45 protein-coding genes (2 of these 45 running past the window's edge) are annotated in these 57,671 nt (G+C 72.7%); 21 read left to right on the top strand and 24 right to left on the bottom strand.

What is annotated here, in order from left to right; all coding sequences use genetic code 11:
- Window positions 1-537: the 3' portion of a P1 family peptidase gene (locus ACIRRS_RS29980; protein WP_402977175.1), read on the top strand. It extends 603 nt beyond the left edge of the window; the window shows 537 of its 1,140 coding nt (coding positions 604-1,140); the start codon falls outside the window, past its left edge; the stop codon is at window positions 535-537.
- Here the strand turns inward: ACIRRS_RS29980 and ACIRRS_RS29975 are convergent.
- The 6 genes from ACIRRS_RS29975 to rfbB form a co-directional block, all read right to left on the bottom strand.
- Window positions 534-1,853 carry a nitrate/sulfonate/bicarbonate ABC transporter ATP-binding protein gene (locus ACIRRS_RS29975; protein ID WP_402977173.1) on the bottom strand — a complete coding sequence of 440 codons (1,320 nt, stop codon included), beginning with the start codon at window positions 1,851-1,853 and terminating at the stop codon, window positions 534-536. The genes ACIRRS_RS29980 and ACIRRS_RS29975 overlap by 4 nt on opposite strands.
- Before the next feature lie 70 nt (window positions 1,854-1,923).
- Complete coding sequence (locus ACIRRS_RS29970) at window positions 1,924-3,660, bottom strand: ABC transporter permease (RefSeq protein WP_402977170.1); 1,737 nt, start codon at window positions 3,658-3,660, stop codon at window positions 1,924-1,926.
- A gap of 165 nt (window positions 3,661-3,825) precedes the next feature.
- On the bottom strand, window positions 3,826-7,383 hold the full coding sequence (gene dnaE, locus ACIRRS_RS29965; RefSeq protein ID WP_402977167.1) for a DNA polymerase III subunit alpha: 3,558 nt from the start codon (window positions 7,381-7,383) through the stop codon (window positions 3,826-3,828).
- Window positions 7,384-7,884: 501 nt separating this feature from the next.
- Window positions 7,885-8,991: a DegT/DnrJ/EryC1/StrS family aminotransferase gene (locus ACIRRS_RS29960; protein ID WP_402977164.1), complete on the bottom strand. Its 1,107-nt coding sequence runs from the start codon at window positions 8,989-8,991 to the stop codon at window positions 7,885-7,887.
- A gap of 11 nt (window positions 8,992-9,002) precedes the next feature.
- The gene (locus ACIRRS_RS29955) at window positions 9,003-10,169 is read right to left on the bottom strand and encodes an NAD(P)/FAD-dependent oxidoreductase (RefSeq protein ID WP_402977162.1); all 1,167 of its coding nucleotides are present in this window, start codon (window positions 10,167-10,169) and stop codon (window positions 9,003-9,005) included.
- 44 nt (window positions 10,170-10,213) lie between these two features.
- A complete protein-coding gene (gene rfbB, locus ACIRRS_RS29950; protein ID WP_402977159.1) occupies window positions 10,214-11,212 on the bottom strand; it encodes a dTDP-glucose 4,6-dehydratase in 999 nt (332 codons plus the stop codon).
- Window positions 11,213-11,467: 255 nt separating this feature from the next.
- Between rfbB and ACIRRS_RS29945 the strand changes: the two genes are divergently transcribed.
- Complete coding sequence (locus tag ACIRRS_RS29945) at window positions 11,468-12,244, top strand: GntR family transcriptional regulator (protein WP_402977156.1); 777 nt, start codon at window positions 11,468-11,470, stop codon at window positions 12,242-12,244.
- A gap of 622 nt (window positions 12,245-12,866) precedes the next feature.
- Here ACIRRS_RS29945 and ACIRRS_RS29940 read toward each other — a convergent pair.
- Window positions 12,867-16,016 carry a BTAD domain-containing putative transcriptional regulator gene (locus tag ACIRRS_RS29940; protein ID WP_402977154.1) on the bottom strand — a complete coding sequence of 1,050 codons (3,150 nt, stop codon included), beginning with the start codon at window positions 16,014-16,016 and terminating at the stop codon, window positions 12,867-12,869.
- A gap of 174 nt (window positions 16,017-16,190) precedes the next feature.
- Between ACIRRS_RS29940 and ACIRRS_RS29935 the strand changes: the two genes are divergently transcribed.
- From ACIRRS_RS29935 to ACIRRS_RS29920, 4 genes are all read left to right on the top strand, one after another.
- Window positions 16,191-16,724: an SDR family NAD(P)-dependent oxidoreductase gene (locus ACIRRS_RS29935; RefSeq protein ID WP_402977151.1), complete on the top strand. Its 534-nt coding sequence runs from the start codon at window positions 16,191-16,193 to the stop codon at window positions 16,722-16,724.
- Between the two features lie 63 nt (window positions 16,725-16,787).
- On the top strand, window positions 16,788-18,032 hold the full coding sequence (locus ACIRRS_RS29930) for an MFS transporter (protein ID WP_402977148.1): 1,245 nt from the start codon (window positions 16,788-16,790) through the stop codon (window positions 18,030-18,032).
- 52 nt (window positions 18,033-18,084) lie between these two features.
- A complete protein-coding gene (locus ACIRRS_RS29925) occupies window positions 18,085-19,449 on the top strand; it encodes an NtaA/DmoA family FMN-dependent monooxygenase (RefSeq protein WP_402977145.1) in 1,365 nt (454 codons plus the stop codon).
- A complete protein-coding gene (locus ACIRRS_RS29920; RefSeq protein ID WP_402977142.1) occupies window positions 19,446-20,657 on the top strand; it encodes an LLM class flavin-dependent oxidoreductase in 1,212 nt (403 codons plus the stop codon). The genes ACIRRS_RS29925 and ACIRRS_RS29920 overlap by 4 nt, the downstream gene beginning before the upstream one ends.
- Window positions 20,658-20,665: 8 nt before the next feature.
- On the opposite strand, the gene ACIRRS_RS29915 is transcribed toward ACIRRS_RS29920, so the two are convergent.
- Window positions 20,666-21,370: an SMI1/KNR4 family protein gene (locus tag ACIRRS_RS29915; RefSeq protein ID WP_402977139.1), complete on the bottom strand. Its 705-nt coding sequence runs from the start codon at window positions 21,368-21,370 to the stop codon at window positions 20,666-20,668.
- 76 nt (window positions 21,371-21,446) lie between these two features.
- Window positions 21,447-22,415, bottom strand: coding sequence for a DUF5937 family protein (locus ACIRRS_RS29910; RefSeq protein WP_402977136.1), 969 nt, complete (start codon window positions 22,413-22,415; stop codon window positions 21,447-21,449).
- 75 nt (window positions 22,416-22,490) lie between these two features.
- On the opposite strand from ACIRRS_RS29910, the gene ACIRRS_RS29905 reads away from it, so the two are divergent.
- From ACIRRS_RS29905 to ACIRRS_RS29890, 4 genes are all read left to right on the top strand, one after another.
- A complete protein-coding gene (locus ACIRRS_RS29905) occupies window positions 22,491-23,345 on the top strand; it encodes an alpha/beta fold hydrolase (protein ID WP_402977133.1) in 855 nt (284 codons plus the stop codon).
- 113 nt (window positions 23,346-23,458) lie between these two features.
- Entirely contained in the window at window positions 23,459-23,998 is a 540-nt protein-coding gene (locus ACIRRS_RS29900; RefSeq protein ID WP_402977130.1) for a hypothetical protein, read from the top strand.
- Window positions 23,999-24,257: 259 nt separating this feature from the next.
- Window positions 24,258-24,575: a peptidase inhibitor family I36 protein gene (locus tag ACIRRS_RS29895; RefSeq protein WP_402977127.1), complete on the top strand. Its 318-nt coding sequence runs from the start codon at window positions 24,258-24,260 to the stop codon at window positions 24,573-24,575.
- Window positions 24,576-24,653: 78 nt separating this feature from the next.
- Complete coding sequence (locus ACIRRS_RS29890; protein ID WP_402977125.1) at window positions 24,654-25,499, top strand: hypothetical protein; 846 nt, start codon at window positions 24,654-24,656, stop codon at window positions 25,497-25,499.
- Window positions 25,500-25,574: 75 nt separating this feature from the next.
- Here the strand turns inward: ACIRRS_RS29890 and ACIRRS_RS29885 are convergent, their stop codons facing one another.
- Together ACIRRS_RS29885 and ACIRRS_RS29880 are read right to left on the bottom strand one after the other, a co-directional pair.
- The gene (locus ACIRRS_RS29885) at window positions 25,575-26,276 is read right to left on the bottom strand and encodes an SDR family oxidoreductase (RefSeq protein WP_402977122.1); all 702 of its coding nucleotides are present in this window, start codon (window positions 26,274-26,276) and stop codon (window positions 25,575-25,577) included.
- A gap of 71 nt (window positions 26,277-26,347) precedes the next feature.
- A complete protein-coding gene (locus tag ACIRRS_RS29880) occupies window positions 26,348-26,890 on the bottom strand; it encodes a MarR family winged helix-turn-helix transcriptional regulator (protein WP_402977120.1) in 543 nt (180 codons plus the stop codon).
- A 31-nt stretch (window positions 26,891-26,921) separates the two neighbouring features.
- Here ACIRRS_RS29880 and ACIRRS_RS29875 point away from each other — a divergent pair, with 31 nt between their 5' ends.
- Both ACIRRS_RS29875 and ACIRRS_RS29870 read left to right on the top strand, forming a co-directional pair.
- Entirely contained in the window at window positions 26,922-27,821 is a 900-nt protein-coding gene (locus tag ACIRRS_RS29875) for an EamA family transporter (protein ID WP_402977117.1), read from the top strand.
- Between the two features lie 93 nt (window positions 27,822-27,914).
- Entirely contained in the window at window positions 27,915-29,912 is a 1,998-nt protein-coding gene (locus ACIRRS_RS29870) for an ABC transporter ATP-binding protein (RefSeq protein WP_402977114.1), read from the top strand.
- 16 nt (window positions 29,913-29,928) lie between these two features.
- On the opposite strand, the gene ACIRRS_RS29865 is transcribed toward ACIRRS_RS29870, so the two are convergent.
- From ACIRRS_RS29865 to ACIRRS_RS29855, 3 genes are all read right to left on the bottom strand, one after another.
- Window positions 29,929-31,128, bottom strand: coding sequence for a hypothetical protein (locus ACIRRS_RS29865; RefSeq protein WP_402977112.1), 1,200 nt, complete (start codon window positions 31,126-31,128; stop codon window positions 29,929-29,931).
- Window positions 31,128-33,740: a hypothetical protein gene (locus tag ACIRRS_RS29860; RefSeq protein WP_402977109.1), complete on the bottom strand. Its 2,613-nt coding sequence runs from the start codon at window positions 33,738-33,740 to the stop codon at window positions 31,128-31,130. The genes ACIRRS_RS29865 and ACIRRS_RS29860 overlap by 1 nt, the downstream gene beginning before the upstream one ends.
- Window positions 33,741-34,095: 355 nt before the next feature.
- Window positions 34,096-35,217 (bottom strand): terpene synthase, encoded by a 1,122-nt coding sequence (locus ACIRRS_RS29855; RefSeq protein WP_402977107.1) that lies wholly within the window; start codon window positions 35,215-35,217, stop codon window positions 34,096-34,098.
- A gap of 238 nt (window positions 35,218-35,455) precedes the next feature.
- Here ACIRRS_RS29855 and ACIRRS_RS29850 point away from each other — a divergent pair, with 238 nt between their 5' ends.
- Together ACIRRS_RS29850 and ACIRRS_RS29845 are read left to right on the top strand one after the other, a co-directional pair.
- A complete protein-coding gene (locus tag ACIRRS_RS29850; RefSeq protein WP_402977104.1) occupies window positions 35,456-35,767 on the top strand; it encodes an ArsR/SmtB family transcription factor in 312 nt (103 codons plus the stop codon).
- A 117-nt stretch (window positions 35,768-35,884) separates the two neighbouring features.
- Window positions 35,885-37,144: an MFS transporter gene (locus tag ACIRRS_RS29845; protein ID WP_402977102.1), complete on the top strand. Its 1,260-nt coding sequence runs from the start codon at window positions 35,885-35,887 to the stop codon at window positions 37,142-37,144.
- Here ACIRRS_RS29845 and ACIRRS_RS29840 read toward each other — a convergent pair.
- The 4 genes from ACIRRS_RS29840 to ACIRRS_RS29825 form a co-directional block, all read right to left on the bottom strand.
- Window positions 37,037-38,401, bottom strand: a complete 1,365-nt coding sequence (locus ACIRRS_RS29840; RefSeq protein ID WP_402977099.1) for a serine/threonine-protein kinase — start codon at window positions 38,399-38,401, stop codon at window positions 37,037-37,039. The genes ACIRRS_RS29845 and ACIRRS_RS29840 overlap by 108 nt on opposite strands.
- A 130-nt stretch (window positions 38,402-38,531) precedes the next feature.
- Window positions 38,532-41,627 carry a hypothetical protein gene (locus ACIRRS_RS29835; RefSeq protein ID WP_402977096.1) on the bottom strand — a complete coding sequence of 1,032 codons (3,096 nt, stop codon included), beginning with the start codon at window positions 41,625-41,627 and terminating at the stop codon, window positions 38,532-38,534.
- 202 nt (window positions 41,628-41,829) lie between these two features.
- A complete protein-coding gene (locus tag ACIRRS_RS29830) occupies window positions 41,830-42,777 on the bottom strand; it encodes an acyl-ACP desaturase (protein WP_402977093.1) in 948 nt (315 codons plus the stop codon).
- Window positions 42,778-43,029: 252 nt separating this feature from the next.
- Window positions 43,030-44,625: a neuraminidase (sialidase) gene (locus tag ACIRRS_RS29825; RefSeq protein WP_402977090.1), complete on the bottom strand. Its 1,596-nt coding sequence runs from the start codon at window positions 44,623-44,625 to the stop codon at window positions 43,030-43,032.
- Window positions 44,626-45,000: 375 nt separating this feature from the next.
- Between ACIRRS_RS29825 and ACIRRS_RS29820 the strand changes: the two genes are divergently transcribed.
- Entirely contained in the window at window positions 45,001-45,534 is a 534-nt protein-coding gene (locus tag ACIRRS_RS29820) for a hypothetical protein (RefSeq protein WP_402977087.1), read from the top strand.
- Here the strand turns inward: ACIRRS_RS29820 and ACIRRS_RS29815 are convergent.
- Window positions 45,509-45,778: a hypothetical protein gene (locus ACIRRS_RS29815; protein ID WP_402977084.1), complete on the bottom strand. Its 270-nt coding sequence runs from the start codon at window positions 45,776-45,778 to the stop codon at window positions 45,509-45,511. The genes ACIRRS_RS29820 and ACIRRS_RS29815 overlap by 26 nt on opposite strands.
- A gap of 124 nt (window positions 45,779-45,902) precedes the next feature.
- Here ACIRRS_RS29815 and ACIRRS_RS29810 point away from each other — a divergent pair, with 124 nt between their 5' ends.
- Window positions 45,903-46,490: a TetR family transcriptional regulator gene (locus ACIRRS_RS29810; RefSeq protein WP_402977081.1), complete on the top strand. Its 588-nt coding sequence runs from the start codon at window positions 45,903-45,905 to the stop codon at window positions 46,488-46,490.
- 116 nt (window positions 46,491-46,606) lie between these two features.
- Complete coding sequence (locus ACIRRS_RS29805; RefSeq protein ID WP_402977078.1) at window positions 46,607-47,410, top strand: DUF4037 domain-containing protein; 804 nt, start codon at window positions 46,607-46,609, stop codon at window positions 47,408-47,410.
- A 60-nt stretch (window positions 47,411-47,470) separates the two neighbouring features.
- On the opposite strand, the gene ACIRRS_RS29800 is transcribed toward ACIRRS_RS29805, so the two are convergent.
- Window positions 47,471-48,487, bottom strand: a complete 1,017-nt coding sequence (locus ACIRRS_RS29800; RefSeq protein WP_402977075.1) for a hypothetical protein — start codon at window positions 48,485-48,487, stop codon at window positions 47,471-47,473.
- Between the two features lie 259 nt (window positions 48,488-48,746).
- On the opposite strand from ACIRRS_RS29800, the gene ACIRRS_RS29795 reads away from it, so the two are divergent.
- Window positions 48,747-49,139 (top strand): hypothetical protein, encoded by a 393-nt coding sequence (locus ACIRRS_RS29795; protein WP_402977072.1) that lies wholly within the window; start codon window positions 48,747-48,749, stop codon window positions 49,137-49,139.
- Between the two features lie 82 nt (window positions 49,140-49,221).
- Window positions 49,222-49,791, top strand: coding sequence for a hypothetical protein (locus ACIRRS_RS29790; protein WP_402977070.1), 570 nt, complete (start codon window positions 49,222-49,224; stop codon window positions 49,789-49,791).
- A 75-nt stretch (window positions 49,792-49,866) separates the two neighbouring features.
- On the opposite strand, the gene ACIRRS_RS29785 is transcribed toward ACIRRS_RS29790, so the two are convergent.
- The 4 genes from ACIRRS_RS29785 to lanKC form a co-directional block, all read right to left on the bottom strand.
- The gene (locus ACIRRS_RS29785) at window positions 49,867-51,582 is read right to left on the bottom strand and encodes an ATP-binding cassette domain-containing protein (RefSeq protein WP_402977067.1); all 1,716 of its coding nucleotides are present in this window, start codon (window positions 51,580-51,582) and stop codon (window positions 49,867-49,869) included.
- Window positions 51,579-53,270 carry an ATP-binding cassette domain-containing protein gene (locus ACIRRS_RS29780; RefSeq protein ID WP_402977064.1) on the bottom strand — a complete coding sequence of 564 codons (1,692 nt, stop codon included), beginning with the start codon at window positions 53,268-53,270 and terminating at the stop codon, window positions 51,579-51,581. Before ACIRRS_RS29780 ends, ACIRRS_RS29785 begins: the two co-directional genes overlap by 4 nt.
- A 173-nt stretch (window positions 53,271-53,443) precedes the next feature.
- Window positions 53,444-53,569 (bottom strand): SapB/AmfS family lanthipeptide, encoded by a 126-nt coding sequence (locus tag ACIRRS_RS29775; protein WP_402977061.1) that lies wholly within the window; start codon window positions 53,567-53,569, stop codon window positions 53,444-53,446.
- A gap of 82 nt (window positions 53,570-53,651) precedes the next feature.
- Window positions 53,652-56,237: a class III lanthionine synthetase LanKC gene (lanKC, locus tag ACIRRS_RS29770; RefSeq protein WP_402977058.1), complete on the bottom strand. Its 2,586-nt coding sequence runs from the start codon at window positions 56,235-56,237 to the stop codon at window positions 53,652-53,654.
- A gap of 801 nt (window positions 56,238-57,038) precedes the next feature.
- Here lanKC and ACIRRS_RS29765 point away from each other — a divergent pair.
- Both ACIRRS_RS29765 and ACIRRS_RS29760 read left to right on the top strand, forming a co-directional pair.
- On the top strand, window positions 57,039-57,443 hold the full coding sequence (locus ACIRRS_RS29765) for a toxin-antitoxin system YwqK family antitoxin (protein ID WP_402977055.1): 405 nt from the start codon (window positions 57,039-57,041) through the stop codon (window positions 57,441-57,443).
- Between the two features lie 43 nt (window positions 57,444-57,486).
- Window positions 57,487-57,671: the 5' portion of a DUF6891 domain-containing protein gene (locus tag ACIRRS_RS29760; protein WP_402977052.1), read on the top strand. The gene runs 733 nt beyond the window's last position; 185 of the gene's 918 nt are visible here — the first part of the coding sequence; the start codon lies at window positions 57,487-57,489; the stop codon falls past the right edge of the window.

The raw sequence follows: 57,671 nt of genomic DNA, 5'->3' as shown, positions 1-57,671 counted from the left end.
GGCGCCTTCGTCCAGGCCAACTTCGGCGACCGGCGCGAACTCGTCGTCACCGGCGTCCCGGTGGGGCGGGAGCTGGCGGAGGACAACCCGATGGAGGACGGCGACTGGTTCGCCCCCGGAGGCGCCGGTTCGGTGATCGTCGTCATCGGCACGGACGCGCCCCTGCTGCCCGGCCAGTGCAAGGCGCTGGCCCGCCGGGTCCCGCTCGGCCTGACCCGGACGGGCACCAGCGGCGGCCACTTCTCCGGCGACATCTTCCTCACCTTCTCCACCGCCAACCCCGGCGCCCTGACCAGCTCCTTCCCCCGGGGCGAGGCCGGGGACGAGGACTACGAGAGCCTGCGGTTCGTCCCCTGGGGCCGGATCGACCCCTTCTACGAGGCCGTCGTCCAGGCCGTGGAGGAGGCGGTGCTGAACGCCCTGGTCACCGCCGAGGAGACGGTCGGCCGCGAGGGCCACCGCTCGCCCGCCCTCCCGCACGGGCGGCTGCGCGAACTCCTCGCCGCACGCGGGGCGTTGGCGGCCCAGGAGGTCTAGAGCGCGGCCTCGGCGCCGGGTTCGAGGAGGAACTCGGCGTCGTCCGCGTCGTAGTCGTACAGCTCGCCGTAGCGGCCCCAGGCGATGGCCGTCTCCAGCTGGAGGCGGGCGTCCGCGAGGTCGAAGCCCCGGCGCAGCAGGTCCAGGAAGAGGTCCTCGCGGAGCTTGTGGTCGTCGGTGGCGGCCAGGGCCTGGACGATGGCGCGCACCAGCGGGGCGCGCTTGGCAGCCGTGTGGGCGAAGAGCTGCTTGCTGGTGAGGATGTCGGCGGCGGAGAACTCCCGCCCGGCCGCCGTGATGGCCAGGCGCCCGTCGGCGGTGGTGGCGTAGCCGAGGATGACGGCCGCGTCGACCAGGGGGAGGAGGTCGTCGACCTCGAAGTTGAGCTCGTCGGCGATCTCGGCCAGGCCCTCCTCCCCGCCCATGGAGAGCAGGATCTCCAGCAGGCCGGCGAGCCCGCCGACGCTGGCCTGGGGGAGCGGGCCGCTGATCGGGGTGGCGGTGCGGTCGGCGGCGGCCGGGGCGGCGGGCTGGTCCTCGCGGCCGGTGAGGATGCCGTAGACGGCGTCGACGAGGGCCTCGAACTGCGGGGTGCGCCGGTCGCGCGGGCGGGGCAGGTCGACGGTCAGCTCGGAGCGGATGCGGCCCGGGTTGGAGGAGAGGACGAGGATGCGGTCGGCCAGCAGCACCGCCTCCTCGATGTTGTGGGTGACGATCAGGATGGACTTGACCGGCGCCTCCCGCCCCTCCCACAGGCCGACCAGTTCGGAGCGCAGGTTCTCGGCGGTGAGCACGTCCAGGGCGGAGAAGGGCTCGTCCATGAACAGCGCGTCCGGTTCGACGACCAGGGCCCGGGCGAAGCCGACGCGCTGGCGCATCCCGCCGGACAGCTCCTTGGGGTAGGCGCCCTCGAAGCCGTCCAGGCCGATGAGGTCGATGGCGTTGAGCGCCCGCTCGCGCCGCTCCTCCTCGCCCACGCCACGGGCCTGGAGGCTCAGTTCGACGTTCTGCTGGACGGTCAGCCAGGGCAGCAGCGCGAAGGACTGGAAGACCATCGCCACGCCCGGGTTGGCGGCGGTCAGCGGGGTGCCCCGGTAGGCGACCGTGCCGGCGGAGGGGGAGATCAGCCCGGCCAGGCAGCGCAGCAGGGTGGACTTGCCGGAGCCGGACTTGCCGAGCAGCGCGACGATCTCGCCCTCCTCCAGGTGGAGGCTGATGTCGTCGAGGACGGGCAGGGCGCGGCCGTCGGGGGTGGAGAAGGTCTTGGTGACGCCGTCGGCCTCGACGATCGTGGTGCGGACGCTGTCGATGGTCATCGCGGGCTCCAGGGGCGGGGATCGGCGGATCGGAGGAGACGGGCCGGGGGAGACGGGTCGCAGGGGTGGGTCAGAGCGCGTAGCGGGAGTCGGCGAGGCGGTAGAGGCGGCGCCACAGCAGCCGGTTGAGGGCGACGACGTAGAAGCTCATCACCGTGATGCCGACCAGGATCTTCGGGAACTCCCCGGTCGCGGTGGCGTCGGTGATGTACGCGCCGAGGCCGCTGGCGGTCAGGTGGTGGTCGCCGTAGTCGACGACCTCGGCGACGATCGAGGCGTTCCAGGCGCCGCCGGCCGCGGTGATCCCGCCGGTGACGTAGTACGGGAAGACGGAGGGCAGGATGAACGCCTGCCAGCGCAGCCGCCCCGTGACCTGGAAGTTGGTCATCGCCTCGCGCAGGTCGGAGGGGATCGCGGAGGCGCCGGCGATCACGTTGAACAGGATGTACCACTGCGCGCCGAGGGCCATGAGCAGGATCGAGCCGGCGTTCAGCGAGATGCCGACGGCGACGAACGCGGCGGTGGCGAACGGGAAGAGGAAGTTCGCGGGGAAGCTCGCCAGCACCTGCACCACCGGCTGCGCGAACCGCGTCACCTTCGGGTTCATCCCGATCCACACCCCGATCGGCACCCACACCGCGGTGGCGACCACCAGCAGCAGGATCACCCGGCCGAAGGTGAGCGCGCCCAGCCAGAAGGCGTGCCCGAACTCGCCCAGCCCGACGGTGGTGTGCAGGTAGTCGAAGGCCCGCCAGGCCCCGTACACGACGACGGCGGTGACGGCGCCCGCGAAGAACACGTCCCCGGTGCGCTCCCGGGCGACGGTGCGCGAGAGCGGGTGCTCGGCCAGGCCGAAGACCCGGGTGCCCCGGTCCAGCGCGAGGCCGACGGGGCGCAGCGGGCGGGCCAGGCGCTCGGGGACGCTGGAGCGGCGCAGGAAGTCCAGGACGACGCTGCGCGGGCGGTCGGCGGCCTCCGACTCCTCGACGCGGAAGCGCTCCGACCAGGCGACCATCGGGCGCCAGAACAGCACGTTGACGCCGATCACCATGACGACCATCACGGCGATCGCGATCCCGACCTGCCCGAGGTTCCCGGCGGCGATGGCGGTGGCCGCGTACGAACCCATGCCGGGCAGCGCGTAGTGGTGGCCCAGCACGCTGATCGACTCGGAGGCGGCGAGGAAGAACCAGGCGCCGCCGAAGCTCATCATCCCGTTCCAGACCAGCGGGATCATGCCGCTGGGCACGTCCAGGCGCCAGAACCGCTGCCACTTCGTCAGGCGCATCACCCGGGCCGCCTCGTCCAGTTCGCGGGGCTGGGCGGTCAGCGAGGCGTAGAAGGCGAAGGTCATGTTCCAGGCCATGGAGGTGAAGATGGCGAAGACCGACGCGCACTCCAGGCCCAGGGTGGAGCCGGGGAAGAGGTTGATGAAGGCCGTCACCGTGACGGAGAGGAAGCCGAGGATCGGCACCGACTGCAGGATGTCCAGCACCGGCAGCAGCACCTTCTCGGCCCGGCGCATCCGCGCGGCGGCCGTCGCGTAGACGAAGGTGAACAGCACCGAGGCGACGAGGGCGACGAACATCCGCAGCAGGGAGCGCACCGCGTAGTAGGGCAGCTCGGAGGCGTCGGTGGAGACGGTCGCCGGGGCCTGGTCGGGCAGGAACGGCGCGTCCAGGGAGGGCGCCAGGCGCAGCAGCCCGTACAGCAGGGCGACGAGCGCGCCCGCCACGAGCACGTCCACCCACCGCAGCCCCGGCCTGCGCAGGACCCCGCGTGAGGGGAAACCACCCTGGCCCGCCATGCGTACCACCACCCGATCAGCCCGCCGCCGCCCGTACCCAGGCGGTACTGAACCACGGCGGGGGCCGTGGGGGCGGGCATCGAGATGGCCGACGTGCGAACACTCACCGACACGGCCGAACCGACACGGCCGAACCCGGGGGCCGGCCGTGTCGGTGTCCCGCGCTTAGAGCGTCCCGGCCCAGGCGCGGTTGCCGAGCAGGGTCTTCACGTCCGAGGCGAGCCCGTTGTCCGGGTTCACCAGGTACCCGAGCTCGTACAGGGTGTCCTTGTCCCAGTTGGTGGTCAGCAGCCGCACCGGCACGTCGCCCGGGTGCGCCTGGAGGGCGAGCTTGAGCTCGGCCACCGTCTCCGGGGTGATGCGGGCGGCGGGGACGGTGATCTGGACGGGCGGCTTGGTGCCGAGCTCGGCGGAGGACATGTCCAGGGTGGTGATCTCCTGGCCGAAGATGCTCAGCGAGCCGTCGCGCTCGTTGAGCCGGCCGCGCACGGAGATGACGTTGTCCTCGATCATCTGCGCGGACATCAGGTTGTACGTCGCCGGGAAGAACAGCACCTCGACGGAGGCGTCGCGGTCGGTGACGGTGATGATCGCCCAGGCGTTGCCGGCCTTGTTGATGCGCCGGTCGACGCCGGTGATCAGGCCGGCGAGGCGGACCTCGCCCTCGGTGCGGCCGGAGCCGAGGAGTTCGGCCATCGAGCTGTCGCGGTTGCGGGCGAGGATGTGCTCGGCGCCGTCCAGGGGGTGGCTGGAGACGTAGAGGCCGAGCATCTCCCGTTCCAGGCTGAGGAGTTGGCGGCGAGGCCACTCGCGGTCGGTGAGGTCGAAGTCCAGCCCGATGGTCGGGGTGTCGTCCTCGCCGCCGAGGCTGCCGAAGAGGTCGTCCTGGCCGATCGCCTGCTGCTTCTTGACGCCCGTCACGGCGTCGATCGCGCTCTCGTGCACGGTGCTGAGCGACAGCCGGGTGTGGTCGAGGGAGTCGAAGGCGCCGGCCTTGATGAGGGAGTCGACGGTGCGCTTGTTACAGGCGACCAGCTCGACCTTGTCGAGGAAGTCGGCGAAGGAGGTGTACTTGCCCTTCTCCTCGCGGGTCTTGATCAGCGACTCGATCACGGGCACGCCGACGTTGCGCACGGCCTTGAGGCCGAAGCGGACGTCGCTGCCGACGGCGGTGAAGTCGACGACGGACTCGTTGACGTCCGGGGAGAGGATCTTGATGCCCATCTGCCGGCACTCGGCCAGGTAGACGGCCATCTTGTCCTTGTCGTCCGCCACCGAGGTGAGCAGGGCGGCCATGTACTCGGCGGGGTAGTTCGCCTTCAGGTAGGCGGTCTGGTACGAGACCAGGCCGTACGCGGCCGAGTGCGACTTGTTGAACGCGTAGCCGGCGAAGGGGACGAGGACGTCCCACACCGCCTGGATGGCCTCGTCGGAGTAGCCGCGCTCCTTGCAGCCCGCGTGGAAGGGGACGAACTCCTTCTCCAGCACCTCCTTCTTCTTCTTGCCCATCGCGCGGCGGAGCAGGTCGGCCTGTCCGAGGCTGTAGCCGGCCAGCACCTGTGCGGCTCGCTGCACCTGCTCCTGGTAGACGATGAGGCCGTACGTCGGGCCGAGGACGTCCTTGAGCGGCTCCTCCAGCTCCGGGTGGATCGGGATGATCTCCTGCTGGGCGTTCTTGCGCAGCGCGTAGTTCGTGTGCGAGTTCATGCCCATCGGGCCCGGCCGGTACAGCGCGGAGACGGCGGAGATGTCGGCGAACTCGGTGGGCTTCATCAGCCGCAGCAGGGCGCGCATGGGGCCGCCGTCGAGCTGGAACACGCCCAGGGTGTCGCCGCGGGCGAGCAGCTGGTAGGTGGTGGGGTCGTCGATCGGGACCTTCTCGATGTCCACGTCGACGCCCCGGTTGGCCTTCACGATCTTGAGGCAGTGATCGATGATGCCCAGGTTCCGCAGACCCAGGAAGTCCATCTTGATCAGGCCCATGGATTCGCAGGACGGGTAGTCGAATCCGGTGATGATCGTGCCGTCCTTGTCCCGCTTGTGCAGCGGGATCAGTTCCAGCAGCGGGGTGGAGGAGAGGATGACCGCGGCGGCGTGCACGCCGGTGCCGCGGATCAGGCCCTCGATGCCCAGCCCGGTGTCGATGATCTTCTTGACGTCCGGCTCGTTCTCGTACAGCGCCCGGATCTCGGTGCCCTCGTTGTAGCGGGGGTGCTTCTCGTTGAACAGGTCGGCCAGCGGCACGCCCTTGCCCATGACGTCCGGCGGCATCGCCTTGGTGATGCGGTCGCCCATCGAGAAGGGGTAGCCGAGGATGCGGTTGGCGTCCTTCACGGCCGCCTTGGCCTTGATCGTGCCGAAGGTGTTCACCTGGGCCGTGTACGCGGCGCCGTACTTCTCGGTGACGTAGCGCACCATCTGGTCGCGCTGGCGGTCGTCGAAGTCGATGTCGACGTCCGGGGGGTTGATGCGCTCGGGGTTGAGGAAGCGCTCGAAGAGCAGGTCGTGCTCCAGCGGGTCCAGCTGGGTGATGCCCGTGAGGTAGGACACCATCGAGCCCGCCGCCGAACCACGGCCCGGGCCGACGGGGATGCCGTTGTCGCGCCCGTACTGGCAGATGTCGGCGACCACGAGGAAGTACGCGTCGAACCCCATCGGGGTGATGACGCCCATCTCCAGCTCGACGCGGTCCAGCACCTCCTGGGAGGGGCTGTCGCCGTAGCGGTGCTGGAGGCCGACCGCGATCTTCTTGCGCAGGAACGAGGCCTGGGTCTCGCCCTCCGGCACGTCGAACTGGGGCATCCGGTCGACGTAGGTGAACACCTCGTCGTACGACTCCACCCGCTCGGCGATCGCCAGGGTGTTGTCGCAGGCCTCCGGCAGCTCGCGGAAGAGCTCGCGCATCTCCTCCGAGGTCTTCACGTAGTAGCCGGTGCCCTGGAACTTGAAGCGGTTCGGGTCGTCCTTGTTCTTGCCCACGCCGACGCAGAGGAGGCTGTCGTGGGCGTCCGCCTGGTCGGCGGTCACGTAGTGCGAGTCGTTGGTCGCGAGGAGCGGGATGTTCAGCTGCTTGGCCAGGCGCAGCAGGTCCTCGCGGACCTGCTGCTCGATGGACAGGCCGTGGTCCATCAGCTCCAGGAAGTAGTTCTCCTTGCCGAAGATGTCCTGGTACGCGCCGGCCGCCGCCACCGCCTCGTCGTACTGCCCCAGCCGCAGCCGGGTCTGCACCTCGCCCGAGGGGCAGCCGGTGGTGGCGATGATGCCCGTCGCGTTCGCGGCGATCAGCTCGCGGTCCATGCGGGGCTTCATGTAGTAGCCCTCCATCGACGCGAGGGAGGACAGCTTGAAGAGGTTCCGCAGACCCGTCGCGTTCTGCGCCCACATGGTCATGTGGGTGTAGCGGCCGCCGCCCGAGACGTCCTTGCCGCCCTCGCCGTCGCTGCTCGCCGGGCGCTGCCCGCCCGGGGACCAGAACACCTGCTTCTTGTGGTGCCGCGACCCGGGCGCCACGTACGCCTCGATGCCGATGATCGGCTTCACGCTCGTCTTCGCGGCGGCGTGGAAGAACTCGTAGGCGCCGAACATGTTGCCGTGGTCACTCATCGCGATGGCGGGCATGCCCTGTCTCTCCGCCTCGGCGAACAGCTTGCCGTTCTTCGCCGCCCCGTCGAGCATCGAGTACTCGGTGTGGACGTGCAGGTGCGCGAAGCTGTCGGACGACACGGCGCTGGGCTCCTCGGGGATCGCGGACAGGAGCGGTCCAGGCTATCCGACGGGCGGGGGCGACTCGCCGGGGGTGGCGGTGCTTGACGGGAGTCTGATAGGGGAGTCCGTTCATCGGACCGGTGGGGTCGGCCGGGGCGGTGCCGGCCGGCTCCCCCGCACGGCGGGGGAGCCGGCACCGGACGGAGCGGACTGGCCGATCTCGGAGAGGTCCCCGCGAGCGCGGGGCCGACAGCGCGATTCATCGGGGAGAACTTCTTCACGGAGCAATCCCCGCGAGCGCGGGGCGGAGTCGAAGTACGACGCGGCGGTCGGCCCGATGCAGGAGCGATCCCCGCGAGTGCGGGGCAGTGCTCTGCCTCCAGACCGCGACCACACAGATGGAGCGATCCCCGCGAGTGCGGGGCGGAGCAGCCGGGCGAGCTGATCACCGTGGAGTACCAGGAGCGATCCCCGCGAGCGCGGGGCCGACGGTGGGGAGGGCTGCCTCCCCGCCCTCTGTCAGTTCTGGTGGTGAGGAGGTTGCCAGGTGTTGACGGTGTCGATGATATGGCGCTGTTGGTCGGGGGTGATGCCGGGCCACAGGGGCAGGCACAAGTGGGTTTCGGCGAAGTGGTCGGCGAGGGGGTAGGTGCCGGTCAGGCCGAGGGCTGGTTGGTGGTGGAGGGGGTGGTCGTAGACGCCGCGGGCGGGGGCGATGCCAGTGGTGACGAGGTGCTGGTGGAGGTGGTTGCGCAGGGCGGGGGTGGGGAGCTGGGCGATCGCCTTGTGGCCGCTGTAGCGGTGGCCGGGTTCGAAGGGGATGGTCACCTGGGGGTGGTGGATGTGCTGGGCGTAGGTGACGAGGAGGTCGTGGCCGCGCTGCATGGGGGTGGGGGCGTGGGTGATCTGGGCGAGGCCGAGGGCGGCGGAGAGTTCGGGCAGGCGCCAGGCGCTGCCGAAGACGGTGTTGAGGCCGTTGTCGGGGTGCTTGCCCTGGTCGCGGTACTGGCGGGTGAGTTGGGCGAGGCGGGGGTCGTCGGTGGTGATGAGACCGCCTTCGCCGGTGGTGAGGATCTTGGTGGCGAAGCAGGAGAACGCGGCGGCGGTGCCGAGGGAGCCGGCCGGGCGGCCGTTGGTGGCGGAGCCGTGGGCGTGGGCGGCGTCTTCGACGATGGTGAGGTTGTGGGTGGCGGCGTAGTGGGTGATCTTGTCGAGGTCGGGGGTGATGTGGCCGCCGATGTGGACGAGGATCACGGCGCGGGTGCGGGGTGTGCGGGCGGTGTCGATCGCCTCGAGGGTGGCGGTGAGCGCGGTGTCGTAGAGGACGGGGCGGGCGCCGGCTCGGATGGTGGCTTCGGCGGTGGCGTAGTTGGTGTTCGCGGGGACCAGGACGTCGGCGCCGGTGAGGCCCCGGGCGCGCAGGGTGATCTCGAGGGCGTTGGTGCCGGAGGAGACGGCGATGGTGTGGCTGGTGCCGGTGAGGGCGGCGAAGGTGTCTTCGAGGCGGCGGGTGTAGGGGCCGAGGGTGAGGCGGCCGGAGTCGAGGATCTGGGCGGCGGCGGTGAGAAAGTCGGCCTTCTGGGCGGTGGTGAACTCGGCACGGAAGGGCGGGATCGTCGTGTGCACGGTGCTGCTCCTCAGGAAACCAGGGCCGGGGCCCAGGGTTCGACGGAGACCAGGCCGGCGGGGACGTCGACGGCGGGGCGGGGGTGGATGAGCAGGGGCACGGGGTGGCCGAGGATCTGGGCGGCGAAGTGCGCGGAGGCGTGGCCGGCGAGGGTCATCTTGCCGGGCAGGACGGTGTGCAGGCCGGGGACGCCCTCACTGCGGGCGTGGTTGATGACGTGCCAGCCGGGGTTGAAGCGTCCGGCGAGGGTGTCGGCGGTGGCGGTGTAGTCGGTCTTGCCGACCGCGTAGGCGGTGGCGTTGGGCAGGTCGACGGTGCCGGGTTCGAGGAGGCGGCCGAGCTGGTGGAGGAGGAGTTCGGTGCGCTCGCAGGTGACGGGGTAGGAGCGGCACCCGGTGACGGGGGGCTGGACGCCGCCGTAGAGGGAGGCGAGGACGGCGCCGTGGGCGGGCATCACGACGGGGCCGCCCTGGTGGGTGTAGATGACGCCTGCGGGCAGGTGGCCGGGCAGGTGCATCATCATGTCGAGGCGGGAGTGCAGGTCGGCGGCGTGGACGGAGCCGAGGCCGGCGAGGAGGCGGGCGGTGCCCAGGCCGGCGGCGAGGACGATGTGGTCGGCGGTCAGGTGGTTGCCGTCGCCGGTGACGACGGCGCTCGCGTGGGTTCCGGGGGCGTGGACGGCGTGGGCGGCTGTGCCGAGGACGAGGCGCACTCCGGCGGCCAGACACTGGGCGGTGACGGCCAGCAGGAGGCGGCGGGAGGAGAGCGTGCGCTCGTTGACGGCGATCAGGTGCTGTCCGGTGAGGGCGTCGGGGCGCAGGTGGGGCAGGTCGGCGGCCTTGACGGTGCGGTGGGGCAGGTGGTGGGTGTCCAGGGCGGTGCGGAAGGCGTGCTCGTCGGCGGGGTTGAGGACGTAGACGGCGTCGTCGGCGGGTACGTGGGCGTCGGGGGCGAGGAGGGCGTAGAACTCGGCCGCGTGTTTGCAGTCCGTGACGACGTGCGGGGACTGGCGGGCGTACATGGCGCCGGAGTGGAGCATGCCGTGGTTGGCGCCGGTGGCGCCGGAGCCGATGCGGCCGGCGTCCATGACGGTGACGTGGTGGCCTGCGCGGGCCAGGCGCAGGGCGGTGAGCAGGCCGGTGATGCCGGCGCCCACGATGAGGGTCCTGGTGGACACGGGGTCGGTTCCCTTCCCGGGCGGCCGGCCCCGTGTCCGGGGGGTCAGCGCCCGATCTCGGCGTACTTGGTCTCGGCGATGGTCTTGTGGGTCTGCCACCAGGGCTGGTTGTCGCGGTACCAGGCGATGGTGTCGGCGAGGCCCTGGCGGAGGTCGCCGTAGCGGGGCCTCCAGCCGAGGGCGCGGAGCTTGGAGCTGTCGTTGGCGTAGCGCAGGTCGTGGCCGGGGCGGTCGGCGACGTGGTCGTAGGCGTCGGCCTGGTGGCCGAGGAGTTCGAGGATCAGCTCGACGATCTCGCGGTTGGAGCGCTCGGCGGAGGAGCCGATGAGGTAGGTCTCGCCTGCGGTGCCATGGTCGAGGATGGTGTGGACGGCGGCGTTGTGGTCGTCGACGTGGGTCCACTCGCGCACGTTGGTGCCGTCGCCGTACACGCGGGGGCGTTCGCCGGTCAGGAGGTTGGTGACCTGACGGGGGATGAACTTCTCGGGGTGCTGGTAGGGGCCGTAGTTGTTGGCGCAGTTGGAGATGGTGGCGTGCACGCCGTAGGAGCGGGCCCAGGCGCGCACCAGCATGTCGGAGCCGGACTTCGTCGCCGAGTACGGCGAGGAGGGGTTGTGCGGGCTGTTCTCGGTGAACAGGTCGGTGCTGCCGACGGGGAGGTCTCCGAAGACCTCGTCGGTGGAGATGTGGTGCAGGCGCTTTCCGTGGCGCCGCACGGCCTCCAGCAGGGTGAACGTGCCGTGGACATTGGTGCGGACGAACGGCTCAGGGTCGTACAGGCTGTTGTCGACGTGGGACTCGGCGGCGAAGTGCGTGACCACGTCAGTGTCGGCGGTGAGGCGGTCGACGAGGTCGCGGTCGCAGACGTCGCCGACGACCAGCTCGACACCGTCGAGGCCGGCCAGGTTGTCCTTGTTGCCCGCGTAGGTGAGAGCGTCCAGGACGGTGATGCGGTACTCGGGGCGGTGCTCGGCGGTGTAGCGGACGAAGTTGGCGCCGATGAAGCCGGCGCCCCCGGTGACGAGGATCTTCTTGGTGCTCATGGCGCCGCATACTACGGCGCGACGCACCGGTCCGACGAATCGTCAGATCAGCTGTTCTCCATGGGAGTTGGGCTTTCGCCCCTCGCCTTTCGCGGTCTTCCGGGCGGCGGTTCGTGCGAACGGAGTGAGCTGTCCGTGTAAGTTTGGCCACTTAGCGTTAGTTCTAGCTCTAATGTCCTAGAGGTTCGATGGCCTGTCAATAGGGCTAGTACTAATAGGACCAGTCTGCCCCGCCGACCGCCCCGGGAGCCTTTCGTGACCACACCCGCTTACCGCCGCCTCGCGGCCGACCTGCGCACCGCCATCCTCGACGGCACCTACCCACCCAACAGCGTCCTCCCCAAGCTCACCGACCTCGCCGCCCAGTACGGCATCGCCAAGGACACCGTCCGCCAGGCCGTCGCCCTCCTCGTCGAGGAGGGTCTCGTCGAAGTCGTCCGCCGACGCGGCACCGTCGTCCGGGACCTGCCCGAACGCCAGCGCCTCACCCGCGCCCGCCAGGTCTTCCGGGACGAACGAGGCTACTTCTTCGACCCCGCCGCTCAGGACTGGATCGCGCTGCGCCCCACCGGCATCGGCTGGGGGCCGGCGCCGCGCGACGTCACCGTCCTGCTCGGCGTCGGGCCGCTGGAGGAGGTGCTGCATCGGGGCCGCCTGATGGGCGCCCCCGACAACCGCCCGACCCAGCTCGCGACCAGCTACCTCCCCGCCGCCATTGCGCGCGGCACCCGTCTGGAGCAGCCGGACACCGGCCCCGGCGGCATCTACGATCTGCTGGAGCACGACCTCGGCCACGGCCCGCTGTCCTGGCACGAGACGATCAGCGCCCGCATGCCCGCCCCCGACGAGGCCGAAGCCCTCGAACTGCCCCGGGGTACCCCGCTGCTGCGGATCGTGCGCACCGCGACCAGTCCGGCCGACGTCGTCGTCGAGGTCAACGACACGCTCATGTCCGCCGCGGGCTTCGAGATCGGGTACTCCGTCGCCCGTGACCCCTCCGCCGCCTGGCCGACCGGGGCCCTCGGCCGGTGAGCGCAGGCCGCTACTGTCCCGAGTCTCAGAAAGTCCATAGTCCGTTCATCGGACCGGTGGAGTAGACGGAGCGGTGCCGGCCGGCTCCCCCGCGCGGCGGGGGAGCCGGCACTGGGCGGAGCGGACTGGCCGATCTCGGGGGTCCCCGCGATCGCGGGGCAGTGCTCTGCCTCCAGACCGCGACCACGCAGATGGAGCGATCCCCGCGTGTGCGGGGCGGAGTTCGGCGGCGCGGTCAACGATGTCACGGCCTGGGAGCGATCCCCGCGATCGGGGAGGAGGCAAGTTCGCCGGAGCTCTTCGCGATCCAGGAGTAATCCCCGGGCACGCGGGGCGGAGGCCGAGGTGGCCTTCCCCGTGCCCGGCTTCATGGAGCGATCCCCGCGAGCGCGGGGCGGAGCAGCCGTCACGCAGCTCGTAGCCGATGCGCCCGGAGCGATCCCCGCGAGCGCGGGGCGGAGCTCCGGGCCAAGCTCTCCGCGATCTCCTCCTGGGAGCGATCCCCGCGGGCGCGGGGCGGAGGCTTTGTGAGCTGGGGGATGGGCGTCAGGGGGTGCCCGTTGATTCAGTTCGAGTGGGTGTCGTCTCTTTTTGCTGCAGCGCGAGTTGTCCGTCGCGAAGCCTACCGAAAGGCCAGAGCCGCCAGCACCGCCGCGGCGGCGTGGAGGGCCTGGGCCGGAGGGAGGTGGGGGACCTGGGGGGTGGGGCCGAGGCGGGTGGTGATGCGGTTGACGTCGGTGCGTTCGGCCAGGGGGAGAGGGGCGTCGACGGTGCGGCGGGCGGTGTCGGCGGCGGTGAGGAGGAGGGCGGCGGTGTGGGCGGCCTCGGGGGTGGGGTGGAGGCTGGCGGCGCCGGCGAGGCCTTCGAGGGAGAGGGCGAGGGCGCGGGGTTCGGCGAGGGTGTGGGCGACGGCGAGGCCGCGGAGGTGGTGGGCGGCCGAGGCGGCGGCGTCGCCGCGGAGTTCGGCGAGGAAGCCGAGTTCGGCGTGGACGAGGTGGTCGCCCGCGAGGGAGGAGACGTCGGCGTAGCCGTCGCGCAGGTGGTGGAGGTGGGTTTCGGCGGCGTCGAGGTCGCCGGAGCGGCGGGCGCCGAGGGCGAGGCCCATCTCGGCGTGGATCTCGCCGTACTTGTAGCCCTGTTCGGTGGCGCCGCGGCGGGCCTGTTCGTGGAGGTCGCGGGCGCGGTCCCAGTCGCCGGCGAGGAGGGCGAGGCGGCCGAGGCCGGAGGTGCGGGCGGAGACCTCGGCGGCGAGGTCGAGTTCGCGGGCGATGCGCAGGCCGTCGAGTTGGCGGTGTTCGGCTTCCTGGTAGTCGCCCTTGATCTCGGCGAGGGCGGCGAGGGGGGAGACGGTCTGGAGTTCGCCCCAGCGGTCGCCGAGTTCGCGGAAGAGGGCGGCGCTGCGCAGCCCGTCGCGGCCGAGGCCGTCGAGGTCGCCGCGGATGAGGGCGAGGGTGGCGCGCAGGCCGAGGGCGGCGGCGGTGCCCCACTGGTCGCCGGAGGCGGTGAAGAGGGCGAGGGCGCGGTCGTTGAGGTCGGCGCCGGCGTCGACGGCTCCGGCGCTGAAGAGGCCGTACGCGCAGAGCCACAGGGCGCGGGCGCGGCGGGTGGGGTCGCAGAGGCCGTCGCCGTCCGGGGCGGGGGTGGCGGGGTCGTGGGCGCCGGTGAGGAGGGTGAACGCCGTGTGGAGGGTGGAGAGTTCGGCGGTCCCGGACGGCGGGGCCGCGTCGAGGACGGCGCGCAGGCTGCGCCGTGCCTGGGTGAGGCGGCCGCGGACGAGCCACCACCAGGCGAGCGCGGTGGCGAGCCGGACGGCCTCGGCGGGGGCGCGGCGCAGCGCCTCGTCCAGGGCGGCGAGGAGGTTGCCGGATTCGGCGTCGAGGCGGGTGAGCCAGGAGCGCTGTCCAGCGCGGCGCAGTTCGGGTTCGGCGCGTTCGGCGAGGGCGAGGTAGTGGGCGAGGTGGCGGTCGCGGACGGCGGTGAGGTCCTCCATCTCGTGGAGGCGTTCGGTGGCGTAGGCAGCGACGGATTCGAGGAGGCGGTAGCGGGGGCCGGTGGGGCCGGGGACGACGACGACCAGGGAGCGGTCGACGAGCCGGATCAGCAGCTCGGGCACTTCGGGCGCGGTGACGCCGTCGCCCGCGCAGACGGCTTCGGCGGCCCGGAGGTCGCAGCCGTCGCTGAACGCGGCGAGGCGGCGCAGGACGATGCGTTCGGGGGCGCTGAGGAGTTCCCAGCTCCAGTCGATGACGGCGCGCAGGGTCTGCTGGCGTCCGGGGGCGCCGCGCCGGCCGGTGGTGAGGAGCCGGAAGCGGTCGCCGAGGCGGGCGGCCAACTCGTGGACGCCCAGGGCCCGTACGCGGGTGGCGGCGAGTTCGAGGGCGAGCGGGATGCCGTCGAGGCGGCGGCAGATCTCGGCGACGGCCGCCAGGTCGGAGGGGGCCGGGGAGAAGCCGGGGGCCGCGGCGGCGGCGCGCTGGGTGAACAGCCGTACGGCCTCCTCGGTGGGCAGTGGTTCGACGAGGAACACCTCCTCGCCGGGGAGCCCGAGGGGTTCCTGGCTGGTGGTCATCACGCGCAGGCCGGGTGCGGTGCTCAGCAGGAGGGTGGCGAGGTCGGCGGCGGCGTCGACGACGTGTTCGCAGTTGTCGAGGACGAGCAGGGCGCGCCGGTCGCGTAGCACGGAGGCGAGGTGGTGGGCGGGGGAGGGGCTGCCGGTGCCGGAGACGGACAGGGCGGCGGGGGCGTGGTCGCTGATGCCGAGGGTGGAGGCGACGACCTGGGCGAGTTCGGTGGCCGTGCCGTGGCGCAGGCCGGAGAACTCGACGAACCAGGTGCCGTCGGGCAGGTCCTCGCAGCGGACGGCGTCGGCGGCGGCGACGGCGAGGCGGGTCTTGCCGACGCCGCCCGGGCCGCTGAGGGTCACCAGGCGGGCGGTGCGCAGGAGTCGGGCGAGGTGGGCGAGGGCCTCGTCGCGGCCGATGAGCGGGGTGAGGGAGGCGGGCAGGTGGGAGGAGGCGGTGGGGAGTAGGGCGGGGGTCAGTTCAGGCGCCTGGCGCAGCACCGCCCGGTGCAGGGCAGCGAGTTCGGGGCTCGGGTCGACGCCGAGGTCGTCGAGGAGGCGGGTGCGCAGGTCCTCGTACGCGGCGAGCGCCTCGCTCTGGCGGCCGGAGGCGTAGAGGGCCCGGATCTGGAGGGCGCGCAGGCGTTCGCGCAGGGGGTGGCGGGCGGTCAGGTCGGCGAGTTCGCCGGTGAGGAGGGCGTGGTCGCCGGCGGCGAGGCGGGCCTCGGCCTGTTCCTCGAGGACGGTGAGGCGCTGTTCGGTGAGGCGGTCGGCGGCGGCGCGGACGAACTCCTGGTCGGCGAAGTCCGCGTAGGCGGGGCCGCGCCACAGGTCGAGGGCCTCGGTGAGGAGGGCGGCCCGGGCGGCGGGGTCGGCGGCCCCGCGGGCGCGGTCGGCCAGGCGGAGGAAGCGGGCGGCGTCGATCTCGTCGGTGTCGGCGTCGAGGTGGAGGCGGTAGCCGGCGGGCTGGTGGACGACGCGGTCGCGGCCGAGGGCCCGGCGCAGTTGGGAGACCTTGGCCTGGAGGGAGCCCGTGGGACGCCCGGGCGGGTTGTCGCCCCAGAGGTCGAGGATGAGGCGGCCGGCGGAGACCGGGCCGCCGTCGTGGGCGAGCAGGTCGGCGAGCAGCGCCCGGACCTTCGTCTCCGGAACGCTGATGGCCACCCCGTCGTCGTCCCACACCGTCAGTGGGCCGAGCACCCCGAACCGCATGCGCGTCACTGTACGTCAGCGTGATCTCGCCGCTGGACGGCCGCCCGGTTCAGGGCCCTCGGGGGCGGCCCCGAAGCGGCCGTCAGCCGGTCCGAAGGTTTCCCGAAGCGGCCCGGCGCACTCTCGTGGCGGCCGGGTCGCAGCGTGCGCTCCGGTACGCGAGGGAGCGAGCGCATGACCAGGTACGCGGGCCGGACGGCCGTCGTGGTCGGGGAGGCGGAGGCCACCGGGATCGGCCTGGCCATCGCCAAGCGGCTGGTGGAGGGCGGCGCCCGGGTCGTGCTGACGGCTCGCGACGTCGAGGGGCCGGAGGCCGAACTGGGCTCCAGCGCCCGGGTGGTGGCCCCGTCGGAGCTGGGCGCCGGCCTGGGGCCGGAGGGTGTCGACCTGCTGTTCGCCGACACCGTGGCCACCGCCCGTCCGCTGCTGGCACACCTGAGGGACGGCGGCGCGGTCGTGCTGACGGCGCCCGAGCCGGAGCCCGCCGCCGTGCGCGTGCTCGCCGGGGAGCTGGTCTCCCGGGGTGTGCGCGTCAACGCCGTGGCGCCGGGCTGTATCGAGGCGCCCGGCGGCGCCGTTCCCCTGCCGCCGATGGGCCGCCTCGGCGCCGTCGAGGAGGTGGCCCGGGCCGCGCTGTTCCTGGCGACGGAGGCCACCTTCACCACCGGCGCCCGCCTGCCCGTCGACGGCGGCCTCGGCTCACCCTGAGGCCCGCGTCCCACCACAACTCCCGTCCACAACTCCCGTCCGCGACAACCCTGGAGCACCTCCATGAGCACCGCAGCCGATTCGGCGGCGAAGACCGACCGGGCGGCGCCACCGCAGGGCGCAGAGGCGCAGAAGCTGCCGATGCTCGCCCTGCTGGCCCTGGCCACCGCCGTCTTCCTCACCAGCCTCACCGAGACCCTGCCCGCCGGCCTGCTGCCCGCGATGAGCCGCGACCTGGGCGTGAGCGAGTCCGCGACCGGGCAGACGGTCACGATCTACGCGCTCGGCACGGCGCTCACCGCCATCCCGCTGACGGCGCTGACCTCCGCCTGGCGCCGCAAGCGGCTGCTGCTGACCTCGATGGCCGGCTTCGCCGTGGCCAACACCGTCACCGCCGTGTCCTCCGTCTACGGCCTGACCATGGTGGCCCGGTTCGTCGCGGGCATCGCGGCGGGCGTGGCCTGGGCGCTGCTGGCCGGGTACGCGCGGCGGCTGGCCCCGCCGCAGTTGCAGGGCCGGGCGATCGCCATCGCGATGGCGGGCATCCCGGTGGCGCTGTCGGTGGGCGTGCCGGCCGGGACGTTCCTCGGCAAGGTGGCCGGGTGGCGGGTGGCGTTCCTGGTGATGACGGCGCTGACCCTGCTGCTGCTGGCCTGGATCGCCGCCGCCGTACCGGACTTCGCGGGCCAGGCGCGCGGTGAGCGGCCGAGGATGCTGCACGCCCTGCGGGTGCCCGGTGTGGCCGCGATCCTGTTCGTCACCCTGGTGTTCGTGCTGGCGCACACCATCATCTACGCGTACATCGCCACCTTCCTCGACCACCTCGGGATGGGCGGTAACACGGACCTCGTGCTGCTGGTGTTCGGTGCGGCCTCGCTGGCGAGCATCTGGATCGTCGGCGCGCAGATCCACCGCCGCCTGCGGGCGCTGACCGTGGCCGGCGCGCTGCTGGTCGCCGTGGCCGCGGCGGTGCTGGCGCTGCTCGCCGACCGGAGCGCGCTGGTGTACGTGGCCGCCGTGCTGTGGGGCCTGGGCTGGGGCGGCGTGCCGACCCTGCTGCAGACCGCGGCGGGCGAGGCAGGCGGCGAGGAGGCGGCGGACGCGGCGCAGGCCATGCTGGTGACGCTGTGGAACGTGGCGATGGCGGGCGGCGGTGTGATCGGCGGCGTGCTGCTGGACGTGAGCGGGACGGACGCCCTGCCCCGGAGCGCGCTGCTGCTGATGCTGCCGGTGATCGCCGTGGTGGTGCTCGCCCGGGGCCACGGCTTCCCGGCCAAGAGGCCGGCGGCGGACCTGGCGCGCCCCTGACGAGACCGCCCCACGACCCGTCCGACGCGACTCCCTCCGGAGGATCTCTCTCATGCCCCAACCCCTGCCCCCCGGACGCCGCCAGGTGCACCTCGCGGTGCAGCTGCCCGCGATCCACAACATCACCCTGTGGGCCGACCCGCGCTCGAAGAGCCAGATCGCCTTCGAGTCCTTCCGCCACCTCGCGCGGACCGCCGAACGCGGCCTGTTCGACTTCTTCTTCCTCGCCGAGGGCCTGCGCCTGCGCGAGCACAAGGGCGAGGTCTACGACCTGGACGTGGTCGGCCGCCCCGACAACCTCACCCAGCTGACCGCCCTGGCCGCCGTCACCAGCCGGCTGGGCCTCGCCGCGACCGTCAACGCCACCTTCAACGAGCCCTACGAACTCGCCCGCCGGCTGGCCACCCTGGACCACCTCAGCGGTGGGCGCGCCGCCTGGAACATCGTCACCAGTTTTGACGCCTTCACCGGCGAGAACTTCCGGCGCGGCGCCTTCCTGGAGGAGCGCGACCGCTACAGCCGGGCTGCCGAGTTCCTCACCACGGCACGGGAGTTGTGGGACAGCTGGGCCGACGGGGACGTCCGCGCCGACGCGGCGTCGGGGGAGTACGTACGGCCCGGGGTCGGCCGATTCGCCCACCGGGGGCGGCACTTCGACATCTCCGGACGCTTCACCACCCCCCGCTCCCCGCAGGGCCACCCGGTGATCATCCAGTCCGGGGACTCCGACGCAGGCCGCGAGTTCGCCGCCGCCGAGGCCGAGGTGATCTTCAGCAAGTACAACCGGCTCGACCAGGCCCGGGAGTTCTACCGGGACGTCAAGCGCCGCCTCGCCGACCACGGCCGCACGCCCGAGCAGCTGAAGATCCTGCCCACGGCCAGCGTCGTCGTCGCCGACACCGACGAGGAGGCGAAGGCCCTCGCCGCCGAGATCACCCGCGCCCAGGTCAGCCCCCGGACGGCGATCGCCCACCTGGAGGCCGTCTGGGGCCGCGACCTCTCCGCCTACGACCCGGACGGCCCGCTGCCGGACATCGACCCCGACGGCGAGGCGCAGACCCTCAAGGGCCACTCCGTCTTCCGCCGCGACCGCGCCGAGACCGCCCGCCGCTGGCGCGCCCTCGCCGAGGAGCGCGGGCTGAGCATCCGCGACCTGGTCATCGAGGTCGACGGAGCCCAGCAGACCTTCGTCGGCTCCCCGCAGACCGTCGCCGACCGGATCGACCACTTCGTGCAGACCGACGGCGCCGACGGCTTCGTCCTCGTCCCGCACCTCACCCCGACCGGCCTGGACGAGTTCGTCGACCGGGTCGTGCCGCTGCTCCAGGACAAGGGCGTGCACCGGCGCGCGTACACCGGCACGACACTGCGCGACCACCTGGGGCTCGCGCCCCTGGAGAAGGGACAGACCCCGTGACCCCGCCCCCGCTGCACCTCGCCGTCGCCCTCGACGGCGCCGGCTGGCACCCGGCCGCCTGGCGGGCCGAGGGCGCCCGGCCCGGCGAACTGTTCACCGCCGCCTACTGGGCCGACCTCGCCGCCGAGGCCGAACGCGGCCTGCTCGACTTCGTCACCGTCGAGGACGCGCTCGGCCTCCAGACCACCGCCTTCCACCGGCCCGACGAGGACACCGGCCGCGTCCGCGGCAGCCTGGACGCGGCGCTGATCGCCTCCTTCCTGGCGCCGCTCACCACCCGGCTCGGCCTCGTCCCGACCGTCAACGTCACCCACACCGAGCCCTTCCACACGGCCGTGAACATCGCCACCCTCGACCACGCCAGCGAGGGCCGCGCCGGGGTGCGCCCGCAGATCGCCTCCCGCGCCGCCGACGCCGCCCACGTCGGCCGCCGCACGACGCCGCAGCTCACCGAGGAGGACGTCCGCGACCCGGAGCTCATCGCCTGGCGGATGCGCCCGCTCTTCGACGAGGCCGTGGACGTGGTGGAGGCCGCCCGGCGGCTGTGGGACAGCTGGGAGGACGACGCCGAGATCCGCGACGCGGCCACCGGCCGGTTCGTCGACCGCGACCGGATCCACCACGTCGACTTCACCGGCGAGCACTTCTCGGTGCGCGGCCCCTCCATCACCCCGCGCTCCCCGCAGGGCCAGCCCCTGGTGACCAGCCTGGCCCACGCCTCCGTCCCGTACGCGTTCGCGGCGCGCTCCAGCGACCTCGTCCTCATCACCCCGCACTCGTGGGAGGGCACGGCCGCCGTCCTCGGGCAGGTGGACGAGGCCGTGGCCGCCGCCGGGCGCGACCTCGGGGCGTGGCCGCTGCTGCGCTTCGCCGAGGTTCTCGTCTTCCTGGACGGCGAACCGGGCGCCGCCGCCGCGCGCAAGGCCCGCCTCGACGAACTCGACGGCGCCGAACTCGCCTCCGACGCCGAGGTGTTCACCGGCACGCCCACCGAGCTCGCCGACCTCCTCCTGGAATGGCGCGAGGCCGGCCTCGACGGCTACCGCCTGCGCCCCGGCACCCTGCCGCACGACCTGGAGCAGATCACCAGGGGCCTCGTCCCCGAACTCCAGCGCCGCGGCGCCTTCCGCACCGCCTACGAGGCCACGACCCTGCGCGGCCACCTCGGCCTGGCCCGCCCGGCGAGCCGCTACGCGGGGACGAGGTAGGACGGGCCCTAGCTGTGGCGTCCGGGCCGACCCGAGGAGGCGACGTGCGCCTCGCGGGCGGCCCGGGCGAGCCAGTTCAGGTACCAGACACGGAAGTCGGTGCCCTCCGGCCCGAGGTCGACCTCCTCGAACCCCGAGTCGGCCGCCCGGAGGTCGTTCCACAGGCTGCCGCTGCGCGGGCCGGTGACGGTGAGCCAGGTGTAGTAGCCGCAGCCCTGGTGGCCGAGGCGGACGGCTCCGGCCGTCATCGCCTCGGAGATCCGCTCCCACTCCTCGTCCCGGGCGTCGAAGGCCGCGCGGTACGACTCCTCGTCCGGGAAGTCCTGCTCGCGCGGCTCGCGGGCGTCGTAGTCCTCCTCCCAGCGGTCGCGTTCGGCGGCGGACGGGAAGGGCCGCGCCAGCAGCGGGTTGACCTCGCGGTGGCCGCGCTCGTCGGCCCAGTGCCACCCCTGCGCGTCGCGGCGGAGCGGGTGGAGGCCGTAGTCGGGCCCGGCGCCGCCCGCGGCCACCTCCAGGAGGAAGCCGCGGTACGCCGGGGGGAACGCGACCCCGAACTCCGCCTCGGCCGAGGCCACGTCGCTCTCGCTCAGCGGCGGCTCCAGCCGGAAGCCGTGCCCGGACGCGCCGAACACCTTCCCGGCGGACGGCGCCTCCCGCAGCGCCAGGACCCGCTCGCGCACCCCCGACCAGTCCACCCCTGCCCCCGTCTCCACCTGTCTCCACCTGTCTCCACGGCTCTGACCTGCTGATCAGCACCGATCGTGCCAAGCGGGACGGCCCGGGGGCAACCTACGAACGGGCGGTCTCGCCGAGGAGGGTGGTGGCCGTGGACGTGCGCAGGTGCAGGGCGGTGCGGCCGGTGCGGCGGGTGGTGACCAGGCCGGCGCCGCGGAGGGCGCCGAGGTGCTGGGAGACGGCGCCGGGGGTGACATCGAGGCGGGTGGCCAGGTCGGGGGTGCTCAGGGGTTCGCCGAGGGCGGCGAGGAGGGCGGCGCGGGTGCGCCCGAGGACGGCGTCCAGGCCGGAGGAGGTCGCCCTGGGCCGCTCCCAGAGGAGGCCGACCCCGGCGGCCGGGTAGCGGACGGAGGCGGCGGTGCGCGGGGAGTAGTCCACGATGACGTCGGGCCAGCCGAAGACGGAGGGCATCAGCACCAGCCCGTGCCCGAGCGCCTCGACCGTCCACACCGAGCCCGCGCGGCGGCGCCCGTGCACCACCAGCCCGCCCTCCCGCCACACCACATCGGCGTGCAGCTGCGCGAAGAGCCCCTCCAGCCCGCCGTCGACCAGGGCCACCGCCCGCCGGCTCAGATCGGCCTCCAGCACCGCCCGCATGCGGCCCCAGTGCGGGGCCAGCAGCCGGGCGTGGAGGCGGGCGAGCGCGTCGCCGACCCGCTCCAACAGCTCCTGGGGCCCCGGCAGTTCGGCGGCCCGGGCGCCCAGCGCGGCGGCGCACTCCGCCGCGACGTACGCCCGGTCCGTCGCCCGCAGGACGGCCAGTTCGGCCTCGAAGGCGGGCAGGCGCTCCTCCGGCACCGGGAACAGGAAGGACGGCAGGCAGCCCTCCAGCAGCGCCCGCAGCAGCGGCGCCCCCGGCTCCCCGGCCAGCGCGCGCTCCGCCTCGCGCACCCACGGCCGGTGCACCTCGTGCCCGCCGACGCCGAGCGCCGCCCGTACCCCGAGCACCGTCTCGGCCAGCGGTGACACCGCGAGCCGCACCCGCGCCACCTCGGCCGCCGAGAGCCGGATCTCCACCGCCACGCCCGTCACTTCCTGATCGTTTAGCCGTGGCTGAACGGTAGCCGGTCCCGGACACCTCGCCACAGGCTGTCCGCCATGGAGTTCATCACCTCGTACGACGGAACCACGCTCGCCTTCCGCACCCTCGGCGACGGCCCGCCGCTGCTCTGCCTCCCCGGCGGCCCCGGCCGCGCCGCCGAGTACCTCGGGGACCTCGGCGGGCTCGGCGCCCACCGCACCCTGATCCTGCCCGACACCCGCGGCACCGGAGCCTCCGGGACGCCCGCCGACCCGGACACCTACCGCGTCGACCGGCTGGTGGCCGACGTCGAGGCGCTGCGCCGCCACCTCGGCCTGGAGCGCGTCGACCTGCTCGGCCACTCCGCCGGCGGCAGCCTCGCCATGCTCTACGCCGCCGCCCACCCCGACCGGCTGAGCAGCCTGACCCTCGTCGACCCCTCCTTCGCGGGCGTCGGACTGCCCTCCGACACCGGCGTCGAGCAGGTGATCGCCTCCCGCGCGTCCGAGCCCTGGCACGCCGAGGCCGTGGAGGCGCACCGGCACATGACGACGGCGACCAGCTTCGCGGAGGCCGCGCCGTACCGCCTCGCCTTCGAGCCGCTGATGTACGGCCGCTGGGACGCGGCGGCCCGCGCCCACGCCGCCGCCGATCCGGCCCAGCGCGCACTGCCCGTCAGCGAGCACTTCTACCGGGACTACACGCCCGACACCGCGCAACTGCTGGCAAGTCTGGGGGAGTTGGCCTGCCCCGTGCTGCTCCTCGTGGGCGAGGTCGACCTGTGGCCCACCGCAGAGGCCGCCGCCGGGGCCGCGTCGCTCTTCCCCGCGGTGACCCTCGCCGTCCAGCCGGGCGCCGGACACTACCCGTGGCTGGACGACCCGCGGGCGTTCACGGCCACGGTCGAGGGATTCCTCGTCAGGGCCCGCTGACGGTCCGTCGCACGCACGGGTGAAGGTGGGGCGAATCCCGTCTGCGGAACGGGTCGTCCGCCTACGCTGCGGGTGCGGAACACCACCTGCCGTAACGGTCAGAGGAGAAGACAGTGGCATCGACCTGTGGTCCCGAATCCGCCCCCATCGGCGACGTCGGCACGGCGCTGATGGTGATCGACTCCCGGCTGAAATCCGTCTACGAGGGCAGGGGCGCCACGGACGCCCGCCAGGAGGCCCTGGTCCGTCAGGTGACCGCCTCCCTCGGGGCCCGTGGGCTCGCGGAGTTGGTGGACGGCACGTGCACCGTGATCTACCTCTACATGACCTGGCTCAGGGCAGCCTGCGAGGACCACGACCGCGATGTGGTCGAGGACGTCGTCCCGGCGCTGGTCAGCACGATGCGGATGATGCCCAAGACCTTCAGGCCCGAGGTCGTCCCCACCATGACCGGCCTCCTCGTCGCCGCCGGAACCGGCCTGAGCCCCAACCTGTGGCGGGCGCAGTACGGGCCCTGGACGAAGGCGGAGATGAACCCGCTGGAGGCCCTGGCCGTGATGACGGCGGAGCACGTCAACCGGGTCGCGGGGGACGACCACGACTTCGCGACCCGGCTGATCAGCGACGCCCTGTCCAGGATGGACGAGGACTGAGCCCGCCGGATCTCGGCGACTTCGAGTGGACTGCATCCTTCGGGTGCTCTCCCCGACCGGTCCCGCGCGCCTTCGCGGGACTCGCATCGCGCCTGGTCAGAAAGCATCCGGGCTTTCCTGCCCGAGGCCCCTGCGACCGCTTTCCCGGCGGGTTCCGGCCTCGCTGGAACACGCGATGCGAGTGGCCGCCCCCATCCGCCTGTGCTCCTCTGGAAACACCGATGACGATCGTCAGTGAACGATCTTTGAATATCGGTTCATGGTCGCGCAGAAATTCTTCCGCGGCTCGGAGCACCAGGAGGATCGAATGGGTGAAGCACCCAAGGATTGCCCGGCGGGCAAGGTTTGCTTCTATGAGGGATACAACTACGACAAGCTGGTGAGGGCGGAGGAGCCGTCCAACAAGTGGGTGGGTCTGCCGGCGTTCACGTCGGTGTACAACCACTCCGAGAAGAAGGCGATCGTCGTTTACGACAGCAAGGACGGCCCTTGGGGGGACAAGCAGAAGGTTGCCCCGAAGAGCGGTGACCCGGTGCTGAGCTTCAAGTCCTACTCCTACATGGTTGACGACAGCTGACGACCGTTCGGCGTGACGGGCGGGTGCGGTCGCAGTGGTCGGCCGACCCGCCTCGCCCGGTCGGAGAAGGAGGCAGAAGTGTCGGAGAAGTGGGATGTTCCCGTCATGCCGTATGTGGACATGACGATCGGTCGGACCTACACCCTGAGCACGTATTCCACGGGCAGTGGCATCAAGGCGTTCGCCCTGGCATTCGTCGGAGTGAGTGAAGGGGCCACGGATTTCACTTGGGCGGGCTTGAGTCCTGACCCCGCGCCGAGCCATTTCAAGGAGGAGATCGACGCCTTCAAAAAAGGTGGAGGTGTTCCTGTCATCAGCTTCGGCGGCAGCAAGCCGATCGCCCCCGAGTACCAGATCGACGATTCTGCGGTCCTGCTCAAGGGATATCAGGCCGTCATCGACGGCTATGCGGTCGACCACATCAACTTCGACCTCGAAGGGGAAGTCAGCAGGAGTGCAGTGCGGCAGCGCAATGCGGTCCTGGTGGCCGGCCTGCTCAAGAAATACCCGAGTCTGCGGGTCTCCTACAGCCTTGAGGTCGACAAGGACAACAACGGACGCTTCAAGCTCACCGACTTCGGGCTCAAGCTCCTGAAGGACCTCCACAACGCAAAGGTCACTCCGGCCCTGGTGAACGCGCTGGTCGAGTACATCCCCTGGGCATCCGCCAAAGAGGCGCTGGAGGCGGTCCACGGGAGCGTGAAGGACGCCTTCGGGCTCACTGACGCCGAGGCCTGGCGGCACATCGGAGCATGCCCCATGTACGGAAAGGAGGGCACCTTCGAATGGACGCTTCAGGACCACAAGGCCCTGAGGACGTTCGCGGAGGAGAAGAACCTCGGGTGCCTCTCCGGGTGGGAGGCGAAGAGGGACGCCCCCGACTTCGCGTACGGGAAGATCCAGGCGGGCTACAAGCCGAAGTAGTGGACGCGCCGCCCCGCTGCCCACAGCGGGGCGGCGCTCTTGCGCGTCAGCGCGCGGCTTCCGGTGCCCCGTACGTCAGTTGACCTGGCCGGTCGGCCGGACGGTCAGCTGGTTGACCGTCACGCCCTCGGGCTGGTTGACGGCGAAGACGATGGTGTCGGCGATCTGCTCGGCGGTGAGCACCGGCGTGGCCTCGGGGGTGCCGCCGCGCTCGCTCCAGAACGGGGTGTCCACGACCCCGGGGGCGACGACGGTCACGCCGATGCCGTCCCCGGCGACCAGCTGCCGGGTGTTCTCGGCGAGCGCGTGCGCCGCCCACTTGGTGACGGAGTACAGGTTGCCGGGGGTGTTGCGCACGCCCGCCACCGAGCCGACGATGATGATCCGGCCCCGGGACTCCCGCAGGTGCGGCAGGGCCCGCTGCACCAGCAGGGCCGGGCCGAGGACGTTGGTGAGGACCATGGCGCGCATGTCCTCGGGGGAGTGGCTCTCCAGGTTCCCGGGGAGGGAGAACCCGGCGTTGGCGATCACGTTGTCCAGCCGGCCCCAGGCGTCCACCGCCTGCCGTACGGCCTCGGCGACGTCCTGCGCGTCGGCGGCGTCGCCGGGGACGGTCAGCAGCGAGCCGGCGGGTGCCCCGGTCGAGGCGGCGAAGGCGGCGAGCTTGTCGGCGCCCCGCCCGGTGACGGCCACTCGGTGGCCCTGCTTCAGCAGGGCGCGGGCGGTGGCGGCGCCGATGCCGGTCGAGCCGCCGGTGATCAGGGTGACGCGGTCCATGCGGTGATCGTCTCCTCGGGAGGCGCGGGCTGGAACGGGCTGGAACGGCTGCACTCTATGCGAGTTGGCGATCATGCGCCGAGGGCCGGGTTCTCCACCTGCGAGACCCAGCCGGTGAGCACCCGCTCCAGCGCCTCCCGGTCGGCGGGGGTCAGCGCGCCGAGGAGGCGGCGCTCGTTGCGCATGTGCTCGGCGAAGGCCCGGTCGATCAGCTCGCGGCCGGGCCCGGTCAGGGCGACGATCCGGCCGCGCTGGTCGTCGGCGGCGCGGCGGCGGGTGACGAGCCCGGCCCGCTCCAGGCGGTCGATCCGCTTGGTCATCGCGCCGGTGGTGACCATGGTGTGGGCGGCGAGCTCGCCGGGCGCGCGCTCGTACGGCTCGCCGGCGCGGCGCAGCGCGCACAGGACGTCGAACTCGCCCTCGCCGAGGCCGTAGCGCTTGTAGACGAGGCAGAGCTCCTCGGTGAGGTGGTCGGCGAGGCGGTGCAGCCGGCCGATCACGCCGAGGGAGGAGACGTCCAGGTCGGGGCGCTCGCGGTGCCAGTCGGCCTGGATGCGGGCCACGCGGTCCGGCGGGTACGGGTCGTTCGGCTGCGGGGCGTCCATGCCGACCATCATAGCTTCCCGAGAAGCTATATTTCCTTCCATGGAAGCCAATCTGCGCTGGGTCGCGCTCACCGCCCTCGCCCCCGTGGCCTGGGGCGCCAACTACTACGTCACCCACGAGTTCCTGCCGCCCCACAGCCCCCTCTACGGCGCCGCCCTGCGCGCCCTGCCCGCCGGACTCGTGCTGCTCGCCCTGTGCCGTCGGCGCCCGCGCGGCGCCTGGTGGGGGCGCTCCGCCGTGCTCGGTGTGCTCAACGTCGGCGTGTTCTTCGTGCTCGTCTACGCCGCCTCCCAGCTGCTCGCGACGAGCATCGCCTCGACCGTCATGGCCGTCGCCCCGCTCGCCATGATGCTCATCGCCTGGCCCCTCGTCGGCGAACGCCCCGGCCGCGCCCACCTCGCCGGCGCCGCGATCGGCCTCGGCGGGGTCTGCCTCATGCTGCTCACGGGCGCGGGCACCCTGAGCGTGCCCGGCGTCCTCGCCTCGGCCTCCGCCATGCTGGTGTCCTCCTTCGGCCACATCCTCGCCAAGCGCTGGAACACCGACGGCACCGACGTGCTCGCCTCCACCGCCTGGCAGCTCACCGCCGGGGGCCTGTTCCTGCTGCCGGTCGCCGCCGTCGTGGAGGGCCGCCCGCCCGCGCTGTCCCCGTCCGCGCTGCTCGCCTTCGGGTACGTCGCCCTCGTCGCGACCGCGCTGGCCTTCACCGTCTGGTTCACCGGCCTGCGGCACCTGCCCGCCGGGACGGTCGGGCTGATAGGCCTGCTCAACCCCGTCACCGGCGTCCTGCTCGGCACCGCGCTCGCGGGGGAGGCCCTGACGCTCCAGCAACTGTGCGGCCTGGCCCTCGTCCTGGCCGGCGTCGTCCTCGGGCGGCCCGCCCGCGCTCCGCAGCCGCTCCCGGCCGTACGGGAGGAGCGGACTCACCCGATCGGCTGATCCCGCCCGGAATCCGTCCGCGACGGCCGCCGAGGGCGGACACTGCCGTTCGGCGCAGGAGCGAAGTCCGGCTGGCCCCACGGCAGGAGACGCATGACCACACGCGGTACGGGCGCGGCGGAGCCCGCGGCGTCCGAGAGCGAGCACCTGCTCTTCGGCGGCCCCATGCGCTACGACTACGGCTGGGCCAGACACGAGTTCGCGGGCGCCAGGGTGACCTTCGGGACGGTCGCCCGCCAGATGCCCCGGTTCCTGAAACTGGCCGGACGGATGGGCTGGGCGGCCGACCGCACCGCCCTGATCACCCTGGTCGCCGCCGAACTGCTGCGCGGCGTGGCCGCCGCCGTCGCGCTGATCGCCACCAACCAGGCCCTCGCCCGCCTCCTCACCCCCGGCGACCCGACCGCCGTCCTGCACTCCGCCCTGCCCGCCGTCGCGGCCGTCGGCGCCGTGTACGGCCTGTCGGCCGTGCTCGCCGCCGTCTCCGGACGGGCCTCCGGGCGGCTGGAGCCGGCCGTGTTCCGCCAGGCCACCGTCGACTTCCTGCAGATCGTCTCCCGCTCGGAACTGGAGGCCATCGAGGACCCGGAGTTCCTCGCCGACGTCGACTCCGCCCGCTGGGGCGCCGGTTCGATCCAGCACATCATCGGCCAGGCCACCGCCGTCCTCACCGCCACCTTCGCCCTCGCCTCCGCCGCCGGCGTGCTCTCCGTCCTCCACCCCGCCCTGCTGCCGATGCTGCTGCTCATCACCGCCCCGCGCGGCTGGGGCGCGGTGCGCACCGCCCGCCGCCGCTACCTCTCCACGCAGGCGATGCTCCAGCACAACCGGGCCAGCAGCCTGCTCGCCGACATGCTGATCCGCCCCTGGTCGGCCGCCGAGATCCGCGTCCACGCCTGCGGGCCCTTCCTGCTGCGGCACTACGAGCAGATGGCCCGCGCCGCCGAACGCGAACAGACCCGCCTCGCCGGGGCCAAGGCCCGTACCGACCTGCTCACCGCCGCCCTCGCCGGGCTCGCCACCACCGGGGCGTTCGCGCTGCTGGGCTGGCTGGTCGGCTCCGGGTCGATGCCGCTGGCCGTGGCCGGCACCGCCGTGGTCGCCATCCGTACGGGCTCCGCCTCGATCGGCGGGCTGGTCTCGCAGATCAACAGCCTGTACGAGGAGTCGCTGTTCGTCGCCGACCTCGACCGGCTGCGCCGCCACGGCCACCTCCGCGCCATCCCCGAGGGCGGGGCCCGACTGCCCGAACGGCCCCTGGAGATCCGCGTCGAGGGCGTCTCCTACACCTACCCGGGCCGCGACACCCCGGCCGTCGACGGGGTCGACCTCACCGTCCGCCGGGGCCAGGTGGTCGCGCTCGTCGGCGAGAACGGCTCCGGCAAGTCCACCCTCGCGCACCTGCTGTGCGGCGTCTACCGCCCGCAGCACGGCCGCATCCTCTGGGACGGCGTCGACACCGCGACGGCCGACCGCGCGCAGCTCTTCTCCGGGATCGCCCTGCTCGCCCAGAACTTCCAGCGCTGGACCTTCACCCTGCGCGCCAACATCCTCCTCGGCCGCCCCGAAGTCCCCGGCAGCCAGGAGCAGTTGGAGGCGGCTGCCGCCTTCGCCGACCTCGACCCCGTCCTCGCCGACCTCGACCGGGGCTGGGACACCCTGCTCGCCAAGGGCTTCGTGGGCGGCGTCGGCATCTCCGGCGGCCAGTGGCAGCGCGTCGCCCTCGCCCGCCTCCGGCACCGCGTCTCCACCCCCGGGCCGGATGGGCGGCTGCCGCACCTGATCGTCGTCGACGAGCCGACCAGCGCGATGGACGCGAAGGCCGAGATCGAGGCCTTCGAGAAGATCCGCCGCATGACCGAGGAGGGCCTCAGCGTCCTGCTGATCACCCACCGCCTCGCGGCCACCGCCCGCGCCGACCACATCTACGTCCTCGACCACGGCCGCCTGATCGAACAGGGCACCCACCAGGACCTGATGGCCCGCCCCACCGTCTACCGGGAGGCCTACCGCCTCCAGGCCGCCCAGTACGGCATCGCCGAGCGGCTGCCCCGCCAGGGCGCCGCCGCCGACCGCGAGGAGACGACGTGAAGCCGGGGAAGCGGGCCTAGGCGAGGAGGACGTCGATGACGGCCTGGGCGTACGCCTGGAGCGACCGGGACCGTGCCGCCAGGGCGGGGAACTTGGCCGGCAGTATCTGTGGCGGATTCCGCTGCGGAACGGTCAGCGGCGAGCCGTCCTCGGCGACGTACTGGACGCCGTCGATGAACGCCCAGCTCTCGAAGTCCTGGTCGGGCTCGATGGTGAACACCGGTGCCCCGAGGCGCACCCCGGGCACGTCCACCGGGCCCCAGTCGCCGAGCGAGTATCCGGTCGGCGTGTCGGTCTCCCGCGCGTAGTGAACGACCGCCGGCCGCTTCTTGGGGTCGTCGAGGTGGTTCCCCCAGACCAGGTGCGCGTCGCTGTTGATTGCGGTCGCCCTGGTGGCCAGGTCCAGCGCCAGTTGGTCGTCCTTCTTGCCGTCCGGCAGGATCGCGGAGTCGAACCGCTTGGGTACGGGGTTGCCGTTCGCGTCCTTCACGGTCGGGTAGGCCGGGTCCAGGGCGAGATCGAACTTGTACTTCTCCAAGCCGGACACTTTGGTCGGGTCGGACGCTTTCTTGGCCTCGTTCGCCATCACCTCGGCAATGTCGGTCTTCGAGAGGGCGTAACGCGGGTCCACGAACACCCCGGAGTAGTTGTCGCCGTACGTCGCGGTGGGTGATTTCCTGTGCATCCCGTGGATGGACACGATGCGCACCGGTCGGAACATCTCGATGAGCCCGATGAGATACCTCAACTGCGGCAACAGCGGATAGGCACGCCCCTTCGGGCCGACGGGACCCCCGGCGAACGTTTTCAGCATTCCCTTGCCGCTCTTGTCCAGGAGGTAGCTCAACGGCTGCCCCGGCGGCGGGAACTGCCGATTGGGAAACAGCTTCCCTCCGTACGGCGCGTACGGGTACTCCCGGTAGTCGTTGGAACGGATGTGCCGGTCCTTGCCGATCTTCTCCTCCCACTTGCCGCCCGGGTGGATCCACTCCACCCGCCGCACGGCCCGGCCGTACTGCGGGAAGACCTCCGGGATCACGATGGCACCGAGCCTGGCTTGTTTCTGGGGGTCGGCGAGTTTGGCCAGGATCCAGTTGGCCACCTCGACCCCGCACTGTTCGCTGGTGTGCAGCCCGGCGATGATCAGCACGACCCCGTCGGAGGTGCCGGGGAAGTGGTGGGCGGTGAAACCGTTGTCGGGGATGGCCGTGGACATCACGGAGTCCAGTCCCCGTTGGCGTCGAGGGTGCCGTAGTCGGGCTTCCAGGCGCCGCCGACGATGCGGCCGGGAACCCAGACGCCGTGGCCCTGGTAGGTGAACTCGCGCCAGGACGGCAGGGTGTCGTCGGCGCGGAGCTGGATCAGTGCGGTCGGCAGCTCGACCTCCCACGACGGGCCCTGCGGCACCTCGTCACCGGGGGCGTTGTCGCGGTCCTGGATCTCCTGGGTGATCGGCAGGTAGTCGGAGTCGGTGATCTCCGGCATGGCGCCGCCGCCCCAGAGCTGACCGGTCATGAGGAAGTACCGCAAGTCCCCTTCGAGTTGCGGCCGGACGGGGATGACCACGCGGGCCGCCCCGGCCTTGAGGAACTCGGCGAACAGCGGGTCCGGGTTGTCGGAGACGGCCTTGTCGTGCCAGGTGAGCGAGCGGCCCCAGAAGTACGGATAGAACAGGTACTGCATGTTCTCCCACTCGAAGACCTCCTCGAAGAACCGGATGAAGGCCTCCTGGTCGCCACCCGCGATCTGTGGGTTGGACGCCGGCGGCACGTTGGGCCGGGGGAAGTCCGGCTGAGCGGCGTTGACGTCGTCGAACGCCGCCGCGTACAGGTCGGTGCCCGTCAGCCGCGAGACGCACGCCTTCTTGAGCTCGGCCTGCTCGATCGTCCGGTTCTGCGCCGGGTTGTCGCCCAGCGAGACCGCCGTCGCGGCCTTGATCTGCTGCGCCTTGACGGCGTCCTCGTACGTGCCGACGAGGTCGTTGTGCGCGTTGAGCAGGGCCGTGTAGGTGTCGATCCGCCACTGGTCCCGCCAGGCGTCGGTGCACGCGCAGGTCACGTCGATGGCGATGGCGTAGTCCCGGGCCTGGGTCGCCTCGACGGCGATGGGGAGGCTCCCCTCCTCGGCATCGGCGGAGCCGTTGACCGGAATGGACACCACGCGGGGCGTCAGGTTCTGCGGAGCGCCACGCGCCTCGAAGGTCTGCTTGCCGACGACCACCGTCAGCAGTTCGTCGCCGTCGATCGGGTCGTTGTCCTCGACGACGAACCCTCCGTTCACGGCGATGTCCGAGACCTGGTAGCCCTGCGGGACGGAGATGTCGTCGTTGGCGAACGTCCGCTTGTGATCGTCGGCGGCGCCGGACAGCGACTGCGAGACGGTCGTGGTGGGTTCGGGTGGGGCGTTGACACCGACGGCGCCGAACTTGCCGACGAAGAGGCCGAAGTACGTGGGCGCGGTCGGGTCCGGGTCCAGGTCGGCGGGCGTGAGCGGACGGGTGACGGCGGTCTCCTTGATCCGGCCGTCCGGGCCCAGGTCGCTCGCCGCGACCGGGCGCCAGGTGACCGCGCCCGGGTCCTGCACGAGGACGAACGGCTCGGGCGGGACGGGCACCGCCGTGAGGGCGTGGGCGTCGATGACGGCGTGCACGAACGCGGCCGGCTCCGGGACGGTCAGGTCGAACAGCAGGCGCTTGCCGTAGTTGAAGACCTGCGCCTGGTAGACCTTGTTCAGCCACTGGTACACGCCGCTGACGTTGGCGTTGCCGGGCGCGGTGTTCTCGAACGAGTGCCCCTCGCGTTCCCTGAGCTTCTCGATGGTCCGCGCGATCTCCTCCCGCCGCGTGGTCTCGGTGACCCGTGTGGCGGCCCGGGTGGTGACGCTCTTGGCGTGGTCGGCGGAGACCGTGCTCGACTGCTGCTTGGACAGGCTGTAGGACACGTTGGCGTTGGCGTTGATCTGTACGCCCCCGTACGTCGCCGAGACGCTGAGCCCGGCGTTCACGGCCAGGTCCTCCTTGACGACGTTGGACACCTCGGACTTGAGCTCGAACCGCTCGGTCACGTCCAGCGACGTGGTGGTCTCCGTGGTCTTGCTGGATTCGGTGACCGTCGTGGTGTCGGTGGTCAGGTCGTGCACGTCGACCTTCGACCGCTTCTCACCGCGCAGGATGTTCTCGATCTTCGCGATGTCACCGGGTTCGTAGCGGATCAGCTGCTGCTTGACGACCAGCAGGTCGCCGACCCCGACCGGCTGGGGCAGGTCGGTGCGCAGCGGGAACGCCGGAGTGGGCAGCAGCAGCACCGCGTTCAGCGCCGCCGCGATCGCCTCCGCGTCGGTCAGCCCGGCGTCGGCCGCGGCGACCCGTTCGACGAGTGCCGTCAACCGGACGAGACGGGCGAGCTCCGCGACGGCGTAGGACCGCGCCTGCGGCAGGATGATCCGGGCGACGATGGTGTCGCGCGCATCGCCGGCCAGCCGGATGAACCACGGCTGGGCCACCACGGTCGCCGCCGGCGCCCCGAAGGCCGCCTGGACCGCCGCGTCGAGCCCCGCCAGGCCCGTGGCCGCCGCAGCGGCCACGGCGAACTGGTCGAACCGGTCCTGCTGGGGGATGACGGCCCGCTCCGCGATGAACCCCGGGCCGAACGTCTTCCCTGCGACGAAGTTGCCCGCGATGGTTCGGGCCGTACGCAGCGGATCATCCTTGGCCCCGTGGATACCGCGCAGCTCCTTCTGGAACGTGGACTGGGTGCCGAGGTCGATCGAGGTGGGCGCCGGCTGCCGCTCCGGGGCGCGCAGGGCAACAAAACGAAACAATTCGGGCATGAAATGCCTCCCGCGCCGAATGTTCGACTCCGCGGACGGCCGACCGGAAGCGCGGTCCGGCCATGGCGGAACCCGCTGGTTCGAGTACAGCACACCGGCACGCCCGGGGCGCGGGATGGCGAGGCGCAGCTGGTCACGGGGCCGGACGGGGCCCCTGGCCCGACGGGCTGCGCGCCCTCCGGGGCGTCCGGGGGATCGAAGGGCTCCATCATCCGGGCGAACGACCAGACCAGCCACACGAACACCAGGAGGGCCACCGCCAGCAGCCCCCCCCGAGCACCTGCATCACCCGCCGCACGAAACGTCTCCCCCCGTTCGCCGCCGTCGTGCGGTGAGAGAGTCTGCGCTGTTTCGCCTACGGGCGGAAGCGGGCGGCCGAGGTGCCCGGGCCGGTGGGGCCGAGGGGGAGGGCGGGGCGGTGGTCGAAGCGGCCGGTGGCCTCGTGCCAGGCGTACGAGCCGGCCGTGGCGGTCATCAGCGCGCGGACGTAGGAGGCCGCGTGGGAGGCCTGCGGTTCGCCGATGCCCTCGTCGGCGAGGGCGCGGGCGAGTTCGGGGAGGACGGCCGTCTCCAACGTCCTTACGCGGGAGGTGAGGAGACGGTTCATCAGGTCGAAGGCGTCCGCGAGGCCGCGGTCGTGGAGGAGGGACTTGCGCAGGACCTCGACGCCGTTGTTGTCCACGCTCTCCTCGGCGACCTCGCGGTCGTAGGAGACGATGTCGTTGTGCAGGCTGACGACGTCGGCGAAGGCGCGCAGCGCCCCCTGGAAGGGCGGCAGGCGGTGGACCTGGGAGGGTATTTCGCCGAGGTGGTGCTCCATGAGGGTGGCGGTCATCGGCAGGCCGCCGAACTCCCGCCGGGCGTGGACGTATTCGATCAGGTCGCGGGCACCCCCGCCGTCGCCCTCCAACTGGTCCAGCTCCCACAGGAGGCCGCGCAGGAAGCGCTCGATGTCGGCGGCGAAGCGGCGCCGCCAGGTCGGGGTCATGACGGGGGCGGTGCGGGGCCACAGGTCGGCGAAGGCCCGCTCGACCGGGTTCTCCGGCCCCGGGCCGAGGACGGCGGGGGTCTCGGCGGGGAGGAGGCGCAGCAGGCGGGCGATCTGCTGGAGGGCGGCGTCGCGGTCGGCCTCCTCGCGCCAGAGGGGGAGGAGGAGGTCGTCGACGAACCAGAGGGTGACGTGCCAGGCGGTGGTCAGGGTGAGTTCGCCGGGTTCGGCGTCCGGGTGCGTCATCGCGACCCAGAGGGGGAAGTCGGCCTCGTCGACGACCTCGCGGCTCCAGCGGTCCGGCCGGCGCGTGGTGTGCTCGGCGTCGAAGAAGCCCATGCGCTCGGCCCAGGCGGCCACTTCGGCGCGGGCCCGTTCGAGGTGGCGGTTGGTCCGCTGCTCGAACGGCATGTGGAACTCCCGCGCGGAGGCCGGGATGGTGGCCGGGGCGGAGTCCGGGGCGGTGGGCTGTGGCTGGCGGACACCCATCTGTGTGCACTCCCGTCGCAGGCTCGAAGGTCGCAGGCTCGAAGAGCGGGCACACGTCGCCTGCCCGGTCCCTGGATCATCCTAGGGGGGAACTGACGCCCTGTGAGGTGTATGCGTCAAAGGGTGACCGGAGCGAGCGCCCGGGTCGGGGAGTTCGGCTCTCCTTGACAGCTCGGGACGTATCCAGAATATTAGATGCGTCGGGACGGGCCCCGGTGGAAGCGGAAGGACGTGCGCGGTGGATGCGCTGGCGGTGCACAAGGCGCTCGCCAACCCCGCGCGTGCGGACTTCCTGCGGTGGCTGAGGACGCCCGAGCGCTACTGGGACGAGGACTACTACCGCGAGCGCGGGGTCGGCTTCCATGTCGGGGTGTGCGTCACCGACATCCAGGAGCGCTCCGGGCTGGCCCAGTCCGTGGTCTCCGGCTACCTGCGCATCCTGTGCGACGCCGGGCTGCTGACCCGCGAGCGCGTGGGGAAGTGGACGTTCTACCGGCGCAACGAGGAGACGATCGCGGCCTTCGCGGCGTATGCGCGCGACGAGCTCTGACCTGCTGCTTTCCGGAGGAGGGGTGCCCTCGGGCCCCCTTTTCCTTTGGGCAGACGCATCTAATTATCTAGATTCATAATCATGATCTTGGAGGTTCGAGCTTCGATGGAAGCCGTCGTGAACAGGGGTGCCCTGGCCGTCCCGGTCCTGGCCGTGGGGGTGTTCGGGATCATCACCACCGAGATGGGCGTGGTGGGCGTGCTGCCGCGGCTGGCCGAGCGGCTGGGGGTGGGGGCCTCGGGGGCGGGCTGGCTGGTCGGCGCGTTCGCGCTGACCGTGGCCCTGACCGGCCCGATCAGCACGCTGCTGGCCTCCCGGCTGCCCCGCAAGGCCGTCCTCGCGGCGGCGCTGGCGCTGTTCGCGCTGTCCAACGCGGTGTACGCGCTCACCGACTCGTACCCGGTGATGCTCGCCTTCCGGGTGCTCCCGGCGATCGCCCACCCGGTGTTCTTCGCCCTGGCCCTGACCGCCGCCGTCCGGCTGGCCGCGCCGGGCAAGGGCGCGAGGGCGGCGACCACCGTGTTCGCCGGGGTCAGCGCCGGGTTCGCCTTCGGCGTCCCGCTGACCTCCTACCTCGCCGACCACCTCGGCCTGGCCGCCGCGTTCTGGACGGCGGCCGCCGTCAACGCGCTGGCCTGCGTCGCGCTGCTGCTCTTCTTCCCGCACCTGGAGGAGGAGCACCGGCCCTCCTACGCGGGCCAGTTGGGAATCCTGCGCAGCACCCGGCTGTGGCTGTCGGTGGCGGCGGCCACGCTGGTGTTCGCCGCGATGTTCTCCGGCTACGGCTTCTTCGCCGAGTACCTGGAGAACGTCACCGGCGTGGACGCCTCCCTCACCGGGCCCGCGCTGATGGCCTTCGGCGTCGTGATGACGCTCGGCAGCGTCGGCTTCGGCCGCCTGCTGGAGCGCGGCCTCGTCCGTACGGTCACCCTCTACCCGGTGCTGTACCTGGGCCTGTACGCGCTGCTGTACGCCATCGGCCCGCACCCGGCCGCGATGGCCGGCGGGGTGCTGCTGTGGGGCGCCGTCCACTCCGGCGGCCTCGCCGTCGCGCAGGGCTGGCTGGCCCAGGACGCCACCGCCGCACCGGAGTTCGGCAACAGCCTGTTCATCTCCTTCTCCAACCTCGGCATCACCGTCGGGACGGCCCTGGCGGGCGCCACCGTCACCGGCGCCGGCCCGCACGCCCTGCCCCTCACCGGCGCCGCGCTCGCCCTCGCGGCCCTGCTCGCCGTCCTGGCCCGGCGCCGGCTGGGCGCGGTGGGCGCGCTAGACGGAGGGGCGGCTGCCGGGGGTCTTCCACCACAGGAGCCAGGCGCCGGTGGTCACGAAGAGCATGTTGACGGCGATCTGCACGGTCGTGTCGCCGAAGCCTAGGGTCGGCATGCCCAGCATGCGGCGGGCGACGACCTCGCGGGTGACGTAGAAGAGCAGGACGTCGAGGACGAAGAGCAACGGCCAGGCCAGGCCCGGGTGGAGGCGCGGGCGGGGGAGGGCGTGGAGGAGGGCGATCACGACGGTGGTCACGATCGCGTACGGGAGGAAACGGCTCGGCATCCGGCCCAGATAGTTCCACGGGAGGACGGTGCCGACGATCCAGAGCAGGGCCAGGCAGCCGACGAAGCGGATGAGCCGCGCCGAGGCGGGGCTCGCCGAGGGGCGGGTGGTCACGGCCGTGGGGGCGGCGGCGGGCGGGTAGCCGACGACGGGCGGCGGCGCCTGCTGGTACGGCGGGTACGGCACGGGCGGCCCGTACGAGGGCGCGGCCTGCGCCGGGAACGTCGGGGCGGGGCCGAAGGCGGGCAGCGGGGCTCCCGAGCGGGCGATCGACTCGAAGGCGGCCAGCGCCTGTTCGGCCGTCAGCCGCTGCGCCGGGTCCTTGGTCAGCAGCCCCGCCAGCACCGCGCCGAGGGCGCCCGCGCGCCGCATCGGGCGGGGCGGCCGGGTGACCACGGCGATGCACAGGGCGCTGAACGTGTCCGCGTGGAAGGGCGCCTCGCCCTCCACCGCCGCGTACAGGGTCGCGCCCAGGGACCACAGGTCGTTGGCGGGCGTCGGCGGACGGCCCTCCAACTGCTCGGGGGCCATGTACGCGGGGGTGCCGATCACCGCGCCCGTGCGGGTCAGGGTCGTGGTCGCGTCGGCCATGTGCGCGATGCCGAAGTCGGTGAGGACGACGCGCTCGTCCATCAGCAGCACGTTGTCCGGCTTGAGGTCCCGGTGCACGATGCCCGCCGCGTGGGCCTTCTGCAGCGCCTTCACCATGGCCGCGCCGATCTCGGCGACCCGCTGCACGGGCAGGGCGCCGCCGCGTTCGAGCGCGGCGGCGAGGGAGGCGCCGGTGACGTACTCCATGACGATCACCGGCGCGCCCTCGTGCTCGACCACGTCGTGCACGGTGATGATGCCCGGGTGGTTGAGCCGGGCGGCGGCGAGCGCCTCGCGCAGCGTGCGCTGGAGGAGCTGCTCGCGGTGCTCCTCGGTCACGCCGGAGGGCAGCAGCACCTCCTTCACGGCGACGTCCCGCCCGAGCGTCTCGTCCCGGCCCAGCCACACGCGGCCCATGCCGCCCTGCCCGATGAGGTCGTGGAGGCGGTAACGCCCCCCGACCAGTGCCCCGTTCACTGCTGTCACGAGGCACCACCTTACTGATCGTCCGGCAGGGCCGCTCAGGGGCGCCGCGGGTACGGCGCGGGACGGGGGCGGGCCCGCGGCGCGACGGTGTGGAGCTCGCCGCGGGCCCGCCGTTCGACGGTGAGGCGGACTACTTGTCCGTACCGGCCTTGCCGCCCTGGTTCAGCAGGCCGCCGAGGGCGCTGAGGCTGCCGCCGCCGGCCGGCAGTCCGGCCACGGCCGGCGCCACCTTGGCGGCGGCGTCGACCGTGATCTGGGCCATCTTCTGCAGGTGCTCGGTGACGGTCTTCAGGGCTTCCTGGGCGCGTTCGCCCGCGGCCTTGTCGTTGCTCGCGGCGGCCTCGATGCCCTTGGTGAGCGCCTGGTTGACGGTGTTGATGCCGCTCATGTCGCGGAACAGGTTCGCGGTGGCGATGGCCTGTGCCGTCTGGAGGGCGGCCGGGTCGGGCATCGCCGCGAGCGGCGTGAACTTCGCCTGGGTGGCGCCCAGGGCGGCGACCGTGGTGTCGAGGTTCTGCGCGCGCGACGCGGTGGAGACCGGGGCGATGTCGGCCGGGGTGATCTGGATGGGAGAGTCCTTCCAGTTCCAGAAGCGGGTGAGGTCGATCTTCTCGGCCGAGTTGGCCCGCCCGAGGACGGCCTCGGCGAAGACGCCCTTGGTGGCGATGGCGATCGTGGTGGTCACCGGTGTCCCGAAGGTGTTGTCGGTCGGCTGACGGGTCTTCGTCCACGCCTCGCGCTCCTGCTCGCTGGTGAAGTTCCAGCGGAAGCCGAGGTAGTTGGCGGTGGCGGCGACCGGCTTCGGGTCCAGCAGCGTGCCGAGCGGGACCGCCGACGCGGTCGAACCCTGCGGGGCGTACGAGTAGTTGGCGAGGATGCGGCTGAGCGTCAGCTCGTCGGCGTTGGCCCAGACGGCCTGGCTGTAGTGGCGGCGGTTGTCGTTCAGGTGGTCCAGGACCGTCTGCGACACGTTCCCGCCGCGCACGTAGAAGCCGAGCGAGTCGACGTAGGTGCGGTTCCCGGAGGTCACCGTCGAACCGAACAGCCCGCAGACGGCCGAGGCGCCGCCGGCGTCCTCGGTCAGGTCGGGCGGGCTGGTGGTGGTCGCGGCGATCCCGAAGTTGGCCACGCCCGAGGTCATCGTCAGCCGCAGCCCGGCGAGGCATCCGCGGGCGGCCGTACCGGACCAGGCGTCGACGGAGATCAGCTTGTCGGCGCCGCCGAAGGTGTAGGACGCCTGCCGCAGCACGCCGGAGCCGCCGGTGTCGCCGCAGCGGGCGGTCTGGCCCGGGAAGACCACCTGGATGCTGCGGATCCCGGCCTCGTCGTACCAGACGTCGATCCTGGACGCGTAGGGGGAGCCGACCTTCGGCGGGACGTCGAACGGCGTCTTCAGGTTCCGTACCGTGCCGAGGAACCGGAACAGCATCCCGGAGTTCATGAGGACCCAGAAGTCCCCGTCGGCGGTCGGGACGACCCTCTCCACGCCCTTCAGGGTCTTGAGGTCGGGGTGCGTCGTCGGGGCCCATCGCGTCGTTCCGGGCTCCAGGACCACGGCGATGCTGTCGGGGTCCGAGGCCTTGGAGGCGCCCCAGGCCGAGCCGTTCGCGGCGGCGGCGAGCCGCTGCGGTATCCCCGCCGTCCGTTCCAGCCACCCTGTGCCACTGCGCTCGTACACCTTCCCCTGCCGGGTGTACCAGGCCTGGCCCCTGCCGGCGGCGGCGACGTCGTCCGCCTTGACCTTCAGGTCCGTCCACGTGCCGTTCGGGGAACGCTGCCAGAGCGTGCTGTCCACGCCGATGAGGTAGAGCGTGCCGTCGGTGCCGCAGGCCAGGCCCAGCCCCTGCCAGCCCTGCGTGTCGGTCCGCCAGGTCGTGCCGTCGAACTGGGCGAGCTTCTGGTCGGACCTGAGCGCCCAGACGGTGTCCTTGCCCGGGGCGATGCGGCTCAGGTCGGTGTCCAGCCCGGTGGTGGGCACCGGGTTCCACTGCCGGGCCACCGGATCGAACCGGACCGGGCTGCCGTCGGCCTTGCGCACCCCGTACACGCCCGCGGCCCCGGAGGCGAGGTCGGCCAGGTCGATGCCGTCGAAGTACTGGCCCGAGGGCGCTTCCGGCGCGGTGCAGGCGTCGATCTTGCGCACGGTGGTGTCGAAGGGGTTCGCGGCCCGGATCTTCGCCGCCCACTCGGTCGGCGCCACCGAGGCGAGGACCTCCTTGTACCGCTGCAGGCTGGAGTAGGTGAAGGTGAGCTCCTGCAGCGGGATGAACAGACAGCGTTCCAGCCTGGTCGGCCTGGTCGTCACGTTGTAGACCTGGACGACCTCGTAGTACTGCACCGACATCGCGTGCATGTGGTTGTAGTTGGTGACGACCCGGGTGAGGACCTGGTCCTTCTCCGACTGCGAGGTCTCGCGCACGACCGTCATGTTCCGGCTGCGGGCCGCCGTCGCAAGCTGCTGGGTCCGCGCGCTGATCCGCTGCGTCGCCTCGTCCGCCACCGACCGCACACCGGTGGAGCGCGACACCGCCGTCGCCAGGGCCGAGTTCGAGGAGGCGCTCCAGTTCGCGCCGATACCGCCGAGGAGCCCCGCGAAGCCGATGCTGCCGCCGCCGCTGGACGACTTGCTGCTCTGGTACGCCTGGGAGTCGCCGTACTGCTCCTCGCGGGCGATCGCGTTCGCGACCTCGCTGATCGAGCGGTTCTGGTCGGTGGCGCCGGTGAGCGTGTCGGCCTCGGCGGTCTTCTCGGTGCCGGTGGCCGTGGTGCCGCGCTGCCAGTCGACGACGGCGACCCTGGTGCTCTCGCCCGGCGCGAGGGCGAGGCTGTGCAGGAGGCGGCCGAGCGTGACGCCCTGGGCCGACCAGCTCTGCTCCGTGGTGACGATCATGCCCTCGGCGGGCTTGTCGTAGAAGGGCAGGTTCTCCTCGCCGAGGTCGATGGCGCCGGTGAGCTTGCGCGCGGGCTTCGCCAGGGGGATGTCGGTGAGGACCACCGAGCGGTAACGGACGATCTCCGTCGGGTAGTTGCCGGTGGAGGGGAGCAGGTCCTTCGGAGTCGGGCCGTCGAGCATCGCCTTGTCCACCTCGACCTTGGGCGTCGTGCTCGTGCTCGTGCTCGCGGGTGCGGGTGCGGGTGCGGGTGCGGGTGCGGTCGTCGGTGCCGTTGCCGGTGCCGGTGCGGTCGCTGGTGTGCCGGCGGGCGTTCCGGAGGTCGTGTCGGTCATCGCGTGTCCCGTCTGCGGAGAGGAGGGTCGACGCCGCCTCGGTAGCAGTCAGGCCCCAACTGGGCCTGCTGCCAAGGCGAACGACGCTTTCCGGATCGCGAAGCTACACAGCCCGATCACGACGGCGACACACTTCCGTCGGAAGTGGCCGGAACCGGCTCCCGGGTGGGCCGGTCGTCTGGGGCGCGGCGGTTCCCTCCCGTCACACGGCCCGCGCCGCGCGACGGGCGAGCAGGGCGGCGCGGCGCTCGTCGAACCGGCCTGCCTGGGCGGCCAGTTCGTCCAGGTGGGCGCCCAACTCGTGCTGGGCCCGGAGGCCTTCGGGGCCGAGGCCGCCCAACTCCATGATCCTCAGGTGCCGCAGGACGGGCTGGAGCACGTCGTCGTGGTGCACGCGCAGGTTGTAGACGCCGCCGAGGGCGATCCGGGCGGCGGCGCGTTCGAAGCCGGGCATGCCGTGGCCGGGCATCCGGAAGCCGGTGACCACCTCGTTGACGGCCCGCATCGCCTCGTCGGGGGCGAGTTCGAGGGCGGCCTTGAGCAGGTTGCGGTAGAAGACCATGTGCAGGTTCTCGTCGTTGGCGACCTGCGCCAGCATCCGGTCGCAGACCGGGTCGCCGGACTCGCGGCCGGTGTTGCGGTGCGAGATCCGGGTCGCCAGCTCCTGGAAGGCGACGTACGCGACGGTGTGCAGGGGGGAGTGCCGGTTGTCGGAGACGAACCCGGCGCCCATGTGGGCCATCCGGGCCCGCTCCAGCTCGACCGGGTCGACGGCCCGGGAGGCGAGCAGGTAGTCCCGCAGCACGATGGAGTGCCGAGCCTCCTCGGCCGTCCACTGGTGCACCCAGGTGCCCCAGGCGCCGTCGCGGCCGAACAGGGTGGCGATCTCGTGGTGGTAGCTGGGCAGGTTGTCCTCGGTGAGCAGGTTCACCACCAGGGACACCCGGCCGACCTCGGTCAGCGGGGACTGCTCGGGCGACCAGGGCTCGCCGCCGAGGGGCCCGTCGAAGTCCCGCGCGCGGCTCCAGGGCACGTACTCGTGCGGCATCCACTCCTTGAACACCCTGAGGTGGCGGTCGAGTTCGCGTGCGACCACCTCCTCCAGGTCGTGCAGCAGGCGGGCTTCGGTCGGGGTGGGGGCGGTGCTCACGGGCTCCAGCTTTCGGGCGGACAGAAACCTACGGTTGCGTAGGTGACGCCACCGTAGGTTCGCCGGACGGGCCCTGTCCGGGGCCCGACGGCACTGTGCGGCAGGGCCCTCCGGCCCTGTTCGCCGCCGCCCCTCGCCGTCCTGGGCGCGGCGCCGTACGGCGTCCGGCACTTCCTCCTCTTCGGCGGCTCCCCCGACCGGCAGGCAGCGGCCGGTCGGGGGAGCCGCTTCGGGGCACGCCGGGCGGGCCGGTCAGCGCCGCAGGTGCTGGACGGTGCGCGGCGTGGCCGGCTGCTGGGCGGCCTGGGCGCCCTGGGTGAACGGCTGGTCGGTGGCGGCGGGGCTGCGCAGGGTGCTCGGCTGGAAGCGGCCGCTGTAGACGTCGGTGGAGTTCTGCGGGTCGGCGTTGGTCGTGACCAGGACCGGGCGGATCTGGCGGCCGTCGTTGACCAGCGCCTCGTAGTCGCCGAGGAAGTGCCCGCCGGCGTACGGGGCCTGGAGCCAGTCGAAGACCGGCGTGATCTGCCGCTCGACCGGGCTGTCCTCGCCGCCGCGCGGGAAGCTGAGCAGCCAGGCGGCGGTGGGCAGGGTGGTGGTGTCTCCCGGGGTGAGGTAACGCAGGTCGTAGTAGCTGACGGCGACGGTGCCGTCCCGCGTCACGGTGATGGACGGGGTGAACGCCGGGGCGTTCGGGGCCTGGTTGAGCCTGGTCGGGCCGCTCCACGTCCGTCCGCCGTCGGTGGAGTGGACGAGCTGGATCGCGTCGTACCGGCCGCCGTTGAAGTCCGAGCCCTCGTAGGCGAGGTAGAGCTCGCCCGTCTGCGGGTCGATCGCCACGCTCGGCAGCCCGGCGCCGGCTCGCAGGCTCTTGGTGGCGTCGGTGGGCGCGTTCGGGTGGACCTCGGGGACGGAGGTGTCCGTGACGACCCTGCTCGGGCTGCTCCAGGTGCGGCCCTGGTCGGTGGAGGTGACCATCCCGTAGTGCACCTCGGCGACGGCGCTCGCCGTCGCGTCGGTGTAGGTGATCCAGGAGAAGAAGTCGTGGAGCGTGTCGGTGCGCGGGTCGACGACGATCTGGTTGCCGATGGTCTGGGTGTTCGGCGTCGTGGAGGTGATCACGAACGGCGCCGCCGTGGACCAGGTGCGGCCGAAGTCGCGGGTGATCGAGAGGTAGCCGGGCCCGTCGAAGTACGGTGTGGTGCCGCCGACCTGGTCGAGGCGGTCCCAGACCTGGTAGGCGACGCCCGGGGTCACCGGGTCGGCGGTGACGGCGTTCTTGTCGTCGCCGATCGCCGGGTCGTTGTCCTTGATCAGCTCGGTGACGTGCTTCCAGCTGCGCCCGCCGTCGTACGAGGTCGCGGCGGCCACGGCGTTGCGCGGGGTGGTCGCGTCGAAGATCAGCGCGCTGGCGTAGGCGGTGCCGTCCGGGCCGAAGCTCACCCAGCCGTCCGAGGCGCGCTGGTAGGGCAGGCCGCCCGGCGCGCAGTGGGTGAAGGGCAGGGCGGTCTGGGTGAAGTGGACGCCGTCCGTGGTGTAGCTCGAACTCAGGCCGCGCGCACCGCCGTTGGACCAGCGGTCCTGCTGGTAGACGGTGATGGTGTTCGCCGGGTCGAGCGGGTTGGAGGAGGCGTACGGCTCGTCCTCCGCCGAGGGGCTGTTGGTGCCGGCGCCGTCGCCGCTGATGTCGCAGGCGGCGTACGGGTCGCCGGGCGAGATCAGCGCGAGGGGCGGGTGGGCCGTGGTGTCCGCCGCGTCGCCCGGGCTCGCGAGGGCCGGGGAGGCGGGGGAGAGGAGGGAGAGGCCGAGCAGGGCGGGGGTGGCCAGTAGGGCGACTCTGCGAAGGCGCAAGGCGGGTTCTCCTGGGGGATGGAGTGGTGACGGAGTGTCAAGCCGCGCGGCTCGATGACGGTACGAGGTCGAGGTCACGTCAACAAGGGCGGGGAAGGGAAGTTGACACGCCGTTTGCCGGGGCGCGGGGTGCGCTTTCCGGGCGGCCGCCGCTTGTCGGGCGCCATCAGGGCGGGCGGAGTTCAGCCGACCTGGGGCGGGGGCCGGGCGGGCGTGCGGGCGGTACGGACCAACGGGCGCGGTGGGCCGGTCGGGTGAGGTCCGGGCCGCGCGCGGGAGTTTCAGCTGATCGGCGCACGGGGTTTGCGGCGGGGACGGCCTGCGAACAGGGTGGGCGGCAGGACGCTTCGTCGACAAACAAAGGATGTTCGGATCATGAAGCTCATAGGAACCGGCCGCCTCCTGGCCGCCCTGGCCGTCGTGCTCGCCACCGCCGGAACGGCCACCCTGGGCGGTGCCGTCGCGCACGCCGCGACGCGGGCGCCGGGCCAGTGCGGCGGGAACGTCGCCGACTACACGTACCCGGCGCGGGCGTTCCAGTTCGACGACGTCATCAGCAAGTGGCTGGGGATCTCGGCCGTCCAGTTCAAGGACGACATGACGCTCGCCGTCACCTCGAACACCGCCGACTCGACCGTCTCCGGGGCGTGGGAGCTGCACGACCCCAACGGGCCGAACCAGGCGAAGGTGGGCGTGGTGACCTTCTACACCACCGTGTCGCCGGCGGTGGAGGGCGACGGGGTGGCGAGCATCTACTGGTACGTCGGGTACCCGAACTGCAACCCGACCACCGCCGACCCGGCGAAGAAGCTGTTCCAGATCATCGGGGACGTGCAGATGCAGCCGGTGTACGCCGACGGCAGCAAGGGCGCGCTGAGCAAGATCAACGGCTTCCAGGCCGACCGCTGACGCCCGCCCGGCGGGCGATCCGGCGCTCCGCCTTGAGGAGCAGCGGCATCAGTCCGTAGACGACCACGGGGACGACGAGGGCCGTCATCACCAGCGTCCGCAGTGGCAGGGGCAGCCGGGCGAGGTGGGGGCCGAGCAGGGCGAAGGCGGTGGTGATGGCCGGGTACACGGCGAGCCAGGTGATCAGGGCCCGGCGGTGCACCGACGGGGCGGCGGGGGCTGCGGGGGTGGTGTTGGTGGTCATGGCGGTCTGTTCCTCCCCTGGGGCGGCTGGAGCTTCTCGGATCTCCAACCCGTTGGTTGGAGTTTGGCAGACGCCCGCGCCGATGTCCAACCGTTTGGTTGGGAATTCGCGGTAGACTCGCCCCATGGCCTGGGACACCGCACGCACGCAGCAGCTCCTCCTCGACGCCGCCGTCGAGGAGTTCGCCGAATTCGGCCCGGACGGCGCGCGCATCGCCCGCGTCGCCACCCGGGCGGGGGTGAACAAGGAGCGGATCTACCAGTACTTCGGCAACAAGGAGCAGCTGTTCTCCGCCGTGCTCAGCTCGGAACTGGGCAAGCTCGCGGAGGCCGTGCCGCTCGTGCTGAACGACGGGCAGGACCTCGGCGAGTACGCGGGCCGCGTCTTCGACTACCACCGCGCCAACCCGCACTTCGCCAGGCTGCTGGCCTGGGAGGGGCTGCAACGCGGCGGCCCCGAGCACGAGTTGGCGGCCGGGGCCGACCGCACCGAGCACTACGGGGCGAAGGTCGCCGCCATCGCCGCCGCGCAGCGGGCGGGAGTCCTGGGCGAGGGCGTCGACCCCGGGCGGCAGATGTTCGCGCTGATCGGCCTGGTGAACTGCTGGTTCACCCTCCCGCAGATGGTCCGGCTGCTGCTCGGCGGCGCGACCGACCCGGCGGCGGACCGGGAGGCCCTCGTCGCCCTGATCTGCCGCCTCACCCGCGACTAGGGGGAGGGCGAGCGCGTCCATCAGCCACAGATGGGCCGCGCCCGGGGTGGCCGGGGCGGCGGAGGCCTCGCCGACCTCGGCGACCTGAGCTGCTGACCACCTGCCAGAATCCCCCCATGCGGCAGATCATCGAAGACATGGCCGAACACCTGGTGAAGGTGCCGGGCGTGATCGGGGTACTGCTCGGGGGCAGCCGGGCGCGAGGAGAGCACCGGCCGGAATCCGACTGGGACCTCGGCGTCTACTACCGGGGCGGCCTCGATCTCGCCGCGTTGCGCGCCCTGGCCGGCCCGGAGGTGGAGGTGGCCGGACCGGGCGGCTGGGGGCCGTGGGTGAACGGCGGTGCGTGGCTGCGGGTCGACGGCATCGCGGTGGACTGGATCCTGCGGGACCTGGACCGGGTCGAACAAGTCTGGGCGGACTGCCGCGAGGGCCGGTACGAGGTGGGTGTGCAGGCGGGGCATCCGCTCGGATTCTGGTCGCCCTGCTACGCGGGCGAGGTGGCGTACGGGCAGGTACTGGCCGACCCCACCCGGGAGTTGACGAGCCTTCGCCGGCAGACCGAGGTGTATCCGGAGCCGCTGCGGGAGCAGCTGATGGCGGGAGCGTGGGAGGCGGAGTTCCTGGTCGGTGCCGCGACGAAGGGTGCGGCGCGGGCGGACTCCCTGTACGTCTCGCTCTGCCTGTCCCGAGCGGTCGGCGTCCTCGTACAGGCCCTGTTCGCCTGGGACCGGCGCTGGTGCCTCAACGAGAAGGGCGCGCTGGAGGTCGCCGAGAGGCTGCCGGGGCTGCCGGGCGACTTCGGCCCGCGCGTGCGCGGCCTGCTCGGGTCGCAGGGCGGGACCGCTGAGCAGCTGACGGCGACGGTGGCCCGAGCGCGGGCACTGGTCGAGGAGACGCTCGTCCTGCTCAGAGGCTGAGGCGCCCCGGCGGTGCGGGTGGCGGAGTCCGCACCGCCGGGGCCGTTGGGTGGGCCGGGGTCAGCGGCCGCTGGCGACGCGCGGGGCGGAGGCGGTGGGTGCCACGGCGGTGTCGGTGACGGCGTCCGTGACGGTCTCGGGGCCCGTCACGACGAGCGTGTTCTTGCCGCCCTTGCAGCGGTCGGCCTTCTCGGCCGGGGTCATCTTGCGGGAGCCCCAGGTGATCACGCCCGTGTCCTGCGGGACGGGCGCGGTACCGGCGAAGTTCTTGACGTACCAGACGTAGTGGCCCCAGTGCGGCGACTTGTAGTGCAGCTCGTAGGTGCCGCTGGCGCTCTGCAGCTTGGTGGAGCGGCTGACCCAGCCGACCTCGCCGGCGGGCACCGTCAGGTCGGTCTCGTCGGCGAACGAGTCGTTCCACGTCCACTTGTGGCCGTACGCCAGCTTGAAGCCCACCTCGAACTTCGTCAGGAAGTCGAAGCCGGCGGTGACGCTGATCTCGGCCGAGACGGAGTTCTCCCCGCCCTTCTGGTCGGTCCAGGTCATCTTCTTGAGCTGCGGCACGGACGAGCAGTTGAAGCCCCGGGCGACCTCGTGGTTGCCCGAGTAGGTGGTGGTGGCGCTGCCGTTGGGCGTGAACGTGCAGCTGTCGGTGTTGGAGCCGCAGTCCTTGAGCAGCTGCACGGTGGTGGGGGAGGTGGCGTAGCTGTAGTCGATGGAGCTGGCCTTGTCGTTCATGGCGTCGCCGATCCAGTCCTGGTCGCCGATCTGCCAGCCGGTGTTCGCTCCGCTGAGGTAGGCGTGCTCCCAGTGGCGCTCCTGGCAGTTGTTGAACGTGCGGTAGGAGCTGATCGAGTCGTTCCAGGCCCCGGTCAGCACCTGGAGGTTGTAGCCCTTGCCGGGGCTGCACGGGGCTTCGGCGGTGATGGACAGGCTGGCGCCGCCGAAGTTGCCATCCATGTACTCGGTGGAGACGACGACACTCGACGCGGCGGCGGCCGGGCTGCCGGCCCCGTCGATCTGGGCGGCGAACCGCTCGTCGGAGAGCGCGGTACGGGCGTCCTGCGGATGCCCCACCGCCCGGACGAGGCCACTGCCCGGGATCGTGGCCCGACGGCCTGACGCAACACCCTGCCCGAGCCGCCCGGATCGACCCACCGGGCGGCCGTGGCGTACGCGGGAAGTCGGACCCGCCGACTTCTCGGGCGAGGGCTGCTGCGCTGGTTGCGGAGGGTGTCCAAGCCATTTCGGTGCGGATGCGAACCAGAATGGTGCGTGCCATCGTGGATGTAGGACATCTCCTGTTAATCAGCCTATGGATACAGGGAGTTACGCCATGTCCCCCATCATCAATCCCAGTCAGGGCCAGGACACCAAGCTGCCGCCCGGCGTGGGGCAGGCCCGACAGTCGGTTCGCCTCTCGGCGCACACGGTCCGGGGCAGCCTGATCCAGGGCAAGGGCGAAACGGTGATCGAAGCTCGACTGACCACGACGGACGGTCGCCCCATCAAGGACGCCTCGATCGAGTTCCTGCTGAAGGGCGACCGTACGGTCTACGGCACGGTCGACACCGACCCCGAGGGATATGCCCGGTACCCGGTCGGCGCGATGCTGGCCGACGTTCAGGGAATGGTCATCGGAGCCGTGAGCGGCTACATCGCCCACTTCGAAGGCAATGAGTACTTCAAGGAGGCTCAGGCCGAGGCCTCGGTCCACGTCGGGCTCTGAAGGCGGAGCCACATCCTGCCCACGCGAGGGGCCCCCACGGGCGGTGCGGGTGGGGGTTCTTGCCGTATCGAAGGAGAGCAGCATGAGGAAGCAAACCGCGCCTGCCCCGCCGTACGGGACATCCGGGTCGTCGTCCGCTCCGATCCCGAACTTCATCAAGGACGGCACGTTCCGCAAACCGCAAGCGACGGCCAACGGCTACCTGGCGATCGGAGGTCCCGACACTGATCTCATGGGGGCGTGGGAGGTCAAGGCCGGCAAGCTGGTGGTGGTGTACAGCCCTGGTTACACCCAGACCAGCCATCAGGCGGTCGACATCGGCGGGGCCGGCCTTGAGCAGGCGTTCGAGGTGCCGGTGGACGCGAACGTCGAGATCACCTGGATGCACAGCAGGAACACCGATCCAACCTGCCCCGGGGAGACCAACCAGGCCTACGGCGCGGACGTTCGGGATGCCGCCGACAACCGCGTTCTCGCGTCCCACCACTACGAGCCGGACGGTGCCGACTTCGTGCAGATCTCGCCTGAGCTGACGCTGAAGTTCACGGCCAACAGGTCTTCCTCCTACATTCTCACCTTCACGGGCCGGGCGCCCAAGGCATGCGGTGCGCTGATCTACAACGTGGTGGGTCGAGGTGCGAGCGGGCGCTGACAGCGACTGTCGGGAATCAGGCATGCGCGAATCCGGTCGTCGATCCAGGCCACCTGCCGCCGGGGTGGGTGCTGATCAGTGTTCGGTGCGGTGGTGGTCCGGCGCGCCGGTGAGGCGGCGGTAGGCCGGGGAGGTGGCCAGCAGGCTTTCGTGCGTGCCGAGTTGGGGCTCCGTACCGTCGAGGAGCAGGACCCGGTCGGCGCGGTGGGCGGGGCCGGGGCGGTGCGTGATGGTGACGAGGGTGCCGGGGCGGGTGCGGAAGGCGTGTTCGACGCGGAGTTCGGTGGCGGCGTCGAGGTGGCGGGTGGCCTCGTCGAGGATGACGAGGCGGGCGTCGGTGAGGTGGGTGCGGGCGAGGGCGATCAGTTGGCGTTCGCCCAGGGAGAGGGCGGCGGGGGTGAGGGGCGCGGCCAGGCCGCCGAGGCGTTCGAGGAGGGGGAGGGCACCGACGGCCTCCGCTGCGGCGACGACGGCCGTGTCGGGGGCGTCCGGGGCGAGCCAGCGCAGGTTCTCGGCGACGGTGCCGGTGAAGACGTACGGGTCCTGCGGGAGCAGAACCCTCGCCGCGTCGCTCAGCACCTTGCCCTCGTCCGGGGCGACGACGCCCGCGACGATGTCGGCGAGGGTCGACTTGCCGATGCCCGAGGGGCCGACGACTGCCAGGTGTTCGCCGTCGGGCACCGCGAGGTCGAAGCCGTCGAGGACGGGGTCGGCGTTGGCGCCGTACGCGAAGCTGACGCCGGAGAGTTCGAAGGAGCCGCCCGAGAGGACGGGAACGGGAGCGGGAACGGCCGCGAGGGTGGCCCGAGGAGCCGGCGGGGCGGCGGAGGCGAGGCGTTCGGCGGCGACCGCCAGCCGCAGCCAGGAGGCGCCCGCGCCCTGGACGAGCAGGCGCAGCGCGGGCTCCAGCGTGCCGGTGAGGTAGGCCAGGACGCCGATGACCGCGCCCGCCGTCAGCCCGTGCCGGACGAGGGCGGGCGCGGCCAGGACGACCAGAAGCAGCGGCAGGTGCGCGCCCAGGGAGACGATCAGGCGCCGCCCGGCGGCGAGCCGGGCGAGCGCGCGGCCCGCGGCGGCGTTCGCGGCCACGGTGTCCTGGATCTCCTGCTCGGCCGCGTCCAGGGCACCGCAGGCGACGAGGTCGCGCAGGGACTGGAGGGTGTCGGCGCAGGTGCGGGCGAGGGCCTCCTCGGCGGCGAAGGCCTCCTGCTGGCGCCGCGCCGTGGCGGGGGCGAGGGCGGCGAAGGCGGCGAGGGAGAGGAGCAGCGGGCCCGCGATCAGCGCGGCGGCGGCCGGGGCGAGGGCGGCGCTGCCGAGGACGACGGCGAGGGCGGTCAGGGCGAAGTGGGAGACGACGAGCAGTTGCCCGGCGACGGTGTCGCGAACGGCCTCGACCTGGCGGGTCAGCCGGGCGACGGCGACGGCGGCCGAGCCGTCGGGCCGTCCGTGGGAGGCGACGGCGCGGTGGAGGACTCCGGACACGACCTCGCCCAGCAGCCGGTCACGCATCGGCTCGACGACCTCGGCCAGCCACGGGTACGTCTGGCGGGACGCCCAGGCGCCGGCGGCGGAGACGGCGGCGAACAGGGCGAGCCAGGCGGCGGCCGTGCGGGGCTGGTGGGCGAGGAAGCCGTGGTCGACGGCCATGGCCAGGGCCTTGCCCGCGAGGAGCGCGGGCGCGGCGGAGAGCAGGGACCAGGCGAGCAGCCGCAGCACGGCCGGGCGGTTGAGGCGGAGGGTGGAGCGCAGGAGGCGCAGGGCCGCGCGGCCCGGAGTGCCGGGCCGGGTCACGCGTCCTCCCCCGTCCCGGAGCCGAAGACGGCCCGGTAGCCGGACTCTGCGGCCAGCTCCTCGTGCGTGCCCAGCGCGCGGATGCGCCCGCCGTCGAGCCAGGCCACCAGGTCGGCGTGCGCGGCCACGGCCGCCCGTCGGGTGACCGTCACCCGGGTGCGCCGCCCGTCCTGCTCCCGCAGGGCGTGCAGCACCCCGGCCTCGGTGGCCGCGTCCAGGGAGGAGGTCGCGTCGTCCAGCACCAGCACCCGGCTGTCCCGCGCCAACGCCCTGGCGATGCCCAGTCGTTGGCGCTCCCCGCCGGAGAACGGCGCCTCGGCCAGCAGGGTGCCGTACCCCTCCGGGAGCCGCCGGACGAACGCGTCGGCGCCCGCCGCCCGCGCCGCCCGCCGGACCCGCCCGCCGTCGGTCTCCGCCCCGAGGCCGATGGCCTCCTCGACGGTGCGCCCCGGGAGGCAGGGGTCGGCGAAGGCGCAGGCCACGGCCCCGCGCAGTGCGTCCGGACGGAGCTCGCCGAGCGGGACGCCGTCGAGCAGCACCACGCCCTCGTACGGGTCCAGGAGCCCGGCGGCGACGGCGGCGAGCGCCGAGGTCGCGGCGTCGTCGGCGCCGACCACGGCGACCCAACTCCCGCCCGGGACACGGAGGTCGACCCGGTTGATCCCCCGAGCGGACACCCCTCGCAGCTCCAGCGCACCACCCCCCGGAGGCAGCGTCCGGGCACCGGCCTGCGGGAGCGGCGCGTCCAGCAGGTCTCCGAGCCGCTGCGCCCCGGCCCGGGCGCGGGACACGTCGAGCAGGCTCTGCGCTGCGCCGAACCCGCCGAGCCCGATGGCCGTGTACCCGAGCGCCGCGAGCAGCCCGCCGACGGAGAGCGCGCCCGCCGCCACAGCCGCCCCGGCGGCGGCCAGCACGGCGAGCTGCGTCACCGGCGCGAGCAGGGCGGAGCACCAGGCGATCCGGCGCTGGCTGTCCCACAACTCCCGTCCGTGGCGCGAGAGTCGGGGCACCGGCCGCAGTACCCGGGCGATCTCGCGGTCCACCGCCCCGGCGGCCGCGATGCTCCGGCTGCCGGAGACGGCGTCGAGCAGCCGCGTCGCGAGGTCGGCCTGCGCCTCCTGGTAGCCCTCGCCGAGGGCGGCCGTACGGCGCAGCTGGCGGCGGACGACCGCGTACCCGAGCGGTGCGGTGCCCAGGAAGGCGAGCGCGGCGACCGGGGCGAGCAGCGCGAGGGCCGTCAACGCCACGGCTGCCATGGCGAGTTGGGTGACGGAGTAGATCACGGCGGGCGCGGCCAGGGCGGCCTGCGGCGCGCTCGCGGTCAGCCGCGCCGCGACGTCGCCCACCGGCGGCCGGTGCGCCCCGAGCGGGCTGCCGGCCAGCGCCCGGCGTACGGCGCCCGCGCGCAGCAGGGCGGTGACCTCGGCGGAGAGCCGGGGGCCGGCGTACTGGCCGAGGGCCTCGGAGCCGGCCAGCAGGGCGAGGGTCGCCGCCGGTGGCAGGACGGCCCCGGTGCCCGCGCCGGTCAGGACGGCGTCGGCGGCGTGGGCGAGGACGGCGGGGAGGGCCAGGGTCGCGCACGTCGAGGCCGCGACGGCGAGGGTCAGGACCGCCGACCAGCGGCGGCCGAGGCCGAGCACCCGCTGCAGCCCTCCAGGGGGCTCGGGGCGCTGACGAGTTGTCGACATGGGGGGCCTCCCTGGTGCATGCGAACGCCTCGGAACGGACGCGGAACGGAGAAGGGCCCCGGTCGCGGGACCGGGGCCCGGTGCCCGCCGTGCCTCGCACGGGCCGGCCCGGTGAGGAAGGTCGGCGCGCGCGGGGCATCCGACCGCGGGGAGGGCCCGCGGTCAGCGGCGGGTCAGAGGCAGAGCAGGGTGCTGACCGTGCTGTTGGTGCAGTTGACGGCGCTCAGCGAGCTGAGGACCGAGCGGAACTCGATGGTCTCCTCGACGGTCTCCAGGGCCTGCAGGCTGAGGATGGACATGGTGAACTCCCTACGGTGGATGGTGCGGTGTTCCCGGCGGACGCCGGAACTCGTGGGCGGCGGAGGTCGCCGCGGGGGGCGGTCAGGCGTTGGGGCCGGGACCGCCGGGGGTGGGCCAGAACGGCATCGCGGGCGTGTCCGCGAACACCGCCCCGAGCGTGGACAGCACGCCGGCGGTGCCGGTGGCCAGGTCCATCGAGAGCCGGAGCAACTGCTCCCCGGGGAAGGCGGGGTGGCCCTGGTAAGGGACGGCGTGCCAGGCGAGCCGGCGGATGTGGCGCCGGATCAGCTCCCCGTGGGCCGTCCCGCCGCCGGAACCGCTCCCGGGGCTGGCGGTCTGCGCCTGCCGCAGCAGGGCGATCAGGCCGGCGCGCCCGTTGAACAGGCCGGACTGGACGATGAACTCGGGCTCGGCCGCGCCGAGGATCCGCTCCAGCCGCTCCGCCAGTTCGGCGTTGGGGCGGCGGTGCAGGTAGGCGTCCAGGACGGCGGCGATGCCGGCGCTCCCGGTCTCCAGGTACGGCAGGACACGGGCCCCGTCGTCGACCTGCAGCGTGCCGTCCTCGGCCAGGACGCAGCGCGCCAGGTCGCGTTCGAGGGCCTGCCGGGCGAGGTCGAGGAGGGCGCCGTCGCCGGAGTCCTCGTGGAGGCGGAGCAGCAGCAGGGCGGTGCCGGTGGGCCCGTGCATCAGGCCCACGCGGGCCCCGGGCTGCGGCGCGGCGCCGTCGGGCCGGTCGAGGCGCAGCCGGGTGACGGCGCGCTCGGCGGCGTCCACGGCCGCGTCGTACAGGGCGCGTTCGCCGGTGGCCCGGGCGAAGTGGTGCAGGGTGAGGCCGACGCCGGCCAGCCCGCCGGCGAGGTCGGGGCCGAGGCCGTCGAGGTCGTCCTTGCCGAGGCGTTCCAGCAGGCCGAGGGCCTCCTCGCGCCGCCCGAGCCGGTCGAGGACGTACGCGACGCCGTGCGCGCCGAGGAAGAGGCCGGGCCGGCAGGGTTCGCGCTCGACGGCGGCGAGCAGCCAGTCGACGTGCTCGGGGCGGACGTCGGCGCCGGTGGTGTGCAGGGCCCAGAGGACGCCGGCCGCGCCGTAGGAGAGGCCGAGGCCGTCGTGGGTGAACTGGCCGGGGTCGCCGGGGAAGAGCCGGTCGGTGCGCTCGGGGGTGGCGCTGGCCGTGATGGCGGCGGTGAGCTCCGCCCGAAGCCGGGGCCAGTTCTCCGGATCGCCGCTCAGCAGCTGCCGGTAGGCGCGGTCCGACTCCTCGGTGGTGGCCGGGGCGGCCTGGGCCGGAGGGTCGGGCAGCAGGGCCGGGGGCAGGGCGAAGCGTTCGCGGGCGGCGCGGACGAGCGCGTCGGCCTTGCCGGGGCTGAGGACGGTCAGGGGCATGAGCGGCAGGAAGAGCCACAGGCGCAGGGCGGCCAGCGCGTGCTCGTCGACCTCGAAGCCGGTGAGTCCGGCGGGGGCGGCGAAGCCCGCGGCGCCGAGGGCCGGGCGGCGGAACTCGTCGACGGGGGAGGCGAGTTCGAAGTCGATGAAGGCGACGGTGCCGTCCGGGCGGACGATCAGGTTGCGCGGGTGGAGGTCGCCGAACACGATGCCGCGCCCGTGGATCTGCCGCAGGCCCTCGGTGACGCCGTCGAGGATGCGCAGCGCCTTCTCGCGGTAGTCGGCGACGGCGGCCTCGTCGACCTGCGGGTGCACCAGCGGGTAGTTGAGCCCGAACCAGCGGTGCAGCGGCTCGCCCTCCACGAACTCCTGGACGAGGAAGTGGTGTTCCCACGCGGTGAGGTGGTCGAGGGCCTTCGGCACGGCGGCCACGCCGCTCAGCCGTCGCAGGATCTCGTACTCGCGGCCCAGCCGCTGGACGGCGTCCTCGGCGCGCTGGTCCAGCCCGGCGTACGGGCGGGCCTCCTTGAGCACCACCTGGGGGCCGCCGCCGGCGGAGCGGCCGAGGTAGACGCCACCGCCGTTGGAGAAGTGCAGGGCCCGCTCGACCGTGTAGGGGAACTCGCTCATGCTGCTCTGCGCGGCGGCGGCCAGGGCCTCGGTGAGGACGGCGGGCACCGGCGCCCAGTCGGGCACCTCGAAGACGGCGCGGCGTACGTCGGGTCGCAGCGCGCCGGAGGGTTCGCGGAAGGCGAGGACGAGCTCGCCGGTCTCGGTGCGGCAGAACTGTTCGACGAACCCGCCGTACCGCAGGTACAGCGGCCCCTGGCGCCAGCGCAGGTCGCTGAGGATGTACGGGCCGGGTTCGCCGCCGAGCGCGGTGTCGAGGTCGTCGAGACATCGCTCCAGTTCGCGGTCGCCGACGGGGTAGAGCGTCATGAACTTCCCGCTGGAGCCGCGCGGCGCGTACTTGGCGTTCTGCGTCTGGACGAGGGCGGGGCTGCGCAGGAACTTGAAGGCGATGCGGTGCTCGAAGCAGTAGCTCCGGACGGTGTCCAGGATGCGCGGGGCGTTGTCGACGCGAGCGGAGACGTGCACCTTCCAGCCCTGTTCGGGCAGGTGGCCGTCCACGGGCTGGTACCCGACCCACACCTCGCGGGTGTTGCGCACCCAGCCGGCCGGGGCCGGCTCGCCCGCGGCGGGGAACTCCTCCAGGGTGGCCCAGCGGACCGGGGAGTCGTAGAAGAGCGGATCGGCGTACGAGTACGCCTCGTAACGCATGTCCATGGAATCCTCCAAGGGGGGCGTCGAGCAGCGTCGAGCAGCAACGGGGGACCGCGCGCCGCACCACGGGCAGGACGGTGCCGTGGGGGCGGAGGAGCTGTGGGTGGGCGCCGGGGCGGGGCCTGAGAGGGAGGAGGCCGGGGCCGGGGGCCGGAACCGCTTGTGAGCGGCCCGTGGAGAGTCTGCGGCGGGCGTCGGGGCGAACGCCAGGCCATACAGGATGTTTGGCTGAATATCCCATCGGCAAATTCATGGGGACGATTGGCATCCCCGCGACCAGCGATCATCACTACCGGTGTCTGTTCGGCTCCGATCTGCTGTCGGCGTCGACGAGGGCCGAAAGGCGTGGCACGCAGGTCGTGCGGGGGTGCCGCCGGGCCGTCCGCGCCGGACGGTGGGGAGGGGTTCGCCGCCACCCCGTTCACCCGAACGGCGCAATGGGTTCGGGGTCGACCGTTCTGGCGCGGGACGGGGCCCCGTGGCCGGATTTCCCCCGGCGCTCGCCACCCGGACCCGGTGCGCCGGTCCACCCGACCGGCGCACCGGGTCCGCGCGGGCCCGCCGCGCGACCGGTACACGGAAGGTCGGCGTACCCGCTGACCTGCCCCGGGAGGGCGCGCCCCCGTCCGGGCAGGCCGCGCCAGGAGCGTCCCCCCCCCGCCCGGACGGGGCGTCTGCGAACCGGCGGATTCGCGCCGGTCCCGGGCCTCCGAGTTGGCGGATACGACCCGGGCCGGGTATCACAAGTCGGTGCCACCCGGCCGCAGTTGAGCGCCGGCCGGGAACGACAGCAAGGAGAACCACATGGACCGCGTCCCGGCGAGTCGCATCGTCTACGCCGACGACGGCCTCCACCACCTGGACGGCGCGCCCTTCACCGGGGTGGCGTTCACGGAGCGGAACGGCGTCCTCACGTCCGAGTCGACGTTCCGGGAGGGCCTGCGCTGGGGGCCGACGAAGGAGTGGCACCCGTCCGGGCAGCCCATGGTGGACGTGGAGTTCGTCCGGGGCGAGCTGCACGGGCGGGCGCGCGAGTGGCACCTGAACGGGCGGCCGGAGGCGGACGGGGAGTTCGAGTTCGGCATCACGCTGTGGTCGAAGTACTGGGACGAGGACGGCGTCCTGGAGGACGACTACGTGCTCACGGAATCGCGCTCGGAATACGAGAGGCTGCTGCGCCTCCGGGCCCACTACGGCGCCTCGTCCTGACCCCGGCGTCGGCGCTGTCAGTGGCGTGTGCCAGGGTCTGCGCATGCTCGCGATCGTGGTGAACACCGAGAACTGGGAGCGGCACGTCGGCGTGCCCGCCGAGGACCTGGCCGCTCTGGTGCGGCGGATCGGCGCCGAGGGCGACCGGTACCTGGTGCTCCAGCGGATACCGGACCTGCCCGACGTCTACGCCCAGGTTTGGCACGAGGCCGGCGGCGACTACACGGT

The sequence above is a fragment of the Kitasatospora sp. NPDC101183 genome, from assembly GCF_044767945.1.
Classification (GTDB): domain Bacteria; phylum Actinomycetota; class Actinomycetes; order Streptomycetales; family Streptomycetaceae; genus Kitasatospora.
This window is presented reverse-complemented; position numbering and strand designations above follow the sequence as displayed.

Bases quoted from the DNA above. Each gene is read 5' to 3' on its own strand.
- ACIRRS_RS29975 (WP_402977173.1), bottom strand. From the start codon at position 1,853: ATGACCATCGACAGCGTCCGCACCACGATCGTCGAGGCCGACGGCGTC.
- ACIRRS_RS29970 (WP_402977170.1), bottom strand. From the start codon at position 3,660: ATGGCGGGCCAGGGTGGTTTCCCCTCACGCGGGGTCCTGCGCAGGCCG.
- rfbB (WP_402977159.1), bottom strand. From the start codon at position 11,212: ATGAGCACCAAGAAGATCCTCGTCACCGGGGGCGCCGGCTTCATCGGC.
- ACIRRS_RS29940 (WP_402977154.1), bottom strand. From the start codon at position 16,016: ATGCGGTTCGGGGTGCTCGGCCCACTGACGGTGTGGGACGACGACGGG.
- ACIRRS_RS29935 (WP_402977151.1), top strand. From the start codon at position 16,191: ATGACCAGGTACGCGGGCCGGACGGCCGTCGTGGTCGGGGAGGCGGAG.
- ACIRRS_RS29930 (WP_402977148.1), top strand. From the start codon at position 16,788: ATGAGCACCGCAGCCGATTCGGCGGCGAAGACCGACCGGGCGGCGCCA.
- ACIRRS_RS29925 (WP_402977145.1), top strand. From the start codon at position 18,085: ATGCCCCAACCCCTGCCCCCCGGACGCCGCCAGGTGCACCTCGCGGTG.
- ACIRRS_RS29905 (WP_402977133.1), top strand. From the start codon at position 22,491: ATGGAGTTCATCACCTCGTACGACGGAACCACGCTCGCCTTCCGCACC.
- ACIRRS_RS29895 (WP_402977127.1), top strand. From the start codon at position 24,258: ATGGTCGCGCAGAAATTCTTCCGCGGCTCGGAGCACCAGGAGGATCGA.
- ACIRRS_RS29885 (WP_402977122.1), bottom strand. From the start codon at position 26,276: ATGGACCGCGTCACCCTGATCACCGGCGGCTCGACCGGCATCGGCGCC.
- ACIRRS_RS29880 (WP_402977120.1), bottom strand. From the start codon at position 26,890: ATGGTCGGCATGGACGCCCCGCAGCCGAACGACCCGTACCCGCCGGAC.
- ACIRRS_RS29875 (WP_402977117.1), top strand. From the start codon at position 26,922: ATGGAAGCCAATCTGCGCTGGGTCGCGCTCACCGCCCTCGCCCCCGTG.
- ACIRRS_RS29870 (WP_402977114.1), top strand. From the start codon at position 27,915: ATGACCACACGCGGTACGGGCGCGGCGGAGCCCGCGGCGTCCGAGAGC.
- ACIRRS_RS29865 (WP_402977112.1), bottom strand. From the start codon at position 31,128: ATGTCCACGGCCATCCCCGACAACGGTTTCACCGCCCACCACTTCCCC.
- ACIRRS_RS29860 (WP_402977109.1), bottom strand. From the start codon at position 33,740: ATGCCCGAATTGTTTCGTTTTGTTGCCCTGCGCGCCCCGGAGCGGCAG.
- ACIRRS_RS29855 (WP_402977107.1), bottom strand. From the start codon at position 35,217: ATGGGTGTCCGCCAGCCACAGCCCACCGCCCCGGACTCCGCCCCGGCC.
- ACIRRS_RS29835 (WP_402977096.1), bottom strand. From the start codon at position 41,627: ATGACCGACACGACCTCCGGAACGCCCGCCGGCACACCAGCGACCGCA.
- ACIRRS_RS29820 (WP_402977087.1), top strand. From the start codon at position 45,001: ATGAAGCTCATAGGAACCGGCCGCCTCCTGGCCGCCCTGGCCGTCGTG.
- ACIRRS_RS29815 (WP_402977084.1), bottom strand. From the start codon at position 45,778: ATGACCACCAACACCACCCCCGCAGCCCCCGCCGCCCCGTCGGTGCAC.
- ACIRRS_RS29810 (WP_402977081.1), top strand. From the start codon at position 45,903: ATGGCCTGGGACACCGCACGCACGCAGCAGCTCCTCCTCGACGCCGCC.
- ACIRRS_RS29805 (WP_402977078.1), top strand. From the start codon at position 46,607: ATGCGGCAGATCATCGAAGACATGGCCGAACACCTGGTGAAGGTGCCG.
- ACIRRS_RS29795 (WP_402977072.1), top strand. From the start codon at position 48,747: ATGTCCCCCATCATCAATCCCAGTCAGGGCCAGGACACCAAGCTGCCG.
- ACIRRS_RS29790 (WP_402977070.1), top strand. From the start codon at position 49,222: ATGAGGAAGCAAACCGCGCCTGCCCCGCCGTACGGGACATCCGGGTCG.
- ACIRRS_RS29780 (WP_402977064.1), bottom strand. From the start codon at position 53,270: ATGTCGACAACTCGTCAGCGCCCCGAGCCCCCTGGAGGGCTGCAGCGG.
- ACIRRS_RS29775 (WP_402977061.1), bottom strand. From the start codon at position 53,569: ATGTCCATCCTCAGCCTGCAGGCCCTGGAGACCGTCGAGGAGACCATC.
- lanKC (WP_402977058.1), bottom strand. From the start codon at position 56,237: ATGGACATGCGTTACGAGGCGTACTCGTACGCCGATCCGCTCTTCTAC.
- ACIRRS_RS29765 (WP_402977055.1), top strand. From the start codon at position 57,039: ATGGACCGCGTCCCGGCGAGTCGCATCGTCTACGCCGACGACGGCCTC.